The organism is Microbacterium sp. Root280D1 (assembly GCF_001428975.1).
Taxonomy (GTDB): domain Bacteria; phylum Actinomycetota; class Actinomycetes; order Actinomycetales; family Microbacteriaceae; genus Microbacterium.
The window spans coordinates 113,391-169,763 of record NZ_LMJK01000002.1 but is presented as its reverse complement, the minus strand read 5'-3'; the positions used below and the strand labels follow the sequence as shown (position 1 = coordinate 169,763).

55 protein-coding genes and 1 riboswitch (1 of these 56 cut by a window edge) are annotated in these 56,373 nt (G+C 67.8%); of the genes, 20 read left to right on the top strand and 35 right to left on the bottom strand.

Annotated features, from left to right (window positions below):
* A protein-coding gene (locus ASE34_RS06935) for a hypothetical protein (protein WP_053095579.1) crosses the window boundary here: on the bottom strand, positions 1-694 show its 5' portion. Its footprint begins 524 nt before the window's first position; only the first 694 of its 1,218 coding nucleotides appear in the window; the start codon lies at positions 692-694; its stop codon lies off the left edge, out of view.
* A complete protein-coding gene (dapE, locus tag ASE34_RS06930; protein ID WP_056278082.1) occupies positions 676-1,749 on the bottom strand; it encodes a succinyl-diaminopimelate desuccinylase in 1,074 nt (357 codons plus the stop codon). The genes ASE34_RS06935 and dapE overlap by 19 nt, the downstream gene beginning before the upstream one ends.
* 65 nt (positions 1,750-1,814) lie before the next feature.
* On the opposite strand from dapE, the gene dapD reads away from it, so the two are divergent.
* On the top strand, positions 1,815-2,768 hold the full coding sequence (dapD, locus tag ASE34_RS06925; protein ID WP_056278079.1) for a 2,3,4,5-tetrahydropyridine-2,6-dicarboxylate N-succinyltransferase: 954 nt from the start codon (positions 1,815-1,817) through the stop codon (positions 2,766-2,768).
* A 227-nt stretch (positions 2,769-2,995) separates the two neighbouring features.
* Entirely contained in the window at positions 2,996-4,396 is a 1,401-nt protein-coding gene (locus tag ASE34_RS06920; protein ID WP_053095576.1) for a DEAD/DEAH box helicase, read from the top strand.
* Positions 4,397-4,471: 75 nt separating this feature from the next.
* On the opposite strand, the gene ASE34_RS06915 is transcribed toward ASE34_RS06920, so the two are convergent.
* The 7 genes from ASE34_RS06915 to ASE34_RS06885 all read right to left on the bottom strand — a co-directional run bounded on the left by ASE34_RS06915 (position 4,472) and on the right by ASE34_RS06885 (position 9,358).
* Positions 4,472-4,942 carry an SRPBCC family protein gene (locus tag ASE34_RS06915; RefSeq protein ID WP_056278076.1) on the bottom strand — a complete coding sequence of 157 codons (471 nt, stop codon included), beginning with the start codon at positions 4,940-4,942 and terminating at the stop codon, positions 4,472-4,474.
* Positions 4,943-4,953: 11 nt separating this feature from the next.
* Positions 4,954-6,273, bottom strand: a complete 1,320-nt coding sequence (locus ASE34_RS06910; protein WP_157538143.1) for a citrate synthase — start codon at positions 6,271-6,273, stop codon at positions 4,954-4,956.
* A 144-nt stretch (positions 6,274-6,417) separates the two neighbouring features.
* The gene (dapC, locus tag ASE34_RS06905; RefSeq protein ID WP_056278073.1) at positions 6,418-7,530 is read right to left on the bottom strand and encodes a succinyldiaminopimelate transaminase; all 1,113 of its coding nucleotides are present in this window, start codon (positions 7,528-7,530) and stop codon (positions 6,418-6,420) included.
* Positions 7,531-7,533: 3 nt separating this feature from the next.
* Positions 7,534-7,815 carry a ferredoxin gene (fdxA, locus tag ASE34_RS06900; protein WP_056278070.1) on the bottom strand — a complete coding sequence of 94 codons (282 nt, stop codon included), beginning with the start codon at positions 7,813-7,815 and terminating at the stop codon, positions 7,534-7,536.
* 9 nt (positions 7,816-7,824) lie between these two features.
* Positions 7,825-8,301, bottom strand: a complete 477-nt coding sequence (locus ASE34_RS06895) for a histidinol dehydrogenase (protein ID WP_230100669.1) — start codon at positions 8,299-8,301, stop codon at positions 7,825-7,827.
* 35 nt (positions 8,302-8,336) lie between these two features.
* The gene (locus ASE34_RS06890) at positions 8,337-8,651 is read right to left on the bottom strand and encodes an AzlD domain-containing protein (RefSeq protein WP_053095573.1); all 315 of its coding nucleotides are present in this window, start codon (positions 8,649-8,651) and stop codon (positions 8,337-8,339) included.
* On the bottom strand, positions 8,648-9,358 hold the full coding sequence (locus ASE34_RS06885) for an AzlC family ABC transporter permease (RefSeq protein WP_056279009.1): 711 nt from the start codon (positions 9,356-9,358) through the stop codon (positions 8,648-8,650). Before ASE34_RS06885 ends, ASE34_RS06890 begins: the two co-directional genes overlap by 4 nt.
* Positions 9,359-9,451: 93 nt before the next feature.
* Between ASE34_RS06885 and ASE34_RS06880 the strand changes: the two genes are divergently transcribed.
* Positions 9,452-10,000: a helix-turn-helix domain-containing protein gene (locus ASE34_RS06880; protein WP_056278067.1), complete on the top strand. Its 549-nt coding sequence runs from the start codon at positions 9,452-9,454 to the stop codon at positions 9,998-10,000.
* A 3-nt stretch (positions 10,001-10,003) separates the two neighbouring features.
* Here ASE34_RS06880 and ASE34_RS06875 read toward each other — a convergent pair whose 3' ends face one another.
* The 4 genes from ASE34_RS06875 to typA form a co-directional block, all read right to left on the bottom strand.
* The gene (locus tag ASE34_RS06875; protein WP_056278064.1) at positions 10,004-11,635 is read right to left on the bottom strand and encodes an MFS transporter; all 1,632 of its coding nucleotides are present in this window, start codon (positions 11,633-11,635) and stop codon (positions 10,004-10,006) included.
* Between the two features lie 28 nt (positions 11,636-11,663).
* Positions 11,664-12,677: a glutaminase A gene (gene glsA, locus ASE34_RS06870; protein WP_056278061.1), complete on the bottom strand. Its 1,014-nt coding sequence runs from the start codon at positions 12,675-12,677 to the stop codon at positions 11,664-11,666.
* A gap of 173 nt (positions 12,678-12,850) precedes the next feature.
* Entirely contained in the window at positions 12,851-13,735 is an 885-nt protein-coding gene (locus tag ASE34_RS06865; protein ID WP_056278059.1) for a hypothetical protein, read from the bottom strand.
* Positions 13,736-13,900: 165 nt separating this feature from the next.
* Positions 13,901-15,814, bottom strand: coding sequence for a translational GTPase TypA (gene typA / locus ASE34_RS06860; protein ID WP_053095568.1), 1,914 nt, complete (start codon positions 15,812-15,814; stop codon positions 13,901-13,903).
* Between the two features lie 138 nt (positions 15,815-15,952).
* Between typA and ASE34_RS06855 the strand changes: the two genes are divergently transcribed.
* Both ASE34_RS06855 and ASE34_RS06850 read left to right on the top strand, forming a co-directional pair.
* Entirely contained in the window at positions 15,953-17,023 is a 1,071-nt protein-coding gene (locus ASE34_RS06855) for a hypothetical protein (RefSeq protein ID WP_157538134.1), read from the top strand.
* A gap of 34 nt (positions 17,024-17,057) precedes the next feature.
* A complete protein-coding gene (locus ASE34_RS06850; protein ID WP_056278052.1) occupies positions 17,058-17,840 on the top strand; it encodes a CPBP family intramembrane glutamic endopeptidase in 783 nt (260 codons plus the stop codon).
* A gap of 14 nt (positions 17,841-17,854) precedes the next feature.
* On the opposite strand, the gene ASE34_RS06845 is transcribed toward ASE34_RS06850, so the two are convergent.
* From ASE34_RS06845 to ASE34_RS06785, 13 genes are all read right to left on the bottom strand, one after another.
* Positions 17,855-18,415 (bottom strand): hypothetical protein, encoded by a 561-nt coding sequence (locus tag ASE34_RS06845; RefSeq protein WP_056278049.1) that lies wholly within the window; start codon positions 18,413-18,415, stop codon positions 17,855-17,857.
* A 2-nt stretch (positions 18,416-18,417) separates the two neighbouring features.
* Positions 18,418-20,091: a dipeptide ABC transporter ATP-binding protein gene (locus ASE34_RS06840; RefSeq protein WP_053095566.1), complete on the bottom strand. Its 1,674-nt coding sequence runs from the start codon at positions 20,089-20,091 to the stop codon at positions 18,418-18,420.
* A complete protein-coding gene (locus ASE34_RS06835; protein ID WP_053095565.1) occupies positions 20,088-21,032 on the bottom strand; it encodes an ABC transporter permease in 945 nt (314 codons plus the stop codon). Before ASE34_RS06835 ends, ASE34_RS06840 begins: the two co-directional genes overlap by 4 nt.
* Complete coding sequence (locus ASE34_RS06830) at positions 21,025-21,951, bottom strand: ABC transporter permease (RefSeq protein WP_053095564.1); 927 nt, start codon at positions 21,949-21,951, stop codon at positions 21,025-21,027. The genes ASE34_RS06835 and ASE34_RS06830 overlap by 8 nt, the downstream gene beginning before the upstream one ends.
* A 101-nt stretch (positions 21,952-22,052) precedes the next feature.
* A complete protein-coding gene (locus tag ASE34_RS06825) occupies positions 22,053-23,690 on the bottom strand; it encodes a peptide ABC transporter substrate-binding protein (RefSeq protein ID WP_150115049.1) in 1,638 nt (545 codons plus the stop codon).
* A 225-nt stretch (positions 23,691-23,915) separates the two neighbouring features.
* Positions 23,916-26,747, bottom strand: a complete 2,832-nt coding sequence (gene gcvP, locus ASE34_RS06820) for an aminomethyl-transferring glycine dehydrogenase (protein WP_056279008.1) — start codon at positions 26,745-26,747, stop codon at positions 23,916-23,918.
* Positions 26,748-26,808: 61 nt separating this feature from the next.
* Positions 26,809-27,186, bottom strand: coding sequence for a glycine cleavage system protein GcvH (gene gcvH, locus ASE34_RS06815; RefSeq protein WP_056278046.1), 378 nt, complete (start codon positions 27,184-27,186; stop codon positions 26,809-26,811).
* Positions 27,183-28,367 carry a glycine cleavage system aminomethyltransferase GcvT gene (locus ASE34_RS06810; protein WP_056278043.1) on the bottom strand — a complete coding sequence of 395 codons (1,185 nt, stop codon included), beginning with the start codon at positions 28,365-28,367 and terminating at the stop codon, positions 27,183-27,185. Before ASE34_RS06810 ends, gcvH begins: the two co-directional genes overlap by 4 nt.
* A gap of 155 nt (positions 28,368-28,522) precedes the next feature.
* Positions 28,523-28,617: riboswitch (glycine riboswitch) on the bottom strand.
* 127 nt (positions 28,618-28,744) lie between these two features.
* Entirely contained in the window at positions 28,745-29,581 is an 837-nt protein-coding gene (locus tag ASE34_RS06805) for an ABC transporter ATP-binding protein (RefSeq protein WP_056278039.1), read from the bottom strand.
* Positions 29,578-30,441 carry an ABC transporter ATP-binding protein gene (locus ASE34_RS06800; RefSeq protein ID WP_053095559.1) on the bottom strand — a complete coding sequence of 288 codons (864 nt, stop codon included), beginning with the start codon at positions 30,439-30,441 and terminating at the stop codon, positions 29,578-29,580. Before ASE34_RS06800 ends, ASE34_RS06805 begins: the two co-directional genes overlap by 4 nt.
* Entirely contained in the window at positions 30,438-31,418 is a 981-nt protein-coding gene (locus ASE34_RS06795; RefSeq protein WP_053095558.1) for an ABC transporter permease, read from the bottom strand. The genes ASE34_RS06800 and ASE34_RS06795 overlap by 4 nt, the downstream gene beginning before the upstream one ends.
* Positions 31,411-32,406: an ABC transporter permease gene (locus ASE34_RS06790; protein ID WP_053095557.1), complete on the bottom strand. Its 996-nt coding sequence runs from the start codon at positions 32,404-32,406 to the stop codon at positions 31,411-31,413. The genes ASE34_RS06795 and ASE34_RS06790 overlap by 8 nt, the downstream gene beginning before the upstream one ends.
* A 39-nt stretch (positions 32,407-32,445) precedes the next feature.
* Complete coding sequence (locus ASE34_RS06785; protein WP_056278036.1) at positions 32,446-34,137, bottom strand: ABC transporter substrate-binding protein; 1,692 nt, start codon at positions 34,135-34,137, stop codon at positions 32,446-32,448.
* Positions 34,138-34,380: 243 nt separating this feature from the next.
* Here ASE34_RS06785 and ASE34_RS06780 point away from each other — a divergent pair, with 243 nt between their 5' ends.
* The 7 genes from ASE34_RS06780 to ASE34_RS06750 are packed head-to-tail and all read left to right on the top strand — an operon-like array spanning position 34,381 to position 41,716.
* Positions 34,381-35,097, top strand: coding sequence for an NUDIX hydrolase (locus ASE34_RS06780; RefSeq protein WP_056278033.1), 717 nt, complete (start codon positions 34,381-34,383; stop codon positions 35,095-35,097).
* Entirely contained in the window at positions 35,094-36,431 is a 1,338-nt protein-coding gene (gene nadA / locus ASE34_RS06775; protein WP_053095554.1) for a quinolinate synthase NadA, read from the top strand. Before ASE34_RS06780 ends, nadA begins: the two co-directional genes overlap by 4 nt.
* Positions 36,428-37,942: an L-aspartate oxidase gene (gene nadB / locus ASE34_RS06770; protein ID WP_056278031.1), complete on the top strand. Its 1,515-nt coding sequence runs from the start codon at positions 36,428-36,430 to the stop codon at positions 37,940-37,942. The genes nadA and nadB overlap by 4 nt, the downstream gene beginning before the upstream one ends.
* Positions 37,942-38,793 carry a carboxylating nicotinate-nucleotide diphosphorylase gene (gene nadC / locus ASE34_RS06765; RefSeq protein WP_056278027.1) on the top strand — a complete coding sequence of 284 codons (852 nt, stop codon included), beginning with the start codon at positions 37,942-37,944 and terminating at the stop codon, positions 38,791-38,793. Before nadB ends, nadC begins: the two co-directional genes overlap by 1 nt.
* Positions 38,794-38,798: 5 nt before the next feature.
* Positions 38,799-39,938 carry a cysteine desulfurase family protein gene (locus ASE34_RS06760; protein ID WP_056278024.1) on the top strand — a complete coding sequence of 380 codons (1,140 nt, stop codon included), beginning with the start codon at positions 38,799-38,801 and terminating at the stop codon, positions 39,936-39,938.
* A gap of 36 nt (positions 39,939-39,974) precedes the next feature.
* Positions 39,975-40,922 carry a glycosyltransferase family 2 protein gene (locus ASE34_RS06755; protein ID WP_056278022.1) on the top strand — a complete coding sequence of 316 codons (948 nt, stop codon included), beginning with the start codon at positions 39,975-39,977 and terminating at the stop codon, positions 40,920-40,922.
* A gap of 20 nt (positions 40,923-40,942) precedes the next feature.
* Positions 40,943-41,716, top strand: coding sequence for an SDR family NAD(P)-dependent oxidoreductase (locus ASE34_RS06750; RefSeq protein WP_053095549.1), 774 nt, complete (start codon positions 40,943-40,945; stop codon positions 41,714-41,716).
* A gap of 7 nt (positions 41,717-41,723) precedes the next feature.
* On the opposite strand, the gene ASE34_RS06745 is transcribed toward ASE34_RS06750, so the two are convergent.
* A complete protein-coding gene (locus ASE34_RS06745) occupies positions 41,724-43,769 on the bottom strand; it encodes an ABC transporter ATP-binding protein (protein ID WP_053099050.1) in 2,046 nt (681 codons plus the stop codon).
* A gap of 170 nt (positions 43,770-43,939) precedes the next feature.
* On the opposite strand from ASE34_RS06745, the gene ASE34_RS06740 reads away from it, so the two are divergent.
* Complete coding sequence (locus ASE34_RS06740) at positions 43,940-45,418, top strand: MDR family MFS transporter (RefSeq protein WP_053095548.1); 1,479 nt, start codon at positions 43,940-43,942, stop codon at positions 45,416-45,418.
* Between the two features lie 26 nt (positions 45,419-45,444).
* Here ASE34_RS06740 and ASE34_RS17990 read toward each other — a convergent pair whose 3' ends face one another.
* Positions 45,445-45,588, bottom strand: coding sequence for a hypothetical protein (locus ASE34_RS17990; protein ID WP_200955163.1), 144 nt, complete (start codon positions 45,586-45,588; stop codon positions 45,445-45,447).
* A 95-nt stretch (positions 45,589-45,683) separates the two neighbouring features.
* Between ASE34_RS17990 and ASE34_RS06735 the strand changes: the two genes are divergently transcribed.
* Positions 45,684-46,265 (top strand): 1-acyl-sn-glycerol-3-phosphate acyltransferase, encoded by a 582-nt coding sequence (locus tag ASE34_RS06735; protein ID WP_056278019.1) that lies wholly within the window; start codon positions 45,684-45,686, stop codon positions 46,263-46,265.
* A 10-nt stretch (positions 46,266-46,275) separates the two neighbouring features.
* Here ASE34_RS06735 and ASE34_RS06730 read toward each other — a convergent pair whose 3' ends face one another.
* Positions 46,276-46,497 (bottom strand): hypothetical protein, encoded by a 222-nt coding sequence (locus ASE34_RS06730; protein ID WP_053095546.1) that lies wholly within the window; start codon positions 46,495-46,497, stop codon positions 46,276-46,278.
* 69 nt (positions 46,498-46,566) lie between these two features.
* Between ASE34_RS06730 and ASE34_RS06725 the strand changes: the two genes are divergently transcribed.
* Positions 46,567-47,100, top strand: a complete 534-nt coding sequence (locus tag ASE34_RS06725; protein WP_056278016.1) for a DUF6328 family protein — start codon at positions 46,567-46,569, stop codon at positions 47,098-47,100.
* A gap of 9 nt (positions 47,101-47,109) precedes the next feature.
* On the opposite strand, the gene ASE34_RS06720 is transcribed toward ASE34_RS06725, so the two are convergent.
* Positions 47,110-47,664, bottom strand: a complete 555-nt coding sequence (locus ASE34_RS06720) for a Dps family protein (protein WP_056278013.1) — start codon at positions 47,662-47,664, stop codon at positions 47,110-47,112.
* Positions 47,665-47,760: 96 nt separating this feature from the next.
* Between ASE34_RS06720 and ASE34_RS06715 the strand changes: the two genes are divergently transcribed.
* The 3 genes from ASE34_RS06715 (at position 47,761) to ASE34_RS06705 (ending at position 49,151) form a co-directional block, all read left to right on the top strand.
* Positions 47,761-48,270 (top strand): GNAT family N-acetyltransferase, encoded by a 510-nt coding sequence (locus ASE34_RS06715; RefSeq protein WP_414855534.1) that lies wholly within the window; start codon positions 47,761-47,763, stop codon positions 48,268-48,270.
* 104 nt (positions 48,271-48,374) lie between these two features.
* The gene (locus tag ASE34_RS06710; protein WP_053095543.1) at positions 48,375-48,674 is read left to right on the top strand and encodes a Fe-S cluster assembly protein HesB; all 300 of its coding nucleotides are present in this window, start codon (positions 48,375-48,377) and stop codon (positions 48,672-48,674) included.
* Positions 48,675-48,806: 132 nt separating this feature from the next.
* Positions 48,807-49,151: a LysR family transcriptional regulator gene (locus ASE34_RS06705; protein ID WP_053099048.1), complete on the top strand. Its 345-nt coding sequence runs from the start codon at positions 48,807-48,809 to the stop codon at positions 49,149-49,151.
* A gap of 3 nt (positions 49,152-49,154) precedes the next feature.
* Here ASE34_RS06705 and ASE34_RS06700 read toward each other — a convergent pair whose 3' ends face one another.
* From ASE34_RS06700 to ASE34_RS06685, 4 genes are read right to left on the bottom strand one after another with little or no spacing between them, the layout of a single operon-like run.
* Positions 49,155-50,819: an ABC-F family ATP-binding cassette domain-containing protein gene (locus ASE34_RS06700; RefSeq protein ID WP_056278010.1), complete on the bottom strand. Its 1,665-nt coding sequence runs from the start codon at positions 50,817-50,819 to the stop codon at positions 49,155-49,157.
* Between the two features lie 55 nt (positions 50,820-50,874).
* Positions 50,875-51,123: a hypothetical protein gene (locus ASE34_RS06695; protein WP_056278008.1), complete on the bottom strand. Its 249-nt coding sequence runs from the start codon at positions 51,121-51,123 to the stop codon at positions 50,875-50,877.
* 26 nt (positions 51,124-51,149) lie between these two features.
* Positions 51,150-51,686, bottom strand: coding sequence for an isochorismatase family protein (locus ASE34_RS06690; RefSeq protein ID WP_056278005.1), 537 nt, complete (start codon positions 51,684-51,686; stop codon positions 51,150-51,152).
* A 5-nt stretch (positions 51,687-51,691) separates the two neighbouring features.
* Positions 51,692-52,255: an alpha/beta fold hydrolase gene (locus ASE34_RS06685; protein ID WP_053095540.1), complete on the bottom strand. Its 564-nt coding sequence runs from the start codon at positions 52,253-52,255 to the stop codon at positions 51,692-51,694.
* Between the two features lie 232 nt (positions 52,256-52,487).
* On the opposite strand from ASE34_RS06685, the gene ASE34_RS06680 reads away from it, so the two are divergent.
* Positions 52,488-53,594 (top strand): N(5)-(carboxyethyl)ornithine synthase, encoded by a 1,107-nt coding sequence (locus ASE34_RS06680; RefSeq protein ID WP_056279006.1) that lies wholly within the window; start codon positions 52,488-52,490, stop codon positions 53,592-53,594.
* A gap of 6 nt (positions 53,595-53,600) precedes the next feature.
* Here the strand turns inward: ASE34_RS06680 and ASE34_RS06675 are convergent, their stop codons facing one another.
* A complete protein-coding gene (locus ASE34_RS06675) occupies positions 53,601-55,373 on the bottom strand; it encodes a GNAT family N-acetyltransferase (protein ID WP_056278002.1) in 1,773 nt (590 codons plus the stop codon).
* An 84-nt stretch (positions 55,374-55,457) separates the two neighbouring features.
* Between ASE34_RS06675 and ASE34_RS06670 the strand changes: the two genes are divergently transcribed.
* Positions 55,458-56,237: an alpha/beta fold hydrolase gene (locus tag ASE34_RS06670; RefSeq protein WP_056277999.1), complete on the top strand. Its 780-nt coding sequence runs from the start codon at positions 55,458-55,460 to the stop codon at positions 56,235-56,237.
* The last annotated feature ends 136 nt before the right edge of the window (positions 56,238-56,373 follow it).

The following is a 56,373-nucleotide window of genomic DNA, read 5'->3' as shown; positions in this document are numbered from 1 at the left end:
GCACGATCTCCCGCGGGGCGAGCGGATCATCCCTGCGATGCCACCAGCGGAGGATGCCGTGCAGACCCAGGTACAGCGCGAACGCGAGAATCCCCGGTCTGGTGAACGCCATCACGGGGATGAGGAGATACAGCCATGCGTAGTTCCGTCGCACCGTGGCATCGAGAGCCAGGAAGAGCAGCAGCAGGAACAGGGTCTCGGCGTACCCCACCTGGAACATCGCCGCGATCGGTCCGGAGGCGAAGAACACCACCGCCCACATCGCCGCACGCGCGCCGATCCGATCGCGCAGCAATCGGTGCAGCGCGAGACAGGCGAGGTAGCCGGCCACGAATGACAGCAGGAAGGCGCCCATCCCCCAGGACCCGAACACGAAGCCGATCGCCTTGGCGGCGAAGGCGAACACCGGCATGAACGCCCAGGCGTTCTCAGCGACGTCACCCGATTCGGTGAGCGGCAGATCCGAGGGGTATCCCTCTTCGGCGACGAGCCAGTACCACTGCGCGTCCCACCCGACGATGAAATCGGCGAGGCCCGGTTCTGCGCCGAACCTCGACAGCGATGTCGACTGCGTCGCCGCCGCGATCATCATCGCGGTCGTCACCGCGCGAGCGGCGAGGTAGATCAGGGCCACGCGCAGCGCCAGTGGCGCTGCGGCCCACCGGCGGGTCGCGGTCAGCGCGAGCTGAGCCATGCGCGCAGTCCTCGCTCGACGGCGTCGATCTGCGCGAGCGGCACGCGCTCCTCGTCATGGTGCGCGAGGTGCGGGTCTCCCGGTCCGTAGTTCACGGCGGGGATGCCGAGGGCGGAGAACCGAGCGACATCGGTCCAGCCGTACTTCGGGCGAGGCTCGGCGCCGACGGCGGCCACGAAGTCTTGGGCGATCGGCGCGTCGAGGCCCGGCCGCGCGCCTTCTGCGGCGTCCGTGATCTCCACGTCGAAGCCGGCGAGGAGGTTGCGGATGTGCGCTTCTGCATCTGCTGCCGACTTGCTCGGAGCGAACCGGTAGTTCACCTCGACCTCGCAGGCATCGGGGATCACGTTGCCTGCGACCCCGCCTGTGATGCGCACGGCGCTCATGCTCTCCCGATACAGGAGTCCGTCGACCGCGATCTCTCGTGCACGGTACTCGGCCAGGCGCGCGAGGATCGGGGCTGCCCGATGGATGGCGTTCTCACCGATCCACGCACGTGCCGCGTGCGCACGCACGCCGGTGGTGCGCACGATCGCGCGCATCGTGCCGTTGCAGCCACCCTCGACCTCGCCGTTGGACGGCTCGCCGAGGATCGCGAAGTCGGCCTGGAAGAGATCCGGCCGCACCGCGGCGAGGAGCGCCAGCCCGTTCTTCGAGGCCTCCACCTCTTCGTTGTCGTACCACATCCAGGTGATGTCGACCGAGGGCTCGGTGAGCTCGGCGGCGAGCTTCAGCTGCACAGCGGTGCCGCTCTTCATGTCGACGGTTCCCCGGCCCCAGATGTACTCGACGCCGTCGATCTCGACGTCCTTCGTCGGCACGTTGCCGTTGATCGGCACGGTGTCGATGTGTCCGGCGATCGCGACCCGCTGCGCTCGCCCGAGATCGGTGCGCGCGACGATCGTGTTGCCGTGGCGGATCACCTCGAGATGGGGGTACGCGGAGATCGCCTGCTCGATGGCATCCGCAAGCGCCTTCTCGTCACCCGACACGCTCGGGATGTCGCAGATCGCACGGGTCAGGTCGACGGAGGACGCGGTCAGATCGAGCATCATGCCCCCAGCCTACTTACCCCGACATCTGGACCATCCCTCGTCGCCTGTCGCGATACCGTGGAGGTATGACTGAGGCGCGCACCGTGTGGGGTACTGGACTGTCGACGATCGCCGGTGACGGCACCGTACTGGATGCCTGGTTCCCCGAGGTGACGGCCGTCGAGCCCGGTGCCGACGACGCGGGCACCGCGCTCGCGGCGCTCGAGGAGTTCACCGGTCCGGACGAACGTCGCAACGTCTCGGTGCAGACGGTACAGCTGCAGATCGATCTCGATGCGGCGCCGGCCTCGACCGCTGACGCCTATCTGCGGCTGCACACACTGTCGCACCTCCTGGTGCGACCGAACGAACTCAACCTCGACGGCATCTTCGCGCATCTGCCGAACGTGGCGTGGACGAATGCCGGCCCCATGCACCCCGTGGATGCCGCGCGGCTTCGACCCGTGCTCCAGCGCTCAGGGATCCAGGTTCAGGGGCTCGACAAGTTCCCCCGGCTCACCGACTATGTGCAGCCTGCCGGTGTGCGCATCGCAGATGCGTCGCGCGTCCGCCTGGGCGCGCACCTCTCCCCCGGCACGACCGTCATGCACGAGGGCTTCGTGAACTTCAACGCAGGCACCCTCGGTGCGTCGATGGTCGAAGGACGTATCTCCCAGGGCGTCGTGGTGGGCGACGGCAGCGACATCGGCGGCGGCTCGTCGATCATGGGCACGCTCTCGGGCGGCGGCGCACACCGCGTCTCCATCGGGGCACGCACGCTGCTGGGAGCCAACGCGGGCATCGGCATCTCGCTCGGCGATGACTGCGTCGTCGAGGCCGGACTGTACGTGACGGCCGGCACGAAGGTCGTGCTGGTCGACGGCCCGGCGACGCCTGACGGCGGCAGGAAGACCGCCAAGGGTTCCGAGCTGTCCGGACGCGACGGACTGCTGTTCCGCCGCAACTCGCTGAGCGGCGCGGTCGAAGCCGTGCAGCGCGCCGGCGTCGGTGTGACCCTCAACGACGCACTCCACGCCTGATCGCGCGACTCGCTGAGAGCGGGCCGTCTCAGCCTTCTCCGGGACCGCCGTGATAGGGTCGCGGTGACGCCACTCGCACTGCGAGACGTCTGCGTCGTCGACACGCTCCCGCGCCACTTGCCTGGTTCTGGCCATTTCGAACGGCGAAACGATGCGCGATCCCGCGCCGTCGCCCACCTTCCGCACCCGGCCCCTCGGCTCGTGCGTGCATTTCTCGGAGATACTTCATGACTTCCTTCCTCGATCTCGGCGTGCCCGCCGACCTTGCCGCCGTCCTCGCGAAGGACGGCAAGACCGAGGCGTTCGCGATTCAGCGCGACACGCTTCCCGACTCGCTCGGCGGACGCGACCTCCTCGGCCGCGGCCGCACCGGCAGCGGCAAGACGATCGCCTTCGCGCTCCCCCTCGTCGCCCGCCTCGCCGCCTCGTCGCGCAAGAGCCGCCCCGGGCACCCCCGAGGACTCGTCCTCGCTCCGACCCGTGAGCTCGCGACCCAGATCGCCGCGACCATCGCGCCCCTCGCCGAGGCGAAGGGCCTGCGCGTCACCACCGTGTTCGGCGGCGTCAGCCAGCGTCCCCAGGAACAGGCCATGCGCAACGGCGTCGACATCGTCGTCGCGTGCCCCGGCCGTCTCGAAGACCTGATGAAGCAGCGGGTCGTGCAGCTCGACTCCGTCGAGGTGACTGTGCTCGACGAGGCCGATCACATGGCCGACCTCGGCTTCCTGCCGGGTGTCACCCGCATCCTCACCGCCACGCCCGCCGGCGGACAGCGCCTGCTGTTCAGCGCCACGCTGGACCGCGGCATCGACACCCTCGCCCGCCGGTTCCTCTCGAACGCCGTGAGCCACGAGGTGGACGAGGAGAGCGTGCCCGTCGGCGAGATGACGCACCGCGTGCTCGTCGTCGATTCCACCGACAACAAGACCACTCTCGTGCGCGAGCTCGCCTCGGGCACCGGTCGCCGCATCCTCTTCACCCGCACGAAGCACCAGGCGAAGAAGCTCGCGAAGCAGCTGACCGCGGCGGGCATCCCCGCTGTCGATCTGCACGGAAACCTCTCGCAGAACGCGCGTGAGCGCAACCTCGGCGCCTTCTCGTCAGATCCCGCCGACGGAGGCGTGCGCGTCCTCGTCGCGACCGACGTCGCCGCCCGTGGCGTGCACGTCGACAACGTCGACCTCGTCGTCCACGTCGACCCGCCCATGGAGCACAAGGCATACCTGCACCGCTCCGGCCGCACCGCCCGTGCGGGAGCCGCGGGAACCGTCGTCACGGTGGTCCTCCCCGAGCAGCGTCGTGATGTGAAGGACCTCCTGCGCAAGGCGTCGATCACCGCCGCGCTCGAGCCCGTCACGTCGAACGCCGTCACCGAGCTCGTCCCCGAGCGTGCGCCGCACGTTCGTCCGGCTCCGGTTCAGCCCCAGCAGCAGCAGCGTCAGTCGTCGAAGCAGCGCCCCGCCGGTGGCGAGCGCAATTCAGCGGCCAACCCGCCGTCGCGCCGCAGCCGTCGTCCGCGCTCGGGCCAGGGCGGCCAGGGCGCCACGGCCGGCAGCCGTCAGGGTGGCCAGGGCGGATCCCGCTCCGGCGGCCAGGGCGGCCGTGGTCGCGGTTCGCAGGGCCGCTGACCCGAGAGACATACAGGCGGGTGCGCCGACGCTCAGCGTCGGGGCACCCGCCTTCTTCGTCCCGCCTGCGCGAGGTCAGCCGCGAACGGCGGCCAGCACCTGCGGATCTGAGCACCCTCGGGCGAAACCGGCGATGCGCCGACGGATCTCGAGCCCGAGCACCCGCGCGCCGATCCACTCGGCGATCGGCGCGAGCCAGGTCGGCTGACACGAGAAGTTGTACTTCCAGACGGCGAGCGTGCCCTCAGGCACCTCGGTGAACCGCCAGCCTCCGCCGAGCTTCGTGAAGAACCACGGCCCGGTCTCCATGACCATCCCGACGTTCCTCGGCGGGGCGTAGGACACATACCGGCTCACCATCGACAAGCCGAAGCGCTGCCTGGTGAACGTCCGCACATCCTTGGCCGCGACATCGGCGCCATCGAGGAAGTGCTGCTCACTGATGAACGGATCCCACCGGCGTCGGATCGCACCCGTCGTCTGTGAGACGGCGAAGGCCGTCGCCGGATCCACCGGCACGACGGCCTCCGCGCTCACGACAGGCATCGCGAGTCGATTCAGCGGGTCTGGAAGGTGCGCTCGGGAGATCCTGTGTAGAGCTGCTGCGGGCGACCGATCTTGGTCTGCGGGTCGAGCTGCAGCTCGCGCCACTGTGCGAGCCAACCGGGCAGACGGCCGATCGCGAACAGCACGGTGAACATGCGCGTCGGGAAGCCCATCGCCTTGTAGATCACGCCGGTGTAGAAGTCGACGTTCGGGTAGAGACGACGCTCCTTGAAGTAATCGTCGGCGAGAGCCAGCTCCTCGAGCTCCTGAGCGAGGTCGAGCAGCGGATCCGTGACGCCGAGCTCGGCGAGCACCTCGCCCGCCGCCTCCTTGACGAGCTTGGCGCGCGGGTCGTAGTTCTTGTAGACCCGGTGCCCGAAGCCCATCAGCTTCACGCCCTCTTCCTTGTTCTTCACCCGCTCGACGAAGCGCGAGACGCTCTGACCGGAATCGCGGATCTGCCCGAGCATGGTGAGCACGGCTTCGTTCGCACCGCCGTGCAGCGGGCCGGAGAGAGCCTGGATGCCGGCGGAGATCGAGGCGAACTGGTTCGCGCCCGTCGAGCCGACGAGACGCACAGTCGAGGTCGACGCGTTCTGCTCGTGGTCCTCGTGCAGGATCAGCAGCAGCTCGAGGGCCTTCGACATCACGGGGTTGACCTGATACTCCTCGGAATGCACGCCGAAGTTGAGCTTCAGGAAGTTCTCGACGAAGCCGAGGGAGTTGTCGGGGTACAGGAACGCTTGGCCGATGCTCTTCTTGTGTGCATACGCCGCGATGACCGGCAGCTTGGCCAGCATCCGGATCATGTTCAGCTCGACGTGCTCGGGGTTGTGCGGGTCGGTCTGACCCTCGTAGTAGGTCGAGAGGGCTGCGACGGCAGACGACAGCACCGACATGGGGTGCGCGGTGTGCGGAAGCGCCGAGAAGAAGCGCTTGAGGTCTTCATGCAGCAGTGTGTGCCGACGGATCTTCTCGTCGAACTCGGCGAGCTCGGCGGCGGAGGGAAGCTCGCCGTAGATGAGGAGCCAGGCGACCTCGAGGTAGCTCGTCGAACCGGCAAGCTGCTCGATCGGATACCCGCGGTAGCGCAGGATGCCCTTGTCTCCGTCGATGAACGTGATCGCGGACTTCGTCGACGCCGTGTTGACGAACCCGTAGTCGAGTCCCGTGTAACCCGTCTGCCGCGTCAGCGTCGAGAAGTCGATGCTGTCGTTGCCGGCCGTGCCGCGCACGAGTGGGAATTCAGCGGTCGTATCGCCGATCGTCAGCTTCGCCGTCGCCTGCTGCTCTGCCGCTGCGCTCACGCGGGCCTCCTCATGGATCGTCATCAAGTCGGATGTGGCGATGTCACGGCGCTGTGCACCAGGTCAGTTCGAGATCGTCGATACACGACCGAATCGCCTTTACAGCCTAGTAGGCACACAGGCCTACTGTGACAACCGACAAAAGAACCACTGATCTGAGGCCAGAACCTACACGGCCTGTTCGTGCAGACGCCGCGCGCCCTCAGCGATCCTGTCGGAGGGAGCCGTCAGAGCCAGTCGCACGTGCTGGGTCGAGAACTCACCGTAGAACGGACCGGGACCCGCCAGGATGCCGAGATCGGCGAGCCGCTCGATGCTCGCCCAGGCGTCCTGCCCCTCCGTCGCCCACAGGTAGAGCCCGGCCTCCGAGCCGTCGATCCGGAACCCCGCCGCCTCGAGCGCAGGCCGCAGCATGTCGCGTCGCGCTCGGTAGAGCGCCTTCTGAGCGGCGACGTGCTCGTCATCGCCCAGCGCCACTGCCATGGCGTGCTGCACCGGCTCTGGCGGCATCAGCCCCAGGTGCTTGCGCGCGGTGAGCAGTTCGCCGACGATGCGCGCGCACCCTGCGACGAATGCCGCACGGTAGCCGGCGAGATTCGACTGCTTGCTGAGCGAGTAGACGCTGAGCAGATTGGCCCTGCTGCCACCGGTCACGCGAGGGTCGAGGATCGACGGAATCGGCTCAGTCGCCCAGCGGCCGTCCCAGCCGAGCTCGGCGTAGCACTCGTCGCTCGCGAGCACGGCTCCCAGCTCTCGAGCCCGCTCGACCGCAGCAGCCAGTTCCTCCACGGTCCAGGTACGGCCGTCCGGATTCCCGGGCGTGTTGATCCAGATGAGCTTGGTGCCGTCAGGCCACTCCGTCGGATCGTCGGACGGCAGCGGGGTCGCTCCCACGACGCGAGCACCCACCTCATAGGTCGGGTAGGCGATTCGGGGATGCACCATGATGTCACCCTCCCCCAGGCCCAGAAGGGTCGGCAGCAGAGCCACCAGCTCCTTCGAGCCGATGGTGGGCAGGACGTTGTCGACGGTCAGGTCGCTCACTCCCCTGCGCCGCGCGTACCACTCGACGATCGCCTCACGAAGGGCGGGAGTGCCGACGGTCTGAGGGTAGGCGTGCGCATCGGTCGCCTCCGACAGCGCCCGGCGGATCAGCTCGGGCGTCGGGTCGACGGGCGAACCGACCGACAGGTCGACGATTCCGTCCGGATGGCGCGCGGCGCGTTCGCGGTAGGGAACGACCGCGTCCCACGGGTAGTCGGCGAGATCGCGAACACTCACGGACTACTCGCCCTGCGGCGGGAGAGCGGCGATGATCGGGTGATCGTGTGCGATGACGCCAACCTTGGCCGCACCGCCCGGGGAGCCCACCTCGTCGAAGAACTCGTCGTCTTCGTAGTAGATCGCCTCGACCGGGCAGACGGGTTCGCACGCGCCGCAGTCGACGCATTCGTCGGGGTGGATGTACAGCGAGCGTTCGCCCTCGTAGATACAGTCAACGGGGCACTCGTCGATGCAGGCGCGATCCTTGACATCGACGCACGGGAGGGCGATCACATACGTCACCCCTCCAGTCTACGACTCGCCGCCGGTCCGATCGCCCAGGACGGGGGCACGAGGGGCGGTCGCCTCGTCTGCGCCGGGCGCCGTGCCGGATGCCGCGGCCGTCGACGCCTGCGCCTCGGTGCGAGTCGGAAGCCGCGAGAACGAGGGCCATGCGACAGCGAGGAGCACGAGCCCCGCGACGAGATAGGTCCAGATGCGACCGCTGAGCGTGTCTTCGACGACCACCGATCCCCCGGGCCCGACGCCGGAGATGAGCACCAGCATGCCGAGCATGCCGAGCCCCGCGGCGAGAGTCGCGCCTCGGTCGTGGGTGAGCGCGCGGATCGCGACGAGGATCGCGCCGCACGCGATCGCTCCGACGATGAGTCCGACGGGCACGGGACCCCACATGAGGCTGTGACCGATCGTCCCTGCGACGCCGAACACGCCGCCGACGAGAGCCGCGGCGATCCAGGAGAGCACCCGGGAGATCCATCCGATACGCACGAGTCGATCCTACGCGCGCCGCCGCGAAGGGGCGCTCAGACAGCGAGCCCGAACAGGCGCAGGAGAGCCGCGACGAGGGCGGCCGCGACCACCACGACGAGGAACGACTGACGCAGCCAGAGAAGCCCGGCCGCGACGAGCAGAGCGGGAACCCGTGCATCGACGACGACGGCCTGCCCGGCTCCGAGGGTCTGCACGGCCACGAGCGCGGCGAGCAGGGCCACGGTGAGCAGATCGGAGATGCGCGCCGGTCGCGGTGCCTCGAGCACCGAGGGCGGCACGAGGTACCCGGCGGCCTTCAGAGCGAGGCAGATCACCGCAGCGAGAAGGATCGCACTCCAGATGCTCACGCGGCGGCCTCCCCACCGTCGAGTGCGGAGGCATCGACTCGACCGAGCCAGTTGAACCAGCCCACGATGATCGCGACGACGGCTGCCACGAGCACGGGCAGCCCGGGCATGATGAACGGCGTGAGGGCGGCCGCCACCACCGCCGCAGCCACCCCGACCGCTATGGCCTGACGTTCCTTCAGGCGCGGCCAGAGCAGAGCCAGGAACGCCGCGGCCGCCGCAGCATCCAGCCCCCAGGTCTTGGGGTCACCGAGCACGTCGCCGACGAGTGCCCCGATCAGGGTCGTGATGTTCCAGCCGATGAAGATGCCGATCCCGGTGACCCAGAAGCCGACCTGCCTCAGCCGCGGATCAGTCTGCGAGATGGCCACGGCGGTCGACTCGTCGATCGTGAAGTGCGCCGCCGCTATCCGCCGTCCGGTGGTCGTGCCGACGACGGGTGACATCCGCATGCCGTATGCGACATTGCGCACTCCCAGCAGCGCGGCCGACGCGATCGCCGACGGCAGTGCGGACACTCCTCCGGCGGCGAAGACTCCGACGAAGGCGAACTGCGACCCGCCCGTGAACATCAGCAGGCTCAGCACGCACGCCTGCCAGACGTCGAGTCCGGATGCCACGGCCAGCGCGCCGAACGAGATGCCATAGGCGCTGGTGGCGAGCACGACTCCCAGCGCTTCACGCCAGACCTCGCGGTCGGCGCTCATCGCACGATCGTTCGCTGCGGTGAACACATGACCATCATTCTGAACGCGGTGTCCGGGATAGTCAAGCGAACGATCGTTTGACATGATGAACACATGGAGGAACTCCGAACGCGCATCGCCCGCACTCTGCGCAGAGAGAGGGAGAGAGCCGGACTGTCCGTGTCGGAGTTGGCGCGTCGAGCGGGAATCTCGAAGGCGACCGTCTCCCAACTGGAGTCCGGTGCCGGCAACCCCAGCGTCGAGACGCTCTGGGCGCTCGGCGTCGCGCTCGGGGTGCCGTTCGCCGTCCTCGTCGATCAGCAGAGCAACGCGCCGACGCTCATCCGCGCCGATGACCTCACGGGCGTCCCGTCGTCGGTCGCCGCGTACAGCGCGACCCTGCTCTCAGCGAGCCCGCCGGGTGCGAGGCGGGATGTGTACCTGATCCACGCGGATCCCGGGGATCCACGCCGCTCCGATCCGCATCACGCGGGAACGACCGAACACGTGATCCTCATCTCCGGCCAGGCTCGGATCGGTCCGTCGGACGCCCCCGTGCTGCTGAACCCGGGCGACTATCTCTCGTACGCCGGAGACGCGCCCCACGTGTTCGAGGCGACCGTCGCCTCGACCAGTGCGGTGCTCATCTCGGAGCTGCGCTGAGCATCACTTCGGCGCGGAGCCCGAGACCGGTGACGGGTCCGGGATCTCGTCCGGCTTGTACTTCGGCAGCCGGGATGCAGGCAGGATCGCCACGGCACTGAGTCCCGCGAGCAGCAGCAGGCCGAGTCGCAGCGTCCCCAGACGCGACTCCTCGTTGACGGCCACCGCCGCGTCGACCTGCTCGGGCGTCGCATCCGTCTGCTCGAGTGCTGCGCGCAGGTCGTCGTTGCTGACGAAGTTCAGGTTGTCCATGTCGACCTGCGCGACGAGCGACGGCGGCAGCTCGGGGTGCTCGACGACCGCGCGGCCGATGCTCACCCCGAGGAGCGAGACGAGGAGTGCGCCGGCCAGAGCGGTCCCGACCGCCGAGGCGAGATTCTGCGTGGTGCCGCGCAACGAGCCGACATCACCCGCGAGCTCAGCCGGCGCCGCGGTGACGAGCACGTTGAAGACGAGGGTCACGAGCGCACCCTGACCGATGCCGAACACGACCAGCCCGAGGATCGTCGGAAGCGTCTCCCAGTTGTTGTTCACCACGAAGGACAGCCAGACGAGCGCGACCGTGGTGAGGATGAAGCCGAAGACGCCGATGACCCGCGGCGGGTAGCGCTTGTAGAACCGGACGACAAGTGTGGCGGTGATGAACACGGTCAGGTTGAAAGGCATCATCGCGAGCGACGTGTCGAAGGGCGTCCTTCCCTGCACGATCTGGATGTACAGGGGGATGGTGAAGTTCACGCACGCCTCGAGCGCCACGACGATGAACATCGCGTACACGGCAGCGCGCTCCTTCGACGAGTCGAGGATGCTGAGGTCGATCAGCGGCACCTTGCCCTCGGCCATCCGACGGCGAGTCCAGACGAAGAAGCATTGACCGAGCACGACCCCGACGACGACGAAGGCGGGCGCAGGCGAGAGCCCGAGGATGTTGAAGGGTGCGGCCTCGGTCGCAGCGACGGCACCCCACCCGTTGAGGTTGTTGAAACCCAGGGTCAGAAGCACGATGGCCGCGCCGATGAGGAGCGACGCCACGAGGTCGATGCGGATCGACGCGTCTCCCCCATCACCTCGCAGCGTGAAGCTGAACGCGAAGACGACCACGGCGATGCCGAACACGATGAAGAACATCGGCCGCCATCCGACCAGGGTGCCGAGCGTGCCGCCGATGAGGAACGCGGTGACTCCCGAAATGGCTCGGGCGGACCCGATCGCACCGATCGCCGTCGCCTGCTGCGCGCCCCGATAGTTCTCGGCGATCAGCGCCACGATCGAGGGGACGATGATCGCTGCGGCGGCGCCGGCGACCGCCTGCCCCGCGATGGCCCAGCCCACGCTCGGGGACACGATCATCAGCACCGACGACGCGGCGAACAAGCCGATCACGATCCGGAAGATGAGGACCCAGCCGACCCGCTGACCGAGCTTCGCGCCGGTCATCACGAGGGCGGCCACGGCGAGGCCGTACATCACGATGGTGGTGCTGGCGACCGTCGGCGGCACGCCGAACTCACTGACCATGCCACCGAGGGATATCGGTAGGGCTGCCACGTTGAACGACATGAGCACCTGGGCGAGGAAGAGACTGACGAGCGGCATCCAGGAGGTCTTCGTGGATGCCGGAGCAGTGAGTGTCATGGCAGGGTCCTCTGAGCGGGGAAGGAGGTCAGTCCGTCGACCGAGCGGTCGGCGCGGGCGCGGAGGCGAACAGGTTCAGTCCGAGAGCGCGGGAGAGGTGACCGATGGCGAGCTGCGATCGCACGGAGTTTCCCGCCGCGTCGAGGCGCGGTGAGAATCCGGCGACGGCACCCTTGCCCGGCGCGACGGCGACGATCCCTCCTGCCACACCCGACTTGGCGGGCAGCCCGATCTCGAACAGCCACTCACCCGAGGCCTCGTAGAGGCCCGTGGATGCCACCACTGCGAGAGTGTCGCGGCAGACGTCCGCAGAGACCACCCGCTCGCCCGTGATCGGATTCACGCCGCCGTCGGCGAGCGTCGCCCCCATCACCGCGAGGTCGTGGGCCGTGACGCTGAGAGCGCACTGACGCGTGTAGACGTCGACGACCTCGTCGGGGTCGCCGACCAGCCGTCCATAGCTGCGGAGCAGCCAGCCCATCGCCCGGTTGCGCTCGTTGGTCGCGGCTTCCGAGGCGTACACCACGCCGTCGAGGCTCAGCGCGCGGCCGGCGAAAGCAGAGAGCCCCTCGCGCACGCGCTCCCACTGCTCGACAGCCGTCTGCCCCGGCATCAGTGCCGTCGTCGCGATCGCACCGGCGTTGACCATCGGATTCATGGGGTGTCCGCCGTTGAGCTCGAGCGCCATCAGGGAGTTGAAGGCGAGGCCCGTGTTGTTGACGCCGACGATGTCGCGCACCCGCTCATGGCCGTGCTCCTGGATCGCCAGGGCGTAGACGAACATCTTCGAGATCGACTGGATCGAGAACGGATGCTGCGCATCCCCGGCGTCATGCAGGCCGCCGTCGACCTCGATGACCGCGAGACCGAACAGCTCGGGGTCGGCGTCGGCGAGCACCGGGATGTAGTCGGCGACCGCGCCGCCGTGGTCCTGCGCATACAGACGATGAGCCTCACGCACGAGCTGGTCGACCCTCTCCCACCCGGGCAGCCCACCCGTCGAGACCTGCTGCGGGATGCCAGCCAGCGCCGCGACGTCCATGCGTTCTCCTTCGAGTCCACGACCCCCCAGCCGTCATCGCTCACCGTAGTGCCAATGCGTCGCGCTGCCTAGGGCATGCAGTGCCCTGTTGCGACACATGTCCGGACACACCGAGACCCACCACCGCACGCAGGCGGGGTGGGTCTCGGAGGGAGGGTGTGCGGAGCTGCGGCTCAGTACCAGTTCACCGACTGGGAGTGGCCCCACGCACTGCAGGGGGTGCCGTAGACCGACGAGATGTACCCGAGGCCCCAGCGGATCTGAGTGGCCGCGTTGGTCTGCCAGTCGGACCCGGCTGACGCCATCTTGCTTCCGGGCAGAGCCTGCGGGATCCCCGTCGCGCCACCCGAGGCGTTGTACGCCTTGTAGTTCCAGCCGGACTCCTTGGTCCACAGCGAGTTCAGGCAGGAGAACTGGTCCTCGCCCCAGCCGTACTCGCTCGACGCGATGTCGCGAGCCGCGGCCTTCGCGCCGTCGACGGTGTTCGTCTGAGCGAGCGCCGCGGCTTCAGCCGCCGCCTGGGCCGCAGCCGCGTCCGCAGCGGCCTTCGCCTCCTGGGTTGCGACATAGGACGCCTGCAGCGCAGCGGTCTCCGCGACGATCTCGTCCGTTCCGGTGACTGCGTACGCGGTCAGGCTCGAGAGCTCTCTGTTCGAGAAGTCATCACGGTCCGCCAGCTGATCGACCCACGTGGTCACGTCAGCCGTGTCGACGCTCGAGGGTGCGGCGCCCAGATCGAGGCCCGATGCCGCGACCTCTGCGTTCAGCGCCTCAGCTGCCGCGACGGCATCCTGAGCGGCGACCATCGTGAGCGCCGAGTCATCCGCGCTCTTGGCCGGGGCGTCCGGCTCGCCGGTGACGAACGAGGTGACGCCTGCGACGGCGTCCGGCAGCTCGGCGCCGGCCGCGGGGGCGGACACGATGCCGACCGTCAGAGCGAGGCCGAGCACGCCTCCGGTGATCGTTCCGAGAATCAGTTTCGGGCGACGCGCCGTGATGGCGTTACGAGCTGTCGCCGCCGCGTGGGCGCGCCGAAGCGCACGGGTGGTGTGAAGCATTGGGTTCGACTTTCGGGTCGTCGTACGCCCGTCACAGGACACTCATCGGGAGATCGCCCCAGGCGCAAGGTAACGATTCTGCAACGGCACTCCTGGACGTTTCGTGAGAAAGGGGCCCTGTACCGCCGTTTCCGGCGGTACAGGGCCCCTTCTCTCAGACGATTCTCAGACGTTCGCGTCCTGGCGCTTCAGGCGAGCGGTCTCACGCGCACGAGTGTTCGCGTCGAGATTCACCTTGCGGATGCGGACGACCTCGGGCGTGACCTCGACGCATTCGTCGTCACGGGCGAACTCGAGGCTCTCCTCGAGCGTCAGCTGGCGCGGGGGCGTCATCGACTCGAAGGTGTCGGAGCTCGCCGCACGCATGTTGGTGAGCTTCTTCTCCTTCGTGATGTTGACGTCCATGTCGTCGGCGCGGGAGTTCTCGCCGATGACCATGCCCTCGTAGACCTCCTGCGTGGGCTGCACGAAGAACGACATGCGCTCCTGCAGGGCGATCATCGCGAACGGAGTCACGACGCCCTGACGGTCGGCCACGATCGAGCCGTTCTGACGGGTCGTGATGGAACCGGCCCACGGCTCGTAGCCGTGCGAGATCGCGTTCGCGATGCCGGTGCCTCGGGTCGTCGTGAGGAACTCGCTGCGGAACCCGATGAGACCGCGCGACGGGACGATGAACTCCATGCGCACCCAGCCGGTGCCGTGGTTCGTCATGTTCTCCATGCGGCCCTTGCGGTTCGCCAGAAGCTGCGTGATCGCGCCGAGGTGCTCCTCCGGCGTGTCGATCGTGAGGTGCTCGAACGGCTCGTACGTCTTGCCGTCGATCTTCTTCGTGACCACCTGCGGCTTGCCGACGGTGAGCTCGAAGCCCTCACGGCGCATGTTCTCGACGAGGATGGCCAGCGCCAGCTCTCCGCGGCCCTGCACCTCCCAGGCGTCCGGGCGTCCGATGTCGACGACCTTGAGCGAGACGTTGCCGATCAGCTCCTTGTCGAGACGGTCCTTGACCATGCGAGCGGTGAGCTTGTGACCCTTGACCTTGCCCATGAGCGGCGAGGTGTTGGTGCCGATCGTCATCGAGATGGCCGGGTCGTCGACGGTGATCGCGGGAAGCGGCCGGACATCCTCGGGGTCGGCGATCGTCTCGCCGATCGTGATGTTCTCGAAGCCGGCGATGGCGACGATGTCGCCCGGGCCCGCCGAATCGGCCGGGTAGCGCTCGAGCGCCCGCGTCTTGAGCAGCTCGGTGATGCGTGCGTTCTGGTGCGTGCCGTCAGCGCGGACCCAGGCGACCGTCTGGCCCTTCTTCAGCGTGCCGTTGAAGACGCGCAGCAGAGCGAGACGACCGAGGAAGGGGCTGGAGTCGAGGTTGGTGACCCAGGCCTGCAGCGGGTGCTCGTCGTCGTAGGCGGGAGCGGGGACGTGCTCGAGGATCGCCTCGAACAGCGGCTCGAGGTCGTCGTTGTCGGGCAGCGATCCGTCGGCGGGGCGGTTCTGCGAGGCCGCGCCGGCACGGCCGGACGCGTAGACGACGGGAACGTCGAGCAGGGCGTCGACATCGAGGTCGGGCACGTCGTCGACGAGGTCGGACGCGAGGCCGAGCAGCAGGTCGTGGGCCTCTTCCTCGACCTCGGCGATACGAGCGTCGGGACGGTCGGTCTTGTTGACCAGGAGGATGACGGGCAGCTTGGCCTCGAGAGCCTTGCGCAGCACGAAACGGGTCTGCGGGAGCGGGCCCTCGCTGGCGTCGACGAGCAGCACGACGCCGTCGACCATCGACAGGCCGCGCTCGACCTCACCACCGAAGTCGGCGTGGCCGGGGGTGTCGATCACGTTGATCGTGATCTCCTTGCCCTGAGCATGCTTGCCCTTGTAGGTGATCGCCGTGTTCTTGGCGAGGATCGTGATGCCCTTCTCGCGCTCGAGGTCGTTCGAGTCCATCGCGCGCTCATCGACGTGGGCGTGTTCGCCGAACGAGCCGGTCTGACGCAGCATGGCGTCGACGAGAGTGGTCTTGCCGTGGTCGACGTGCGCGACGATTGCGACGTTGCGGAGGTCAGAGCGAAGGGCGTGCGCCATGCAGATGTCCTAAAGAGTGTGGGGTTTTGCCGAGAAGCCGACGTTCCAGACTATCGTATTCGGGCGAGTCGTTCCTGAACGGCGAAGTACGACCTCGACCGTCGCGCCGATGCGAGGGCTGTGCGATACCGTGGCCGCATGAGCGGCCACATGCACGACACCGACCTGGCCGCCGTGCAGAATCCTGCGACGCCACCCGCTCTGCTCGCAGAGATAGCCGCACGCCGGGGAGATCTGCATTCGCTCCTACTGCATCACCCCGCCTGCTACCCGCAGCTGCGCGAGTGGATACTCGCAGTCAATCCCGCGATCCGAGCGGCGATGGCTGCTCCAGCTCCAGCCCCTGTTCCGCGGCGAGGAAGGGGCGGGCTGTGCGCGCTCCTCGGTTGCGGTGGAATCGCTCTGCTGGGCTTCGCCCTCGTCGTGGTGCTCGTCGTCGCAGGGCTGTTTGCGTCCTCTTCGTCGCCGGAGCAGCCGGCAGCACAGGGAACCGGCTCCCGCTCCGAGTCGCTGGCGGCGTTCGATGCGGAGCGGAGCAGGTTCTATGAGCTCTATGCACAGATCGAGGCGAACCCGGTGGCTCCCCTGGTCGCGGACCTCATGACGTTCCGACGCCTGGAGGCGTCGATCTCGCAGCCCCCTGTCACCGACGCGTCGGTCGCTGACCATGCGAGCGAAGCCAAGGCCATCCGGCAGAGCCTCGAGCAGCGGATCGCCGACGCCGCCGCGCGACGAGCGAACGTCTCCGGTTCGGTCAGCGAGGCGATCGTCGACGAAGCCGGCCAGGGATTCATCGACATCGCATGGAACGCGGACACCGAGTGCGGGACCCCCGGAGAACCGGATGACGGAAGTGTGACGATCGGCTGCATCTCCGAGGAAACGCTGACGGTTCACCTTCTGCCTGAAGACCAGCTCGGCGGCGACACCGCCATCCGTCTGGTCGTTCTGCACGAGCTCTCGCACCTCTACATGCGAGCCGACAGCGATGCGAACGGGGCCGAGCTGGGGTCATCTGGCGTCCTCGTCGAGCAGGGGCACTTTCAGGGGAACAGCGAGGTGTTCGCCGACTGCTACGCACTGACCTATCTGGATCTGTGGACCCTGACCTTCGACGGTCGCGACTACGGCTACGACTACATCTGCACAGCCGAAGAGCGACAGCTCATGCGCACGTGGGCTGTCGAAGTGCACGCGCCCATGCCATAGCAGTGCCAGCCGCGCGAGTACGATCGGTGATGCCATGAGCCTCCCCTCGAACGCCCCATCCCCGAGAGCACGCCTGTGGTGGGAGATCGCGATCGTCCTCGCGCTCGGCCTCGGGCAGTCCGCGGTGTACGCGATCGTGCAGCTGGCCTACCGACTCACCGACGAGACGCCTCTCGCCGATCAGACGGCCGCGCTCAATCCGTCCCGCAGCGATCGGGAGATCTTCGACCTGATCTATCAGGTCCTCTCGATCGGATTCTCGATCGTCCCGGTGCTGCTCGTCTGCTTCCTGCTCTGGCAGTCGTCGAGGCCGCACCTCGGCAGGCTCGGCCTCGACGGGACCCGCGTGGGTGCCGACATCGGGCGGGGCGCACTGCTCGTCGCGGCGATCGGCATCCCGGGGATCGGGCTCTACCTGGCCGGAAGAGCCATGGGGATCTTCGTCGCGGTCGACCCCTCGGGCCAGGGCGCCCACTGGTGGACCGTGCCGATCCTCCTTCTCGCGGCAGCCCGTGCATCGCTCCAGGAGGAGTTCGTGGTGCTGGGATATCTGTTCGCCCGTCTGAAGCAGCTCGGGTGGGGCCCGTGGACCATCATCCTGACGACGTCACTGCTGCGCGCGAGCTACCACCTCTACCAGGGGCCCGGCGCCTTCATCGGCAACTTCGCGATGGGCCTGCTGTTCGGCTGGCTGTTCCAGCGCAGTGGCCGGCTGATGCCGTTCCTGGTGGCGCACTTCCTGATCGACGCGACCGTGTTCGTCGGCTACCCGTGGGCTGCGGCGACCTGGCCGGCGCTGTTCGGGCTGCCCGGCTGAGAGCCGAGGCGGGGTCAGCCGTTCGCGATCAGGATCGACGCCACGGCCCAGAGTACGATGACACCGAGGGCGATGAGCGCCCGATAGTCCCACGTGCGGCGGATCGGCGCGTCCGCACCGGAGAGAGCCGCCTGCCAGCGGTCACGGACGTCGGTGAGGTCGCGGAGCGCGACGGGGGCCTTGGCCTCGTCGTCGCCGGTCGCGCGTCGCACGGGCCGCGCTCGAGCCGGCCCTCCGTAGCTCGACAGGTCGGTGCCGTCGTCGAGCGAGAAGACAAGCTGCCAGCGCAGGTCGACGTCGCGCACGCGGCTCCAGCCGAACGAGGCGCGACGCAGCATGTTCTGCACCATCGCTCCCTGGTCGTCGATGCGGACGACCGAGACGAACGCGATCTCGTAGACCACCCAGAGTCCGAGCAGCACCCAGGGTGCGAGCAGGAGCATCTGGCCCCAGCCGGCGCGTACGACGGCGTCGCCGAGCAGGAAGATCGCGAGCAGCGAGCACAGCACGAGGGAGACAGGCCCGGAGGCCGCACGGAAAGTCCGTGCGGCCTCCGGTCGAGGGTCGATGCTCACTCTCAGTGACCGCCGAGGGTGATGGTCGCCCCGGGGATCGCCTTGAGCAGACGATCGGTGTACTCCTGCTGGGGATTCGCGAAGATCTCGTCGACAGTGCCCTGCTCGACGATCTTGCCCTTCTCCATGACGCACACCAGATCGCTCGACACTCGGACGACCGCGAGGTCGTGAGTGATGAACAGGTAGGTGAGCCCCAGCTCCGACTGGAGCTCGGCCAGCAGCTGCAGCACCTGATCCTGCACCAGCACGTCGAGCGCCGACACCGCCTCGTCGAGGACGATGATGTCGGGCTTGAGCGCGAGAGCGCGTGCGATCGCGACACGCTGACGCTGACCGCCCGAGAGCTCGTTCGGATACCGGGTCGCGAGGACGCGCGGAAGCGAGACCTGGTCGAGCAACTCCTCGACCCGCTCGCGCTGCGAGGCGCGATCGCCGACGCCGTGGATCTGCATCGGCTCGGCGATCGTGTTGCCGATGTTGCGCAGTGGATCGAGCGAGCCGTACGGGTCCTGGAAGACCGGCTGCATGCGCCGACGCAGACCGAACGCCTGCGCATTCGACAGCCTCGACACATCCTGCCCGTCGATCTCGATGGTTCCGCTGGTCGGCTCTTCGAGCTTCAGCACCATCTTGGCGACCGTGGACTTGCCAGAGCCCGACTCGCCCACGAGCGCGAGCGTCTTGCCGCGAGGGATCTCGAAGGACACGTCGTCGACAGCGCGGAACGCTTCACTGCGGAAGTTCCCCTGGCGGATCCGGTAGTCCTTCGTGAGTCCGGCGACGCGCACCGTCGGCGGGATGTCGGCGAGGTCGTCGAGCGTCTCGATCCCCCGGTCCTCCACCACCGCCTGGATGCGCTGCGATGCGACGCTGGGCGCCGCGGCGACCAGTCGCTTCGTGTACGGGTGCTGCGGGTTCTCGAGGATCTCGCGGCTGGGACCGGACTCGACGATGTTGCCGCCGTTCATCACGATGATCTTGTCCGCACGCTCGGCTGCGAGACCGAGATCGTGCGTGATCAGGAGCACAGAGGTGCCCTTGTCACGGGTGAGCGACGCCATGTGGTCGAGGATCACGCGCTGCACAGTGACGTCGAGAGCCGAGGTCGGCTCGTCGGCGATGAGCAGCTTGGGGTCGGCCGCGAGGCCCATCCCGATCAGCGCGCGCTGGCGCATGCCTCCCGAGAACTGGTGCGGGAACTGGTGCAGACGCTTCTCGGCGTCGGCGAGTCCGGCCTGCTGCAGCACCTCGACGGTGCGCGCCTTGGCCGCATCGCGCCCCTGGGCGATGCCGTTCGCACGGATCGCCTCCTTCACCTGGAAGCCGATACTCCAGACGGGGTTGAGGTTCGACATCGGGTCCTGCGGCACGAAGCCGATGTCCCGGCCTCGGACGGCCTCGATCTCGCGACGGTTGAGCGTCGTGAGCTCGCGTCCCTCGAGGGTGATCGATCCCGCGGTGACCTGGCCGGTGCCGGGCAGCAGGTTCACGATGGCCGTGGCCGTCGTGGACTTGCCCGAGCCCGACTCGCCCACGATCGCGACGGTCTCTCCGGGCATGACGTCGAAGCTCACTCCGTGGAGCACTTCGCGCAGACCCTCCTGCGTGCGGAACGCGACGCTCAGGTCGCGGATGCTCAGCAGCGGGACCTGTTCGGTGATTCGCTCGCTCATCGGCGTGCCCTCGCCTTCGGGTCGAGGGCGTCTCGGATGAGCTCGCCCAGGGTGACGAACGCCAGCACCGCGAGGGTGAGAGCGATCGACGGATAGATGAGCGCCATCGGCGCGACACGCAGCGATGCCTGAGCCTTCGCGATGTCATTTCCCCACGACATCACGTCGCTGCCGAGACCCACCCCGAGGAACGAGAGCGTCGCTTCCGCGACGATCGCGGCGGCGAGGCCGAGCGTCGAGACGACGAGCAGCGGAGCGATGGCGTTCGGGACCACGTGGTTCAGGAGGATCTTGAACTTCGACTGACCGAGCGCCTGCGACGCCATCACGAAGTCCGCCTGACGCACACGGAGCACCTCGGCCCGCACGACGCGAGCCGTGGACGCCCAGGCGAACGCTCCGATGGCGAACGCGAGCGTCCACACCGAACGGGAATCCCGGAACACGGTCATCACGACGACGGCCGCGAGGATGTACGGGATGGCGAAGAAGATGTCGCCGATGCGCGAGAGCACCGAGTCGAGCCATCCGCCGTAGAAGCCCGCGAGAGCTCCCATGATCAGGCCGAGAACGGACGAGATCAGCGTCGCGATGAGGCCGACGGCCAGCGACGTCTGAGCACCCCAGACGATGCGCGCATAGATGTCGCAGCCCTGGAACGTGAACCCGAGCGGGTGTCCGTCCGTCGGACCGCCGTTGCTGTTCGATAGCTGGCAGTCGTTGTTCGGCGGCGTCGCGGTGAACAGAGTCGGCCACAGCGCCATCACGAGGAAGAACAGCGCGAGGACGACCGAGAACCAGAACAGCGGACGACGACGCAGGTCGAACCAGGCGTCACGCCAGAGGTTGCTGGGCTTGTCCGAGATCCGAACGGCGTCGACCGCGATCGACTCCGTCTCGATCGGAGCGACGTAGTGCTTCTGAGATGTGGGATCAGGCATAGCGAATCCTCGGGTCGAGCAGACCGTAGAGCAGGTCGATGAGAAGGTTCACCAACACGTACAGGATGACGAACACGGTCACGAACGAGACGACCGTGGGTCCCTCGCCGCGCTGGATCGCCTGGAAGAGCGTGTTTCCCACACCGGGGACGTTGAAGATGCCCTCGGTGACGGTGGCGCCCACGAGCAGCACGCCGAAGTTCGTGGCGGAGTTCGTGATCACCGGGATCAGGGAGTTGCGCAGCACGTGCACGGGCAGCACGCGATTGCGCGAGAGCCCCTTGCTGTACGCCGTGCGCACCCAGTCCTGGTTCAGGGTCTCGATGACCGAGCTGCGCATGAGACGCATGCTCACCGCATAGAGGCTGAAACCGAGCACGATCGCCGGCAGCCACAACCCGCCCCAGTCGTTGTCCGCACCCACCGTGGGCTTGAACCAGCCGAGCTGGATCGCGAGGAAGTACTGCGCGAGGAACGCCACCACGAAGATCGGGATCGCGATCGCGACCAGCGCCACGACGAGCGAGACGTTGTCGAACAGCTTGCCCTTGCGCAGCGCCGAGATGGTGCCGATGACGATGGCGAGCACGAACTCGATGGCGATGGCCATGACTGCGAGTCGGCCGGTGACAGGAAGCGTGGCGGCGAGCACAGCCGAGACCGGGCGGCCCGAGTAGGTCGTGCCCAGGTCGCCCTGGAAGACGCCGGTGATGTAGTACCAGTACTGCACGATGAACGGCTGGTCCAGGTGGTACTGCGCGCGCAGCTGCTCGACGACCGCCGGGTTGGGCGTCTTGTCGCCGAACAGGGCGAGGATCGGGTCGCCGGGCATGGCGAACACGAGGAAGTAAATGAGCAGGGTGGCTCCGAAGAAGACCGGGATCACCTGCAGGAGACGTCTCAGAATGTAACCGAGCATCCGCTTGTCCCTTCTTGAGGGGAAAGAAAGCTACGTGAACACAAGCCTGTGAGGCGGTGACGAAGAATCGTCACCGCCTCACAGGTGAAGTGCCGTCAGACTTACTCGCCGGCCTTCGTGATCTCGTAGTACAGCGGAACCGAGTTCCAGCCGAACGTGACGTTGTCGACGTTCTCGCTGAAGCCACCGGTCACGTTCGAGTACCACAGCGGGATCGCGGGAAGGTCCTGGAACAGGACCTCCTGCGCCTTGGTGAAGTCCTCGATCTGAGCCTCGGCGTCGGGGTTGCTGATGCCGGCGGAGATGAGCTCGTCGAACTCGGGGTTCGTGTAGTCACCGTCGTTGGAGCCTGCGCCGGTGGCGTAGAGCGGTCCGAGGAAGTTGTACAGACCCGGGTAGTCGGCCTGCCAGCCCGAGCGCGCAGCCGTGGTGATGGTGCGGTCGTTGATCTTCGTGCGAAGGTCCTGGAAGGTCGGGTACGGGTCACCCGATGCCTCGATGCCGAGCGTGTTCTTGATGCTGTTGCTCACCGCGTCGACCCAGGCGTCGTGGCCGCCGTCGGAGTTGTACGCGATCTTGAACTCGCCGTCCCACGGTGCGATGGCGTCGGCCTCAGCCCACAGCTCCTTCGCCTTCTCGGGGTCGAAGTCGAGGACCTCGCTGCCGGGAACCGAGTCGGACCAGCCGTCGATGACCGGAGAGGTGAAGTCGGATGCCGGGGTGCGGGTGCCCGAGAAGATCGTCTCGGTGATCTCCTCGCGGTTGATCGCCATCGACAGCGCCTGACGACGCAGCTGGCCCTCTTCGCCGCTGAAGTGCGGGAGGAACTGGCCGATGGTGAAGGACTGGAACACAGCGGAGGGCTGGTTCACAGCACGGTCGCCGAGCTCGTCGGTGAAGACCGGGAGCGAGTTCGTCGGGATCGCGTCGATGACGTCGACCTCGTTCGACAGCAGGTCGGCGTATGCGGCCTCCTGCGTGGCGTAGAACTTGATGGTCAGACCGCCGTTGGCGGCCTGACGGCCACCGTCGTAGTCGTCGTTGCGGACGAGGTCGATCTGGACGTCGTGCTGCCACGCGTCTTCGCCGTCGATCATGTACGGACCGTTGCCGATCGGGTTCTGACCGAACGCTTCCATGTCCTCGAACGCGACGTCGGGGAGCGGGTAGAAGGCCGAGTAGCCGAGACGCAGAGCGAAGTCGGATGCCGGCTTGTTCAGCGCGATCGTGAAGGTGTAGTCATCGACCTGCTTGAGACCCGTGAGCTCGGAGTCGGTGTCGTAGCTGAAGCCCTCGATGTCCTCGAAGAAGTAGCTGGAGAGGTGAGCGTTCGACGCCTTGGCGCCCTCGTTCCACGCCTTGATGAAGTTGTCGGCGGTGACTTCTTCACCGTCGGTGAAGGTCAGGCCTTCCTTGATCTTGACGGTGAGGTTCTGCGGGTCCTCCGTGGTGATCTCCTCAGCCACGTCGTTGACGGGCTTGCCGTCGGCGTCGTAGTAGATCAGACCGGCGAAGATCTCGTCGAGGATCTTTCCGCCGCCCACCTCGTTGGTGTTGGTGGGGATCAGCGGGTTCTCGGGCTCCGAGCCGTTCGTGGTGATGATGGCGTCGGCGTCGGTGTTCGCACCGGAGCCGCCGTCGCCTTCATTGCCGCTTCCACCGCTCGCGCAGCCCGCGAGCGCCAGGGCGCCGATCGCGAACAGCGCAGTGCCCGCAAGGGCGATCTTGTTGCGCTTCACTTTGTGTCCTCCTGTGGACGGGTATTCATCAGACTGCGCGCTCATCGTCGAACGCGTAGGGATAGTTGACTGTAACCCGCGGTTTCGCGGACGCTGCTCTCGGCTAATGAACCGTTACTGAGTGGTGACCAACTGAAACATCCCCGAAACACGCGGAAATGCACGGAAACGAGTGACGGCGTCGTGTCCGCATGGACACGACGCCGTCACCCCTCAGGATTCGGTTCAGGCGAACGCCTCGATCGGCGGGCAGGCGCACACGAGGTTGCGGTCACCGTACGCCTGGTCGATGCGGCGCACGGGCGGCCAGTACTTGCCTGCCACCAGAGCGTGCACCGGATAGGCGGCGTCTTCACGGCTGTAGGCGTGCTCCCACTCCCCCGCGATCAGCGAGACTGCCGTGTGCGGAGCGTTGACGAGAGGGTTGTCGTCCGCGGGCCAGCGCCCGGCGGCGACGGCATCCGCTTCGGCCTTGATCATGATCATGGCCTCGATGAACCGCTCGATCTCGCCGAGGTCCTCGGACTCGGTGGGTTCCACCATCAGAGTCCCCGCGACCGGGAACGACATGGTCGGTGCGTGGAAGCCGAAGTCGATCAGTCGCTTGGCGACGTCGTCGACGGTGATCCCGGTCTCCTCGCGAAGCGGACGCAGGTCGAGGATGCACTCGTGCGCCACCCGGCCGTCCTCCCCCGCGTACAGCACGGGGAAGTGCTCGCCCAGGCGCGCGGCGATGTAGTTCGCGGACAGCACCGCGGCCGCGGTCGCGTGACGGAGGCCGTCGGCGCCCATCATCCGCACATAGGACCACGAGATCGGCAGAATGCCCGCAGATCCGTACGGTGCCGCCGACACCGCGCCGCCTTCGAAGACGAATCCGCCCGCATGCTCCGCCCGCTGCGCGAGCGGGTGCGACGGCAGGTGGGCCGCGAGGTGCGCCTTGGCTGCGACGGGGCCCACACCGGGGCCGCCGCCGCCGTGCGGGATCGCGAACGTCTTGTGCAGGTTGAGGTGCGAGACGTCGCCGCCGAGATCGCCGAACCGGGCGTAGCCGAGCAGCGCGTTGAGGTTCGCACCGTCCACGTACACCTGGCCGCCGGCGTCGTGCACCGCGGTCGTGATCTCGACCACGTCCTGCTCGTACACACCATGCGTCGACGGGTAGGTGATCATCAGCGCCGAGAGCTCGTCGGCGTGCGCCGCGATCTTCGCCCGCAGGTCGTCGAGGTCGACGTTCCCGAGCTCATCGCACGCCACGACGACGACCTTCATTCCGGCGAGCACTGCGGAGGCCGCGTTGGTGCCGTGCGCGGACGACGGGATCAGGCACACCGTGCGCTGCGTGTCGCCGTTCGCGAGGTGGTATCCGCGGATGGCGAGGAGGCCGGCCAGCTCGCCCTGCGACCCGGCGTTCGGCTGCAGCGAGACGGCGTCGTACCCCGTGACCTCGGCGAGCCACGCTTCGAGCTGCGTGATCATGTCGAGATACCCCGCGACATCGGATGCCGGCGCGAACGGGTGGATGCCCGCGAACTCCGGCCACGTGATCGATGCCATCTCGGTCGCCGCGTTGAGCTTCATCGTGCAGGACCCGAGCGGGATCATGCCGCGGTCGAGCGCATAGTCACGATCGGCGAGGCTCTTGAGATAGCGCATCATCGCCGTCTCGCTGCGGTGCGCGTGGAAGACGGGGTGTGTGAGGTACTCGTCCTGACGGAGCAGATCGCCGGGGAGGCCGCCCTGCGAACCGGAGCCGAAGAATCCGAATGCGCGCTCCCGGGCACCGCCGAAGACCTGAGCGACCTGATGGAGCTCGGCGACCGTCGTGGTCTCGTCGATCGAGATGCCGATCGTGTCGGCATCCGCGGCGTGCAGCAGGATGCCGAAACCGTGATGGGCCTGCTCCACGAACTCGGCAGCGCGCCCCGGCACCCGCACCTGGAGGGTGTCGAAGAACGAGTCGTGCACGACGTCCGCACCCGCATCGGCGAGCCAGTCGCGCAGCATCGCGGTCTTGGCCGCGACCTCCCGGGCGATCGCCTTCAGTCCATCGGGACCGTGGTAGACGGCGTACATCGACGCCATCACGGCGAGCAGCACCTGAGCGGTGCAGATGTTGCTCGTCGCCTTCTCGCGGCGGATGTGCTGCTCGCGGGTCTGCAGCGACAGCCGATACGCCGGCTTGCCGTCGGCATCGACAGAGACGCCGACGAGACGGCCGGGCAGCTGACGTTCGAGCCCTGCGCGCACAGCCATGTAGCCCGCGTGCGGGCCTCCGAAGCCGATCGGCACGCCGAAGCGCTGCGTCGTCCCGACCGCGACATCGGCCCCGAGCGAGCCGGGCGACGCGATGAGGGTGAGCGCGAGGAGGTCGGCCGCGACGACGGCGAGCCCGCCCGCGAGGTGCGCCGCATCGATCACGGCCGCCGGGTTCCAGACTCGCCCGGAGGCCCCCGGGTACTGCACGAAGACGCCGAACAGCTCGGCGGGCAGCTCTTCACCCGCCGCGAAGTCGACGGACACCAGTTCGATGCCCACGGCCTCGGCACGGGTCTCGAGCAGTGCCTTCGTCTGCGGGAACGCGTCGGCGTCGACGGCGAAGACGTTCGACGCCTTCTTCGACGCGCGGCGCGCCAGCAGCATCCCCTCGACCACAGCGGTCGATTCGTCGAGCATCGACGCGTTCGCTGTGGTCAGGCCGGTCAGTTCGGCGACCATCGTCTGGAAGTTGATGAGTGCTTCGAGGCGACCCTGCGAGATCTCGGGCTGGTACGGCGTGTACGCGGTGTACCACGACGGATTCTCGAGCACGTTGCGCTGGATCACCTGAGGGGTGATCGTGCCGTAGTACCCGAGACCGATCATCGGCCGGTTCACCGTGTTGCGGGACGCGAGCGCGCGCAGCTCGGCGAGCGCCTCGGTCTCGCTCGCTGCGCGCGGGATCACGGACTCCGTGGAGGCGGGGGTGAAGATCGAAGCGGGCACGGCCTGACGCATCAGCGCCTCGACCGGGCTCCAGTCCTCGAGCTTCGACTCGACGCCCAGGGTGTCGAGCATCTGGCGCTGGGCGGCGGCGGTGGTTCCGATATGACGATCGGCGAAAGAGACCACTGGACGATCAGCCCTCCGTGAGAGCGACGTACGCGTCGCGGTCCATCAGGCCCTCGAGCGCACCGGCGGCGACGGAGACCTTGATGAGCCAGCCTCCGTCGAACGGCTCGGCGTTCACGAGCGACGGGTCGTCGACGACGGCGTCGTTGATCTCGACGACCGTGCCGGTGACCGGGGCGTAGAGCTCGCCGACCGACTTGGTCGACTCGATCTCACCGACGACCGACCCTGCGGTGATCTCGGTGCCGACGGCGGGGAGTTCGACGAAAACGACGTCTCCCAGCTTGTCGGCCGCGTAGTCGGTGATCCCGATGGTGACGGTGTCACCGCCAGCGGCGATCCACTCGTGCTCGTCGGTATAGCTGAGTGCGTTGAGATCGGTCATTTGGTCCTCCGGTAGAAAGGCAGGGCGGTCACGGTCGCGGGGATCCTGGTCCCCCGCACATCAAGGAATACTGCGGTTCCCGCGGCAGCGGAAGAAGGTGCCACGTAGGCCATCGCGATCGGGTGGCCGAGCGTCGGGCTCAGTGCACCGCTGGTGACCTCGCCCAGCACGATGCCGTCCGCGTCGACCACCGAGTAGCCCGCGCGTCCGGCACGCTTGCCCTCGGCGACCAGGCCGACGAGCACCGGAGCGTCGGATGCGGCATCCACCGCTCCCTTGCCGATGAAGTCATCTTTGTCGGACACCACCACTCGCCCGAGACCGGCCTGAGACGGCTTCGTCTCGCGCGAGAGCTCGTGACCGTAGAGAGGCATCCCCGCTTCGAGCCGGAGGGTGTCGCGCGCGGCGAGGCCCGCGGGGACGAGCCCGTGCGGCTCACCCGCCTCGACGAGGGCGTCCCACAGGGCGGGTGCGTCGGCGGCTCTCACCAGAAGCTCGAATCCGTCCTCACCCGTGTAGCCCGTGCGGGCGAGCAGCAGCGGTGCACCCTGGAACAGCGCATCGGCCCAGGCGTAGTACTTCTGCTCCGCCCATGGGGTGCCGAGATCGGTGATGCCCGGCGTCGACGAGACGATCGCCTCGGAGGCGGGGCCCTGGACCGCGAGCAGGGCATAGTCGTCGGAGACGTCTTCGACGTCCACGCCCCTGTCGCCGATGAAACCCGCGAAGCTGCGATCCTCTCCCTCGGCCCTGGCGGGCATCTCGCGTTCGATCCGCGATGGGAACGAACGGACGCGCGATGCGAACGCCGCGTCGACGAATCCGCGGTTCCCCGCGTTCGCGATCACCAGGAAGCGGTCGTCTGCGAGCCGGTAGACGATCACGTCGTCGATGATCCCGCCGTCGTCGGCGAGCATCAGGGAGTACTTCGCCTTGCCGACCGCCATCGCCGACAGCCGGCCCGCGAGCGAGTAGTCGAGGAACTCCCCGGCGAAGTCGCCGGTGACGAGGAACTCCGCCATATGGGAGATGTCGAAGATGCCGGCCGCCTGCCGCACGGCGTGGTGCTCGGCGAGGTCGGACGTGTATCGCACCGGCATCTGCCAACCGCCGAAGTCGGTGAACGATGCACCGAGCGCCTCGTGGCGCTCACGCAGCGGGGTGTAGCGGGGGTCGGACATGGAGTTCTCCCGGGCTGGATCGGGCGGAACAGCGACGCTGCTCCTGGGAACTCCCCCTCTGTCATGAGCCTGAGAGCTTCGCCCAGAGACTGGGCTTTCACCGTCGGCGGATCCGAGCTGACGCGGCGTCGCTCGAGATCGCTTTTCAGAGTGGCCGGAACCGCGCGGTACGCGTACCTGAGAGATTGGCGGGGAGGCTTGCTCCTTCGGTGCCCGGCTGCATTCGCCGGGGCTCTCCCGCGTGGGTCATTCGGCCTGTCTTCACTTGTGGCCTCAGTCTAGCGGGTCGACGTCGTCGGCACAGGCCGCAGAAAGCCGCGCTCCCCCGACGCCCCGAAGGTGGGGCGCCAGGCGAGCGCGGCGTCATGCACTGGAGGTCAGTGACCCGCCAGCTCGGCTCTGACCTCGTCTCTCAGACGCCCGAGGTTCTCGGGCTCGGGCGCGGCGCCCAGCAATGTCCTGGTGTACTCGTGCTGCGGATTGAGGATGACCTCGTCGGCGGGGCCGCGCTCGACGACATCACCCTTGTAGAGCACCATGATCTCGTCGCTGAAGTGACGTGCCGTCGCGAGATCGTGCGTGATGTAGAGCACGCCGAGGTTCTCCTCCCGCTGCAGGTCTGCGAGCAGGTTGAGCACTCCCAGTCGGATCGAGACATCGAGCATCGAGACCGGCTCATCCGCGACGATGAACCGCGCTCCCGGGGCGAGCGCACGAGCGATCGCCACGCGCTGCCGCTGGCCACCGGACAGCTCATGCGGGCGACGTTCGGCGAAGCTCTCGCCGGGCGACAGCCGCACGCGCTCGAGCAGCTCGATCGCCCGCGCCCGCACCTGGGAGCCAGACAGCTTGGGGTGGTGGAGCCGGATCGGCCGCTCCAGATGATGGATGATCGTGTGGAACGGGTTGAGTGACGCGAAGGGGTCCTGGAAGACCATCTGCACCTGGGAGCGGTAGTCCTCCACGGCGCGGCCGCGCATGCCCGAGTCCTTGCCGTCGAGCAGGATCTGCCCGCCCGTCGGCGTCTCGAGCTTCATCAGCATCCGGGCGATCGTCGACTTGCCCGACCCGGATTCGCCGACGAGAGCGACCGTCTTCCCCGCTTCGATGGTGAACGAGACGTCCTTCACTGCGTGCAGGACCGACGTCTTGAGGCCGGATCGCAGCGTGAAGTCCTTCACCAGGTTGCGGGCTTCGAGGGTGGGAGCACTCATCGGACCTCCTCCTGACTGGGCTGGTTGCCGGTGCGGACGAAATCTCCGCGCTCGCCGGTCAGACTCGGGAAGCTCGACAACAGCTTCTTGGTGTATTCGTGCTGGGGCGTGCGGTAGATCTCCTCCGCGGTGCCCTCCTCGACGATCTGCCCCTGCAGCATCACGGCGATGCGGTCGCTGATCTCGATCAGCATGGGCAGGTCGTGCGTGATGAAGATCACCGCGAAGCCCAGCCGCTCACGCAACCGCATGATCTCGCGGATGATCCCGCGCTGCACGACCACGTCGAGCGCCGTGGTCGGCTCGTCCATGATCATCACCTGAGGGTCCAGCGCGAGCGCCATCGCGATCATCATGCGCTGACGCATGCCACCGGACAGCTCATGGGGGAAGCTCGTCAGTCTCGACGGGTCGACCCCGACCAGGGTCAGCAGCTCTTCGGCCCGCGCCTGCTTGTCCTTCTTGGACATGCCGGGGCGATGGGTCTCAAAGATGTCGAAGATCTGCGCCTTGACGCTGATGACCGGATTGAGCGAGTTCATCGCTCCCTGGAACACCATCGAGATCTTGTCCCAGCGGAAGGCCCGCAGCCCATCGCCGTCGAGAGCGACGATGTCGATGTCGTGGCCGTCGCGGTCATGGAACACGATCTCGCCGCTGGTCATGAGCGCAGGAGCCTTGAGCAGCCGATTCATGCCGTAGGCGAGCGTCGTCTTGCCGCAGCCGGACTCACCGGCGAGGCCGAGGATCTCGCCTCGGTTGAGTGTGAGAGAGACGTTGCGGACCGCCTTCACGGGCGGATCCACCTCGTACTCGATCGACACGTCCCGTGCGGTCAGCACGGCATCCGGAGCGCTCATGCGGCGACCCCCTTCGTCTTGGCCGCCTTGCGCACGCGCCGAGCGGCGTCGGGTGCATTGCGGAGCTTGGGGTTGATGACCTCGTCGATCGCGAAGTTGATGAGCGAGAGTCCGGCGCCGAGCATGGCGATCATGATTCCCGGTGGGACGAACCACCACCAGGCGCCTCGTCCGAGCGCCTGACCTGACTGCGCGTCGTTGAGGATCGTCCCCCAGGTGATGGAGGAGTTGGGGCCGAGACCGAGGTATGAGAGTCCGGCCTCGCCGAGGATCGCGAAGATGATCGCGAACAGGAACTGCGCGGTGAGCAACGGCAGCAGGTTCGGCATGATCTCGACCAGGATGACGCGGAAGGATCGCTCTCCCGCGACCTTGGACGCGTAGACGTAGTCACGGGTGCGCAGAGATCGGGTCTGCAGCCTGAGCACGTAGGCGGCACCGGCCCAGGACGTGATGCCGAGCACGAACGCGACGAGCTGCCAGCTGCGCTGCGGGACGAAGGAGGAGATCACCATCACCAGCGGCAGGCCGGGGATCACGATCATCACGTTGGTCAGCAGCGCCAGGGTGTCCTCGCGCCATCCGCCGAGGTACCCCGCGAGGACTCCGAAGACAAGCGACAGGATGATGGCGATTCCGCCCGCTACCACGCCCACGAGGAGCGAGCCCTGGGCGCCGATGGCGAGCTGGGCGAACATGTCGTTGCCCAGCTTGGTGGTGCCCAACCAGTGCTCCGGCGAGGGCGGGAGCAGTGCGGGGTTGTCGGTGCTTCGAGGGTCCTGCGAGAAGATCGGCGCGATGATCGCGAACAGCACGATCGCGATCACGATGCTCGCGCCGATGATGAACTTCGTCGATGAGGTGGGAAGGACGCGGCGGCGTCTGCGGCCCCGCTGGGTGGCGAGAGAGATCGTGCTCGCAGGCTGGGTCATGGGCTGATCCTTCGTGATCAGCACTGTGTTCTCGGTGTCAGACATTCTGGCGAGCCCTCGGGTCGATGAAGCCATAGACGAGGTCCATGATGAAGTTGGCGGCGAGCACCGTGATCGTGATGACGAGGAAGAGTCCCTGCATCAGCGCGTAGTCGTTGTTCGTGACCGCCTGGAACATCAGCTTCCCGATGCCCGGGTAGGTGAAGACCTGCTCCATGACGATGGAGCCGGCGACAACGAAGCCCAGGGTGATCGAGAAGCCGGCGATCGAGGGGATCGCGGCATTGCGGGCGGCGTACGTCGTCATAATGCGACGCGGACGGAGCCCCTTGGCCTCGGCCGTGAGCACGTAGTCCTCGGCCATGGTCTGCACCATCATGTTGCGCATCCCGAACATCCAGCCGCCCACCGACGAGATCACGATCGTCAGTGCGGGCAGGATGGCGTGCGAGAGCGCATCCATGAAGAACGCCCAGGTCGGCTCGGGACCGTCCGGGAAGTCGAACACGTCGTAGCCGCCGAAGATCGGGAACCAGCCGAGCCCAACCGCGAACACCGAGACGAGCAGCAGCGCCATCCAGAAGTACGGGATGGACTGCAGCACGGTGGTCGCCGGGATGAGGTGGTCGACCCACGTTCCGCGCTTCCATCCCGCCCAGGCGCCGAGGACGACGCCGAGGATGAAGGAGATCACGGTCACCGTGCCGACGAGGATGAGCGTCCAGGGCAGCGCCTGCCCGATCAGCTCGCTCACCGGCGCGGGGAACTTGGTGACGGAGATGCCCAGGTCGCCCTGGAACATGCGCCCCCAGTACGCGATGTACTGATCCCAGAGGGACGAGTCATCACCGCCGAGAAGCAGCTTGATGTTGCGGATCGTGGTCTCGGAGACCTCGCCGCCCGCTCGCTGCATCTTGGCGATCATGATGTCCGCCGGGTTCCCCGGCATGAGCCGGGGAAGCAGGAAGTTGAGTGAGATCGCGGCCCATAGCGTGAACGCGTAGAACCCGATTCTTCGTGCATAGAACTTCATGTCACTGACCGTGCTTCCTGCTCCCCCGACTCCATGTGCTTAGTTCGCCGGCTCGAGCTGCGTCAGGACGTAGCCCGCCGCGATCGCACCCCAGGACGGCGGGAAGGCATAGAGGTCCTCCTCCGTCGGCCATCCCGTGAAGTCCTTCGTGTTGTAGAAGGTCTGCGTCGCGTTGATCACGAGCGGGATGTAGGGCAGATCACGGACGATCTCGGTCTGGATCGTGCCGTACAGCTCTTTCTTCTCTGCCTCGTCGTTCGTGCTGATCGCGGCCTGGACGGCCGTGTCGACGACGGGGTTGCTGTATCGGCTGAAGTTCCAACGCCCCGCGGGCACCTCCGAGCCCACCGCTGCGGTCGAACCGACGGTCGTGCCGCCGAACCAGTCGCGGTAGATCTGGAACGGGTCGGCCACCGAGGTTCCGACCACACCGCCGACGATCAGCTGGAACTCACCGCCCTGACGGGCGTCCGAGAATTCCTGCCACTGCACCGTGGATGCCGTGATCTTGATGCCGGCAGCCTCTGCCTGCTCGGCGATCAGCTTCGCCGCATCGTTGTAGTCGGTCCAGCCGTCGACCGAGATCAGGCTGAGCTCGAGCGGCACGCCGTCCTTCGCGTAGAAGTCGCCGTCCTTCGTATAGCCGGCGGCCTCGAGGATCTCGCCAGCCTCGTCGGCGTTCGCCTCCTGGGGGCTGATCTCGTTGGCGGAGTCCGCGACCCACTTCTCGTCACGGGGCAGCAGCGCGAAGGTCGGCGAGATGTCGCCGGTCAGACCGACGAACGCCTTGTCCTTGATGGCCGCGCGGTCGATCGCGACGTTGAGCGCCTGTCGAACCGCGACGTCGGTCTGGGGACCCGTGCATCCGAGCTCGGCGTTCGAGCACGTGTACAGGACGGTCGGGTCCTGCGGCGTGTTGATCCAATCGATCGCTCCGTTGCCCGTGACGTCGTCCGGGTTCGGGATGAACATGCCCGTCCAGTCGAGCTTGCCGGCGGCGAGCAGGTCCTGTGCGGTCTGGTTGTTGTCGACCGCGATGTACTGGACCTTCTTGACTCCGAGCTCGTCGGCGTCGCGGAAGTTCTCGTTCGCGACGAGCGTGTACGACTCGCTCGTCGTCTTGTCGACCACGTAGGCGCCGGAGCCGACAGGCTCTTCGTTGGCGAAGTTCGCGAAGTCGGTGACCTCCGCCCACACGTGCTCGGGGAGGATGTAGGTCGAACCGAGGCGCTGGAACTCGGTCGTGTACTGCGCGGTCGTGTACGTGAGGACGACCGTGGTGTCGTCGGTAGCCTCCGCCGAGACGAGACCGTTGCCCTCAGGGTTGTTGGCCTCGTAGGTGAAGGAGAACGCGACGTCGGCGGCGGTCAGCGGCTCTCCGTCGCTCCACTTGAGATCGGGCTTGATGGCGATCGTGATCACCGTGCCGTCCTCGTTGTATTCGTACGAGTCTCCGATCAGACCGACGGGCTCGGAATCCGCCGTCTTGTTGAAGAAGAACAGCGGCTCGTAGATCGGCCCGAGTGCACCGTGGAGCACGGTCGGGGCGAACGGGTTGTAGTTCGCGGTGATGGGGGTCTGACTGCCGGCCCAGACACGAAGAGCACGGTCGCCATCGCCACCGCTCCCCTCGTTGCCTCCGCCTGCGCCACAGGCCGTCAGGCCCAGGGCGAGGACGGATGCCCCCGCCACAGCGGTGAGCGCGATCTTGCGCCTTCCGTTACGGATCATTCTGTATTTCCTCTCGGTGCTGCACTGCAGGAGGGATTTCTCCGGGTGGAGTCGAACTCCGGACGGAGTTCGCAACAGATCCCGAAAGGGATTTGTTAGGACAGTAACCTAACAAATCCCTTTCCTAGCGACAAGAGTCCAGAACGCTGGTATATAACGTTTCGGCCTCAGGGGCGGTGGCGTCATGAAGATGCACTAACAGTCGAGATGACACTAAGATCGGAGCAGGAGGTTAAGGTACATATGACCCAAAGCAGAGGCATCGACGTCGCCGTGTCGACCGTGATCCTCACCCTTCGACGCGCCGAGGACGGCTCGGCGGTGCTCGCGCTGCCACTCGTGCTGCGCACGCGCGAGCCGTTCGCCGGCCAGTGGGCCCTCCCCGGCGGCTGGCTCACCGAGACCGAATCGGCTGTCGACGCCGCAGCCAGGACTCTGGCCGAGACGACGGGACTGACGCCGAGCTATCTCGAGCAGCTCTACGCCTTCGGGGCCGTCGACCGCTCCCCCACCCGCGTCGTGTCGATCGTGTACTGGGCACTGCTCCGCCAGGATGACGTCGACGCGCAGAGCGCGGCGCATCGGGCATCCGGCAAGCCTCCGGAGAACGTGCGCTGGGTCGACCTCGATGAGCTCCCGGCGCTGGCCTTCGATCACACGAAGATCGTCGAGTACGCCCTGTGGCGACTGCGGAACAAGGTCGGCTACAGCCGCGTCGCCCACGGCTTCCTTCCTGCCGAGTTCACCCTGGCGGATCTCCGCGAGGCGTACGAGGCCATTCTCGGCAAGCACCTGGATCCGGCCAACTTCCGCCGCCAGGTCGAATCCGCCGGCAACCTCCTTCCCACCGACCGGTTCCGCACCGGCAACCACCGACCCGCCCGCCTGTACCGCTACAACACCGACGTCGAGCTGGCCGATCACGGCCCCCTCGGCCCCGAGGAGACGAGCACCCGATGAGCATCACCTTCGTTCCCACACCGGTCGTCCAGCCGATCGACGCCTCTGTCGATCACGCGATCCAGTCGATCGTGTCCGGCGCCTCGACCGACGCGACGTGCGCGACCGACCTCGCCGCCGGCCCCTGGGACTTCGACTCCCGCCCCGGATACGGTCCCGGGTCGTCGATGGGCGACGTCATCCCCACCGGCGCTCCGCGGCAGGGAGAGCTCCCCGCCGAGTACCGAGAAGCCGGCGAGGCCGACCTCGACGAGCGCATCCGCATCGCGAAGGCCACCCTCGGTGACCGCGCCGTCGTGCTCGGGCACTTCTACCAGCGCGAAGAGGTCGTGCGGCACGCCGACTACGTGGGCGACTCGTTCCAGCTCGCGACCGCGGCGAAGGAGCGTCCGAACGCCGAGGCGATCGTGTTCTGCGGAGTGCACTTCATGGCCGAGACGGCTGATCTGCTCTCGGGACCCGACCAGGCCGTGATCCTGCCCAATCTGGCGGCCGGATGCTCGATGGCCGATATGGCGGACATCGATCAGGTCGAGGACTGCTGGGAGCAGCTCGCAGACGTGCTGGGCGACCTCGACACACCCGATGCGGGTGGACGGGTGCCGGTGATCCCCGTCACGTATATGAACTCGTCGGCCGCGATCAAGGGCTTCGTGGGGCGCCACGGAGGAATCGTGTGCACCTCCTCGAATGCGCAGACCGTACTCGAGTGGGCATTCGAGCGCGGTCAGCGCGTGCTCTTCTTCCCCGACCAGCACCTCGGCCGCAACACCGCGAAGGCGATGGGCGTACCGCTCGAGCGGATGCCGATGTGGAACCCGCGCCAGGCGCTCGGCGGATCCTCCGCGGCACAGCTCGTCGACTCGCAGGTGATCCTCTGGCACGGGTTCTGCTCGGTGCACCGCCGTTTCACCGTGGATCAGATCGACCAGGCGCGGGCCGAGCACCCCGGGGTCCGGGTGATCGTGCACCCTGAGTGCCCGATGGCCGTCGTGGACGCGGCGGACGAGGCGGGATCGACCGACTACATCCGTCGGGCGATCGCCGCGGCGACCACGCCGACCACCTTCGCGATCGGCACCGAGATCAACCTCGTCCGTCGCCTCGCGGCGCAGTTCCCCCAGCACGAGATCTTCTGCCTGGACCCGGTGGTGTGCCCCTGCTCGACGATGTACCGCATCCACCCCGGGTATCTCGCCTGGGTGCTCGAAGAGCTCGTCGCGGGCCGCACGCCGAATCGGATCACGGTGACGGCGGACGTGGCCGACCCCGCCCGCATCGCCCTCGAACGGATGCTGGCGGCGAAGCCGCCCGTGGCGGCGAGCGCCCGATGAACGTCGTCGTCGTCGGCTCGGGCATCGCCGGACTCACGACGGCCCTGCACGCGCACGAGACCGGTCACTCGGTCACGGTCGTGACGAAGGGTGCGCTGGGCGACGGCTGCACGGGGTACGCGCAGGGCGGCGTCGCCGGAATCTACGGCGTCGGCGACTCGGCGGCACAGCACGCCGCAGACACCATCGATGCCGGAGCAGGACTCTCGGATCCCGCCGCGGTCGATGTTCTCGTGCACCAGGGCGCGACCAGGATCGCGGAGCTGATCGCCCGAGGCGTCGCGTTCGACCGCTCACCCGACGGGCGGGTGCTGCTCGGGCGGGAGGCGGCGCACCGTCACGCACGCATCGTGCACGCCGGAGGGGATGCCACGGGAGCAGAGATCACCCGGGCGATGGTGGCCTCGGTCCGCGACGCGGATGTCACCGTCGTGGAGGGCGCCTTTCTGGCCGACGTGATCGCCGAGGACGGCGTCGTGCGCGGCGTGCGGGTCCAGGTCGGCGGGGCGGTCTCGGAGCTCTCCGCCGACGCGGTCGTGCTCGCCACGGGCGGCGCAGGGCACCTGTATGCGCACACCACGAATCCCCTCGGCACCACGGGCGACGGCATCGCCGCCGCCGTGCGGATCGGGGCCGCGGTGGCCGACCTCGAGTTCGTGCAGTTCCATCCGACGATCCTGGCCGAGGGTCCCGCCTTCCTCGTCTCGGAAGCGGTCCGCGGCGAAGGGGCGACGCTGGTGGACGCCGACGGCCGGCGATTCGTCTTCGACAGCCACCCGGACGGCGAGCTCGCCCCGCGCGACGTCGTCGCGCGGGCGATCGCCCGCCAGTCCGCCCGACAGGGCTCCCCGGTGCGTCTCGACGCGACCATGATCGGCGGACTCAGACTCGCGCAGCGATTCCCGACGATTGATCGCGTGACGCGGGAACGCGGTCTCGACTGGGCCTCCACTCCGATCCCGGTGACACCCGCCGCCCACTATCTGATGGGAGGCGTCGTCACCGACCTCGACGGGCGCACCTCCGTCCCCGGGCTCTTCGCCGTGGGCGAGGTCGCGCGCACCGGCGTGCACGGCGCGAATCGTCTCGCCTCGAACTCGCTGCTCGAAGGCGCGGTCTTCGGAGCCCGCGCGGCAGCCGCGCTCGGCACGCCCTGGCAGCATCCTCCCGTCAGCTCGCAGCGCGGCTCGGCGCCTCGCGCACCTCTGTCCGAGGAGTCGGAATCCACCGGCGAGATCGCTGTCGGCGCCGACTTCAGTCGCGCAGCGCTGCAGCGCCTGATGTGGGACCACGTCGGCCTGCTGCGCTCGGAAGAGGGTCTGCGACACGCCGCAACCATCGTCGGCCGCTGGCTCGCCGCGATTCCCGAGCCGGCCACCGTCCGCGAGCGCGAGGATGCGAACCTCCTCCTGCTCGCCCGCGCGACCGCGTCTGCCGCGCTCGCTCGCACCGATTCCGTCGGTGCGCACTTCCGCGAACCCCTCGCCTCACCTCTCCTGGAGACAGTCTGATGCTCACCGCCGCCCACATCACCCGCGTCGTCAGCGCAGCCCTCGAGGAAGACGCCCCCTGGGGCGACCTGACGAGCGCGACCCTGCTTCCCGCGGATGCCACCGCCACTGCCGACCTCGTCGCCCGCGAAGCGGGCACCTTCAGCGGCGGCGAGGTGTTCGCGGCCGCGTTCCACCTCACCGATCCGGCGATCGCGGTCGACGTGCATGTGGGCGACGGAGACGCCTTCGAGGCGGGCGACGTGCTCGCCTCGGTATCCGGCTCGGCCCGCGGCATCCTCACCGCCGAGCGCATCGCTCTGAACTTCACCCAGCGGATGAGCGGTGTCGCGACAGCCACCGCCGCCTACGTGCGCGCGGTCGAGGGGACATCGGCGCGGATCGCCGACACGCGGAAGACGACCCCGGGCATGCGAGCGTTCGAACGGCATGCGGTGCTCTCGGGCGGTGGTCACAACCACCGGTTCTCGCTGTCCGATGCGGTGATGGCCAAGGACAACCATCTCGCGGTGCTGAAGCGCTCGGGCGTCGACCTCGCCTCGGCTCTGCGGGATGCGCTCTCCCGGCTGCCTCACACGACGCACGTGGTCGTCGAGGTCGACCGGCTCGATCAGATCCCCGCCGTGCTCGACGGGGGTGCGCACACGGTGCTGCTCGACAACTTCTCTCTCGACGACCTGCGCGCCGGGGTCTCGATGATCGGCGATCGCGCGCAGGTCGAAGCCTCGGGCGGGGTCGCTCTCGACACGGTCGGGGCGATCGCGGCGACCGGGGTCGACGTCATCTCGGTCGGCGCCCTGACGCACTCCGCCCGGGCGCTCGATCTCGGTCTCGACGTGCGGATCGACTGACGGGGATGCTCTATCTCGATCACGCCGCAACGGCTCCGGTGCGACCGGAGGTCGTCGAGGCCATGCGCCCGTTCCTGACCGGGGTCTTCGGCAATCCGTCGAGCCACCACACGTACGGTGAGGCCGCGGCGAGCGCACTCGATGACGCACGGTCGCGGGTGGCCCGAGTGCTGGGCATGCGCGCGGGCGATGTGATCTTCACATCCGGTGGAACGGAATCGAACAATCTCGCGGTGAAGGGCATCGTGCTGGCACCCCTCGCACGCGGTCGCCGGCATCTGGTCGTCTCGCCGATCGAGCACGAGTCGATCCTCGAATCCGCCGACCACCTGCGGCGCTTCCACGACGTCGAGGTGACGCCGATCCCCGTCGACGGCCTCGGCAGGATCTCCGTCGCCGCTCTGACGCAGGCCCTGCGCGATGACACCGCACTGGTCGCCTTCGGACACGCCAACAACGAGATCGGCACGGTCCAGGACGTCGCCTCCCTCGCAGCAGCCGCGAGGGAGGCAGGCGTCCCGGTGCATGTCGACGCCGTGCAGTCTGCGGGGTGGCTGCCGCTCAGCGGCCTCGGAGCGGATGCCGTCGCGATCGCCGGGCACAAGCTCGGAGCTCCGAAGGGGGTCGGAGCGCTCGCCGTGCGAGGGCGCGTCGCGCTCGAGCCGCTCATGCACGGGGGCGGCCAGGAACGAGGACGCCGTTCGGGCACCGAGAACGTCGCCGGCGCGGTGGCCCTCGCGACAGCGCTGGAGCTCGCCGACGCGGAGCGCGAGGAGGCGAGCGCCCGGGTCGCTGAGTCGACGGGGCGCTTCATCGCCGCGGTGCACGCACTCGTGCCGCAGGCGGCCCTCACCGGCGACCCCGTGACACGGCTGCCCGGCACAGCGAGCTTCACGTTCGCCGGAGTCAGCGGGGAGGCTGTCCTGCTCGAGCTCGAGCGTCGGGGAGTGGTGTCGTCGAGCGGTTCTGCCTGCGCCGCCGGAAGCGACGAGCCCTCGCATGTGCTTCTCGCATGCGGGATCTCCCCCGCGGTCGCGCAGACCTCTGTGCGGTTCACCTTCGGACGCGAGGCGCTCCCGCACGACCTGGCCGAACGGCTCGCCGGGCTGGTCGCCGAATCGGTGCGCGCGGTCACCCACCCCTGAACGACGAGCCCGACCGGCCGGCCATAGACTCGGCTCGTGACCGCCTCCGCCCCGATCGTGACCCTGATCGTCCCCGGCCGCGACATCGGCGCCTTCGCTCCTGCCGCACTCGAGTCGCTGCGCTCGCAGACCGAGACGCGGTGGAACGCGATCCTCATCGACGACGGATCCAGAGACGACACGGCGGAGATCTTCGCCGCGGCCGCCGCATCGGATCCACGGTTCCGGGCGGTGCAGCACGAGGCGTCCCGCGGCCTGGGTGCCGCGCGGAACGTCGGCATCGACCTCGTCAACACTCCCCTGATCGGCTTCCTCGACGCAGACGACGAACTCACGCCCTCGGCCCTCGAACGACTCGTCGGGACGCTCGTCGAGACCGGCAGCGATTTCGTCGCCGGCGCCTATGTGCGGTCGCGCTTCGACGGCGAGCGCTACGTCGCGGGGCGCGTGCAGCCGTGGGTGTCGGCAGCGACGTCGCCCGAACGACTCGCCACCACGATCGCGGAGCACCCTCGAGCGAGCGCGAACATCGTGGCTTGGTCGAAGGTCAGCCGCACCGAGTTCTGGAACGACTTGAGGTTCCCCGAGGGCGTCGCCTACGAGGATCAGGTGGTCGCCCAGCTGATGTACACACGGGCGCGCAGCTTCGATGTCATCCCCGACACCGTGGTGCGCTGGCGCCTGCGCGCGGACGGCACCTCGATCACGCAGGGGCGTGCGAAGCTCCCCGTGCTGCGCGACTATCTCACGGCTCTGCGCGGAGGAATCCGCGTGCTGCACGAGGCGGGGGCACAGGCCGCCGTCACTGCCCGTCTCGAGCTGATCCTGGCCATGGACATTCCGCCGCTGCTCGAGATCGCGCGCACGCACACCGAACCGGACTACTCAGACGAGGTCGACGCGTTCGTCGCCGAGATCGAAGCACTCCCCGAGCACGCCGCCGCCCGCCCCGATCCCGCCCTCACCGCCGCGCTGGCGTGGTGAGACGCGCACTCTGGAGACCGATGAACCAGTACCTCGCCGACCTCTTCTCGCTCGAGGGGCGCACCGCCGTCGTCACCGGTGGCAGCTCGGGCATCGGACGCGGCATCGCGACGGCACTCGCGAGCGCAGGCGCCTCGACCGTGATCGTGGCGCGCGGTGAAGCGCGGATTGCCGAGACCGTGGCGGAGCTCACCCGCGCCGGATGCCGGGCGGCAGGAGTCGTCGGAGACCTCGGCACGCGGGAGGGAATCCGAGCCCTCGCTGAAGCGGCCGTCGAGCCGTTCGGCGAGCCGGACATCCTGGTGAACTCCGCAGGGATCAACATCCGCCCGCCGTTCTCCGAGATCACCGAGGGCGACTGGGACGCGACGATGACCGTGAATGCGCTCGCCCCTTTCCTGCTCGGCCAGCGCTATGCCACCGGCATGGCCGAGCGGGGCTACGGGCGCCTGATCCACATCAGCTCCCAGCAGGCGCATCGCGCGTTCGTCGGCAGCGGCGTCTACGGCGCCTCGAAGGGAGCCGTGGAGTCGCTGATGCGCTCGGAGGCCGAGGCATGGGGAAGCACCGGAGTCACGAGCAACAGTCTCGTCCCGGGGTTCGTGCTCACCCCGCTCAACGCCCGGCTGCAGGAGGACCCCGAGCAGATCGCCGCCCTCGCCGCACGGACCATGATCGGACGCAACGGACTGCCGTCGGATTTCGCGGCCGCGGCCGTGTTCCTCGCCGGCGCCGGCTCGAGCTACGTCACCGGGCAGTCGCTGTTCATCGACGGCGGCCTGTCGGTGCACTGAGCACGTCTCACCCCTCGGCCGGGTAGACCCGCTCGTCGGCACGGGACACGTCGAGCAGCGGAACCGGAGCGGTGAGCGCGTCGACCGCATCCGCCCCGGCGGAATCCTCCGGAGCCCGGTCGGCCCGACGGTGGGCGAGGGCCGCGCGCACGCCTCCCGAGACGGCCGTCTCGACGGCCCTCTCCGTATCGAGCACACGCGAAGCGGCCACCTGCTGCGCGGCGAGCTCGGCATAGAGACCGCCCCGCGCGAGGAGCTCGGCGTGAGTGCCCGACTCCACGATCAGGCCGGCTTCGACGACATGGATGACGTCGGCCCCCATGATCGTCGAGAGTCGATGCGCGATCGTCAGCGTCGTGCGCCCCTTGGCCGCTTCGTCCAACGCCTCCTGCACGACGCGCTCCGACACCGTGTCGAGAGCGGACGTCGCTTCGTCGAGCAGCAGCACGGGCGGATCCTTCAACAGCACTCGGGCGATCGCGATGCGCTGCTTCTCACCGCCCGAGAGACGGTATCCCCGTTCTCCGACCACGGTGTCATAGCCGTCTTCGAACCCGCTGATGATGTGATGGATGTTCGCTGCGGTGCAGGCGGCGATCATCTCCTCGTCCGTCGCGTCGGGTCTGGCGTACAGCAGGTTCTCGCGGATCGTCGCGTGGAACAGGTACGTCTCCTGCGAGACGATGCCGACCTGGTCGATGATCGACTCCTGCGTGAGGGTCTTCACGTCCGCTCCCGCGAACAGCACCGCGCCGCCATGCGCCTCGTACAGTCTCGGCGCCAGATACAGCACCGTCGTCTTGCCCGCACCCGAGGGACCGACGAATGCGACGTGCTGACCGGGCTCGGCCACGAAGGAGACGCCCTGCAGGGTGGGGCGAGCATCGGGTGCCGCGTCCGGATAGCGGAAGACGACGTCGGCGAACTCGATCCGTCCCCGTGGCCCCGGCGCTTCAGCGACCGTGATCGCATCCGGGGCGTCCTGGATCTCGGGCACCAGGTCGAGGTACTCGAAGATGCGCGCGAACAGCGCGGACGACGTCTGGAGGTCGAGCGACACCCGCATGAGGCCCATCAGCGGCTGCAGCAGACGGGCCTGGACGGTCGTGAAGGCGACGACGGTTCCCGCGGTGATCGCGCCGGTGCCGCCGGCGATCAGGTAGCCCGAGACGAGGTAGATGACCGCGGGGACGCTCGCCATCAGCACCTGGACGACCGCGAAGAAGCCCTGCCCGCTCATCGCCCGCCGTACCTGCAGCCTCACCTGGTTGCGGTTCTCGGCCTGGTACCGCTGCGATTCGGTGCGCTGTCGGTTGAACGCCTTCGACAGGAGCATCCCCGACACGCTCAGAGTCTCCTGCGTGATGGAGGTGAGCTCGGACAGCGACTCCTGGGTCTCGCCGGCGATGCGCGCACGGACCTGCCCCACGCGTCGCTGCACGATGATGAGGAACGGCATGAGCACGACAGCGATCAGCGTGAGCCGCCAATCGATCAGGATCATCGCGACGAGGGAGGCGATGACCGTCACGACATTGCCGAGGATGCTGGTCACGGTGTTGGTCAGGACGCCCGAGACGCCGCCGACGTCGTTCTGCAGACGCGACTGGATGACGCCGGTCTTCGTCCGGGTGAAGAATCCGAGCTCCATGGCCTGCAGATGCTCGAACAGCCGGACCCGCAGGTCGCCCGTGACGCTGTTGCCGACGGTCGAGGTGAGCCAGGTCTGCGCGACGCCGAGGACGGCGGAGAGGAGGAAGAGCCCGACCATCGCCGAGACCAGCCAGATCAGGAGCTGCAGCTGGGGGCCACCGCCGTCGACGGGGAAGAGCGCGTCGTCGAAGATGCGCTGCACGATCAGCGGCGGGATCACGGCGATGGCGGCGCCGATCACAACCAATACGCCGGTCCAGAAGATGCGCCAGCGGTACGGACGGAACAGCGCGATCACCCTGGATCCGAGCCCGCTGATGCGCGGTGCCTCGGCGTTGAGCCGACGCTGTGCGCTCTCGTCCACACCGCGGAATCCCCCGCGTCCACCACCCATGCTCATGTCGCCAGCGTAGTCAGCACGCATGACCCCGGACGCGCTCAGCGCGGGCGTCCGTCCGCTGAGAGCGGATTCAGAGGGATCCGGAATGAAATGTCCGAACCTGTGGTTACGCTGAGTGGTCCCCGCGCACTCGCGCGATCTCCCCCTCTCTTCAGTGCCTTGGAGGCCGTATGTCTGCCGTCGACACCGGGTCGATCACCACGCCCCCTCCCGCGCGCAGCGGCGAGATCGCCCGCAGCGACATGCGCGTGATCTGGCTCCTGCTCGTCGCCGCGTTCGTCGCGATCCTCAACGAGACCACGATGGGCATCGCGATCCCCCATCTGAACGTCGATCTGGGCATCCCGCCCGAGCTCGGCCAGTGGCTGACGAGCGCGTTCATGCTCACCATGGCGGTCGTCATCCCGACGACCGGGTTCATCCTGCAGCGCTTCACGACCCGTCAGGTCTTCATCGCCGCGATGATCTCGTTCTCGCTCGGAACCCTGGTCGCCCTCGTGGCGCCCGGATTCGAGATCCTCCTCGCCGGCCGCGTCATCCAGGCCGCCGGCACGGGCATCATGATGCCGCTCCTCATGACCACCATCATGAACGTCGTCCCCGCCCAGTCGCGCGGACGCATGATGGGGCGCGTCGGACTCGTCATCTCGCTCGCTCCCGCGATCGGACCGACGCTCGCCGGTGCGGTCCTCGAGACGCTCCACTGGCGTGCGCTGTTCGCGATCATCCTGCCCATCGCGCTCGTCTCGCTGCTCATCGGCGTCAAGTGGATGACCAACCTGGGTGAGACCCGCGTGGTCCCCCTCGATGTCGTCTCCATCCCGCTCGCCGCTCTCGGATTCGGCGGCATCGTCTTCGGTCTCAGCCAGTTCGGCGGCGAAGGCGGATCCGGCGAGACCGCCGGTGTCGTCGCTCTCGTCGTGGGTGCCGTCGCACTCGCGCTGTTCGTGTGGCGCCAGCTGGTGCTGCAGCGGGTCGACGACGCACTGCTCGACCTGCGCGTGTTCCGCTCGGCGAACTTCACGTTCTCGGTCGTCATCATGACGATCCTCGCGCTGTCGATGTTCGGGACGCTGACCCTTCTGCCGCAGTACCTGCAGAACGTCGCCGGCCTCAACGCCCTCGAGTCCGGCCTCATCCTCCTTCCCGGTTCGGTGCTGATGGGTCTGCTCGGCCCCATCATGGGTCGGGTGTACGACGCACGCGGCACTCGCCCGCTGCTGATCCCCGGAACGATCCTCGTGTCGGCCGCGCTGTTCTACTACTCGACCGTCGGCGAGCACACCGTGTGGTGGGTCCTCATCATCGTGCAGGCGGCCATGTCGGTCGGACTCGCGATGTCGTTCACGCCGTTGTTCTCCGCGTCGCTCGGGTCGCTGCAGCGTTCGCTGTACTCACACGGCTCCGCTGTGCTGAACACCCTCCAGCAGGTCGGTGGCGCGGCGGGCGTGGCGGTGCTGACGGTGACGTACTCCGCCATCCTGCACGCCGGAGAAGCCGAAGGGCTCCCCACGGCGGTCGCCGGTGCGCCGGGTGCCCGCATGGCATTCCTCATCGCCGCGATCATCTCGCTGGCTGCGGTGGCGCTGAGCCCCTTCGTCCGCAAGCCGGCAGACGACGTCTCCGGCGGAGCGCACGGCGGGCACTGATCGTCCCGCTGCGGCGGCGTCTCCTGCTACTGCGTCTGCGGCGCAGGGAAGTGGCAGACGCCGCCGCTGCAGTACCCGGCGGCGTCGTCATCAAGCAGGTTCGGAGTTCCGGTCAGCGGCTGAAGCACGGTCGGTGCGTCCTGCTCGGCGGAGTCCTGTGTCTTGGCCATCATTCGATCGTACGCCTGTGGCGACGGCATGGCGCGGAAATGCGGCGGCGGCCGGGGGCGGCTGATCATCAGACGTTCTGCCCTACGGTGGACGAGTGCTCAAACGACTCCTCGCCCGCTTCTTCTGGGCAGTCAGCCGCTGGACCCTCACCGCCGAGGCCACTCCTCAGAGACCCACCATCCTCATCGGTGCGCCGCACACGTCCAACTGGGACTTCGTGCTCATGCTGGCGATCGCGTGGAGACTGGGCATCGAGGTGCACTGGCTCGGCAAGAACAGCCTGTTCCGCGGGTGGCGGGGTCCGATCATGCGTCGTCTCGGCGGCATCGCCGTCGACCGCGCCGACCCGGCGCGGGTCGTCAACGACGTCGTGGAGCAGGTCCATTCCGGCGGCGTCTTCGGCCTCGTGATCACGCCCGACGGCACTCGCGGGGGCAACGAGTACTGGAAGTCCGGCTTCTATCGGATCGCACGAGAGACCGGGATGCCGGTGACTCTCGGTTTCGTCGACCGCACCACGATGACCACCGGACTCGGCCCCACGATCGAGCTGACGGGGGACGTCGCCGCTGACATGGACAGGATCCGGGCGTTCTACTCAGACAAGGCCGGTCTCCGTCCCGAACGCCGCACCGTGCCGCGGCTGCGCGAGGAGCACGCGAACGGCGACAGCTGACAACGCCGTCTCAGGCCGAGTCCTCCTGCTCGATCTCCGACCGGGCCTCGGAACGGGCGTACTCCAGATCGTCGTCGGACAGCGTCTCGGCCATGCCGACCACAGCCCCGGTGATCGTCCTGATCTCATCCCGCGTTCGCTCGCCGAGGTGCGGCGCGGTATCTCCGAGCACCTCGACTCGCGCCTCGAGCGACAGCCCGGGCCACCACTCGCGGATCGGTGGAAGCGTCATCCCCTGCTCCTCGAGTGCATCTGCGCAAGAGTCTGGACAGACTCCGAGCGGTGCCGCAAAACTGACTGCATGGAACCCGACCACCGATCTGCACCGTCGAGCGAGCTCGACGACCGACGAGACGGACGCGACGAGACTCGGAACGAGCGCGCCGACCGCAACTGGGAGGAGCTCCTGCAGGAGCTGCGAGTGATGCAGACCGGTACGCAGATCCTCACCGGATTCCTGCTGGCCGTCGCCTTCACTCCCCGCTTCGAGGACATGGACGAGGTCCAGAGGGATCTGTACGTGGTGCTGGTGGCACTCGCCGCGCTGGCGACGATCCTGGCGCTCGCGCCGGTGGGCATGCACCGGGCGCTGTTCGGTCGCCGCCGCAAACCCGAACTCGTCCGGGTGGCCGCTCGGATCGTGAAGATCGACCTCGTGGCGATCTCCGCACTGACGATCGGTGTGACCACCCTCATCATCGACTTCACCGTCGATCGCGCCGCCGGGCTCATCGCGCTCGTCTCCTCACTGGTCGCCGTCCTCCTCCTCTGGCTCGTCCTCCCGCGCCTGGTCCGGCGAGAGGCCGAACGTACGCGGGAGGACGAACGAGAGTGAGACGTCAGCTCAGCTGGTCGCGGGAGTGCGGTTCTCGGCACTCACCATCCACGCGAACTGCTCCAGGCTCTCGAGCACCGCGTGCAGGATGTCGGCCGACGTGGGGTCTTCCTCGTCGACGGCATCGTGCACGTCGCGGATCGTCCCGATCGTCGCCTCGAGGCGCGCGGTGATGAGGTCGATCGTGTCGGTCGTCGAGACCTCGCCCATCGGGAACGCGGGAAGAGAGGTCGATTCCGCGATCGTGTCCGTGCGTCCGTCGGGCACCGCGTGCAGTGCCCGCATCCGCTCGGCGACCGTGTCGCTGAACGTGCGCGCGGCGTCGATGATCTCGTCGAGCTGACGGTGGGTGTCCCGGAAGTTGCGTCCGACGACGTTCCAGTGTGCCTGCTTGCCCTGTAGTGAGAGCTCGATCAGGTCGACCAGCACGAGCTGCAGGTTCCCGGCGAGGGTGGGCGACGCCGTGAATCCCTTCTCGGCGTTCTGCCTTCTCGTCGTCTTCGCTCCGCGCTTGGATGCGGTGCCGGTCTTGGACGCGCTCTTGGACGTGCTCTTCTCAGCCATGAGTCCTCCTGGGGTTGGAAACTGCGAGATTAGCTCCGCTCGCGGCCCGTATCGAGGGGGTTGACAGTCCCCCCGGTCTCATCAGATCGTGGCGCAGTGACGAAATCAGAGAGAGCACAGACCGAGATCGACGACCACGCATCGGATGTGGTGATCGGCCCGACCTCGGAGTCGGATGCGGGTGAGGTGCTCACCCTGCAGCGCGCGGCGTTCGTGTCGGAGGCGCAGATCTACGGCAGCGCCGATATGCCCCCGCTGACCCAGACGCTCCCCGAAGTGGAGGCCGAGCTGCGTTCCAGCAGCGGCCTCGCGGCGCGGAAGGACGGACGGCTGGTCGGGGTCATCCGGTTCGTCGAGGACGACGGCGTGCTACTGATCGGCAGGATCGCGATCGCGCCCGACATGCAGGGAGAGGGCATCGGGCGCACGCTGCTCGACGCGGCCGAACGCGCGTCGAGCGCGGATGTGGCCGAGCTCTTCACCGGCAGTCTGAGCGAAGCCAACATCCGCCTGTACGAGTCATGCGGATACGAGCAGGCCGAGCGCGTGCCGCAGGGCGACGGAACCGAGCAGGTGTTCCTGAGAAAACCTCTGCATCAGGTGTGAGACCCCTCTGAACGGGCGCGTCGGGTTGAATCGTCCCGCCGAGTGCGGAATCGTGGCCCGTCACGCCGCACCCGCGTCGTGACCGCAACCGGAAGGAGAGTCTTGTGCTCACCCTCACCGATAACGCCACCGCAATCGTGAACACCCTCGTCAGCCGTCAGACCGACGCCGACGACGCCGGGCTTCGCATCCACTCCACGCCTGCCCCTGGACCGGATGGGGGTGCGCGCCTCGCCGTCCTCGTGACTCCGGACCCGGAACCCGACGACCAGGTCGTCGAGGTGTCGGGCACCCGACTCTTCCTCGATGAGACCGCCGCAGCCGCGCTCGATGACAAGGTGCTCGACGCCGGCGTCGATGACGAGGGATCCGTGTCCTTCGCCGTGCTTCCGCAGGTCTCCTGAGGAGATCCGCCACCGGATGCCGCGGCTCATCGAGCCGCGGCATCCGTGCGTCTGGGACTGCCGCGCATCCGCCTCGCGTAGGTTAGACGGAGACCCGTGATCGTCGCGGATCCAGAAGGACCGTTCCCCCGCATGAAGCTGGCATTGCTCCGTCGCTACGTCGTCCTCGCTGAGACGCTGCACTTCCCCCGAGCCGCTTCCCAGCTGGGCATTCCCCTGGCCTCCCTGTACACCTCTCTCGACAAGCTCGAGGACGAGGTCGGACACACGCTGATCAATCGCGAAGGGACGCCGCGACTCACGAACGTGGGAGAGCTGTTCCTCGCTGAAGCGCAGGCGACCGTGGCCGCCGCTCCCCCGCCCGCGCCGAAGACGGCGGGCCCGGCGGGCGGCAAGGCCAAGGCGTCCAAGGGCAAAGGTCGCGCGCCCATCGTGAAGGGTCAGCCGAAGCCCTACAAGAAGCGTCAGGGTCGCTGAGCCTCAGCGTTCGGTGACCTGGCCGCTCTCGACGGACCACCGCCGATCGGTCTGGACAGCCTCCAGCATCCGTCGGTCGTGCGTGACCAGCAGCAGAGTTCCGGTGTACGACTGGAGCGCCTGCTCGAGTTGTTCGATCGCCGGCAGGTCGAGGTGGTTGGTCGGCTCGTCGAGGACGAGCAGATTGACTCCCCGCGCCTGCAGCAGCGCCAGTGCCGCCCGCGTGCGTTCACCCGGTGACAGGGCTTCGACGGAACGCGTGACGTGGTCTGCCCTCAGACCGAACTTCGCCAGCAGCGTGCGCACCTCGGCCGACGACATCTCGGGCACGAGAGCCTCGAACGCATCGGCGAGCGCAGAATCGCCGATCAGCAGCGACCGAGCCTGGTCGATCTCGCCGATCTGCACGCTGCTCCCGAGCGCCGCGGTCCCCTCGACGGGTTGCTGTCGTCCGAGGAGCCCACGGAGCAGAGTCGACTTGCCGGCGCCGTTGGGACCGGTGATTCCGATGCGGTCGCCGACGTCCACCTGCAGAGACAGCGGCCCCAGCGTGAACGCGCCCTGCTGGAAGACCGCCCCGTTGAGTGTCGAGACCACGCTGCTCGATCGGGGCGCAGAGCCGATCGTGAACTCCAGCTGCCATTCCTTGCGCGGCTCCTCGACCTCGTCCAGTCGTGCGATCCGGCTCTCCATCTGACGCACCTTCTGCGCCTGCTTCTCACTCGACTCCGTCGACGCCTTGCGCCTGATCTTGTCGTTGTCCGGAGCCTTCTTCATCGCGTTCCGGACGCCCTGGCTCGACCATTCTCGCTGGGTGCGCGCCCGCGCGACGAGGTCCGCCTTCTTGTCGGCGAACTCGTCGTACTTCTCCCGCAGGTGCCGACGCACGACGGCGCGTTCCTCGATGTAGGCGTCGTAGCCGCCCCCGTAGAGACGATTCGATCCCTGGGCGAGATCGAGTTCGAGCACGCGGGTGACGCTGCGAGCCAGGAACTCGCGGTCGTGGCTGACGAGAACGACGCCGCCGCGGAGACCGCGTACGAACGCCTCGAGGCGCTCCAGCCCATCGAGGTCGAGGTCGTTGGTCGGCTCGTCGAGGAAGACGATGTCGAACCGCGACAGCAGCAGTGCGGCGAGTCCGACGCGAGCCGCCTGGCCGCCGGACAGGCCGGTCATGAGCGCGTCCTCCGCGACGCCGCTCGTGCTCGGGAGTCCGAGGTCGGCGAGCACCGCAGGGATGCGCTCCTCGAGATCGGCGGCACCGCTCGCGAGCCACCGATCGAGCGCCTGAGAATAGGTGTCGGCGGGGTCCGTGCCCGCCGGGGCGAGCGTGGGATCGCCGAGCGCCGCTGCAGCGGCATCCATCTCACTCGTCGCCGTCGCGCAGCCCGTGCGGCGCGCGATGTATCCCGCCACCGTCTCGCCGTCGACGCGCTCATGCTCCTGAGGCAGCCAGCCGACGAAAGCGTCGGTGGGCGCGAGCGAGATCGACCCGCCCATCGGCGCATCCACACCGGCGAGCAGGCGGAGCAGAGTCGATTTCCCTGCGCCGTTCGCACCTACCACGCCGATGACGTCACCGGGAGCGACAGTCAGGTCGAGGCCCTCGAAGAGGATGCGGTGGCCGTAGCCGCCTGCCAGGTTCTGGGCGACGAGGGTGGCGGTCATCAGACCAGTCTGTCAGGCTCACGGCTGGTCCACGCCCGCCCCGGCCCGGTGACCGTCAGGCCACGGCGCGGAAGAAGAGCGAGAACCAGAGGATGAAGAAGGCGACCTGAGCGAGCGTGCCGAGGATGCCGATCACCATCGCCCACCGAGCGAGGCCCCGGCCGGACTCGGTGTTCCCGGGAGCGTCCAGCTGTCGGCGCGCGAAGATCGACAGGATCACACCCGCAAGAGGGATCACGAACGCGGCGATGAAGCCCACCAGGGCGAGCAGGTTCGTCTTGGCCTGAGCTGCATACTGGGTCACGAGATCAATATAGGGCGCGGCTCTCGTCAGAGCGCGACCTGATCATGCGTCGCGATCGCGAACTCCTGCCCGGGATACCGCAGTCCCGAGAAGTACATGTTCGTGTGCGCGACGATCTGCTCACCTGAGATCGGCACGCCGTCCCACTCCGTGTCGACCGTCGTGTGCGCGTCACTCACGAGGGTCACGTCATAACCTTCCGCCGCCGCGCGCTGCATCGTGGTGCGTACGCAGGAGTCGGACTGCGCGCCGGTGATCACCAGTCGTGTCGCGCCGAGGGCGTCCAGGGTCTCGCGCAGGTTCGTGTCGGCGAAGGAGTCGCGGTAGCTCTTGCGAACCAACGGCTCTCCTTCGTCCCGCCGCAGCGGCGCGGCGAGCTCCCACTCGGGTGTGCCCACTCCGACGGGGTCGTGGTGGACCCAGACCACGGGAACCCCACCGTCGCGAGCGCGCTCTACGAGGCTTGCGGCACGCGCGAGCACACTGTGCTCGTCGAAGCATCCCGGCATCACGCCGGCCTGCAGGTCGATCGCGAGGACGACAGTGCGGCCAGATGATGGCATCCGAGTCAGTCCCAGTCCAGGTATTCCTCGATGATCACGCCGGTCTCGATCGGGTGGTGCATCGGGAACAGGTGGTCGCCGGCGATCGTCTTGATGCTGGAACGGTCAGGCATCGTGGCCTGCAACGCCTCGGCAGTGGCGGCCGGGGTGTCGGTGTCTTCGGTTCCCTGAACGATCAGCACGGGGATCGCCGGTGCGACGGCGATGTCGACGTCCTCGACGCCGAGCAGCAGCAGACCGTTGGCCCGGTCGCTGTGCGCTGCCACGAGGGCGCGTGCGATCGTCCCACCGAAGCCATGACCGCCGACCCAGGTGTCCTCGATTCCGACGTGATCGATCACGTCGATGACGTCGTCGACACGCTCGTCGAGCGAGGCATCGGATGCCGCGCGGTGGCCGATCCGCAGCACATGGAAACCCGCCTCTTCGGCGAGATAGTGCGCGGCGACGCCCAGCACGTCGGCGGCGAGTCCCTGCTCCTGGATCAGAACCAGCTTGACCGGACCGTCTCCCTCATCCACGAAGGGGATCGCGCGGCCCTCTGGCTCGAAGATCTGGGTATCGGTCATGGGCGCGCGGCTCCTCGTTCGGATGTCAGGGATCGCTTTCCAGCGTAGTCGAGCCCATCGGCGGAGATCGGCCCCGCCCCACCTCAGGCGCGCAGGGGCGTAGAGTCAGGCCAGGAGCTGACTCTGGTTCCCCGAAGATGGGAACCCGTTGTCAGACACGACACGCTCGTCCGTCCATACCCAGACCTCCGGCCCGGAGCTTCTGACCCTCGGCCTGCTGGCGAACTCCTCGATGGAGAACGAACGGCGCCTCCCGATCCATCCCCGCCATCTCGACCGCATCGACGCGGATGTGCGCGCTCGCATGATCGTCGAGCACGGGTACGGCGCCGACTTCCAGCTGGAGCCCGGCTATGTGGAGTCCCGCGTGGGCCGGGTCGCCGCGCGGTCTGACGTGCTCGCCTCCGCTGACGTGCTGCTGCTGCCCAAGCCGCAGCTCGCGGATGTCGCCGAGATCAGCGCTGGCGGCATCCTGTGGGGCTGGCCGCACTGCGTGCAGGACGTCGCTCTCACGCAGACCGCGATCGACAGCCGTCTCACGCTGATCGCCTTCGAGGCCATGAACCACTGGACCCCGCAGGGAGACATGAGCCTGCACGTCTTCCACAAGAACAACGAGCTGGCCGGCTACTGCTCGGTCATCCATGCGATGAGCCTCGTCGGCTCGACCGGGGACTACGGCCCGCGCCTGCGCGCAGTAGTCATCGGCTTCGGGGCGACGGCACGCGGCGCGGTGACGGCATTGAATGCTCACGGGGTGCACGACATCGAAGTCCTCACTCAGCGCGGGGCGGCCGCCGTGGGCTCCCCCATCCACAACTCGCACCTCACTCAGCTGAACACCGACGACGGCCCCACGCACCTCAGCGAGGTCGAGACGGAGGACGGCTCCGTGCTGCTCCCCGACTTCCTGGCGACGTACGACATCGTCGTGAACTGCACCCTGCAGGATGTCGCGGCGCCGTTGACGTATCTGCGCACCGAGGACCTGTCCCGTTTCGCCTCGGGCAGCCTGATGATCGATGTGTCGTGCGACGAGGGCATGGGCTTCGAGTGGGCGACCCCGACGACCTTCGACGAGCCGATGTTCACGGTGGGTCAGGGCGTGAACTACTACGCCGTCGACCACAGCCCGTCGTATCTCTGGAACTCGGCCACGTGGGACATCAGCGAAGCTCTCCTGCCTTTCCTCCGCACTGTGCTCGAAGGCCCCGACGCGTGGGCCGAGAGCTCGACGCTCACACGCGCGATCGAGATCCGCGACGGAATGATCCAGAATCCGAGCATCCTGAGCTTCCAGGGACGATCGACGGATTACCCGCACGCCCTGGCGGTGTGACGCGCGCTAGATGTTCCGTTTGAGCCCGACGTGGGCCGTCTGGTAGCCGAGCCGGGTGTAGAACGCGCGGGTGCGATCCCGAGCCTCGTCGGTGGTGATCTGTGACAGCGTCGCCCCCCGCGCACGACCGAACTCGTGCGCCCACTCCAGCATCGCCGCGCCCAGGCCCCGTGATCGCTCCGCCGTCGCGACACGCAGTCCCTCGATCTGCAGTCGGGTCGACCCGCCGCGAGAGAGCCCCGGGATGACGGTCAACTGCATGGTGGCGACGATGCGGTCGGCGCTGTCCCGGACGACCCCCAGGTAGTTGGATGCGTCGCGGATGACGGCGCGGAAGCCCGCCTCGTATCGGTCGAGTTCGACACTCTCACGGTCTGCACCGAATCGATCGTCCGACAGCAGCGCTGCGATCGCCTCGATGTCATCCCGGCTGGCCCGCTCGACACGGAAGGTTCGGCCGGCCACCTGCAGTCGTCCCCGCACCGAGGACCGCGCGTCGGCCTGCATCCTGGCTACGAGCAGGTCGAGCCATCCGCCGACATTGGTGCGAGCCTCTGCGGTGTCGGGATAGCGGCATCTCAGGTGCAGACCGGACTCGTCCAGGATGAACCACAGCATGACGCCGTCGGTGTCGGTTGCCGCGCTGACGTACTGGGCGTCGAGCCCGACGGAGTCGATCCGCACGGGCAGCCTGCGCAGATCCAGCCACGAGATCGCGAACATCCCTGGAGCCACCGGCATCCCACCCCACGGTGCGAGCACATCTGCGAGCGGCCACGTACCGAGTTGTACTGCTTCCTTGACGGCCGCTGCCGCAGCATGCGGTTCGGCGAGCTCCGATTCGAGGACGGAATTCGTGATGAACCAGCCGACCGAGTCATGCCAGTCGTCCTCGAAGCGACTGTGCACGGGGAACACGGCTCGCAGCGCAGTACCCGCGACTTCGCGCGTCACCGCGGTCATCGCGACCACCGCAGATGCGAGCGTGGAGACGCCATCGTCACGGGCCTGCGCGGCGAATGCCGCGGCGTCGTCGACATCGAACACATCGCGCACTTCCACGCGCTCGCGATGCGGCTCGGGTGCGCCGAGCGACAGGGGGAACTGCGGCATCACACCGCCGCTGTCCGCGATGATCGCTTCCCATCGCCGCCGCACGTGGTCCGGTGCAGGGTCCTTGTCCAGCAGCGCCTGCGTGTGTTCGACGAACGCCGGCGCCGACCTCGGCGTCGACATCGGCTTCGCGCCCGTCTTGCCCGCGTCCAGCGCGGACAGCAGATCGCGCACGATCACGAGCATCGACCACATGTCGACGTGCGCGTGGTCCGCCGCGATCACGACCGTGAGCCCCGCAGCGGTCTCCAGCACGCACAGCCGATGGGACGGACGTCCGTACGGGGAGCACTCCGCGTCGAGGATGTCGCGCAGCGCGTCATTGACCGCCTGACCAGGGCCCACCTGATGCTCGACCCAGCTTCCGGGGCTGATCTCGATCTCGTGAAGCGTCGGATCGCCGTCCGCACCACGTGCGAAGGCCGATCGCAGCGTGCCATGTCGAGCGACGACAGCCAGCCACGCATCCGCGATCGATTCACGATCGGTCTGTGCGGGCAACCGGAACGACAGAGCCATCCAGGAGCCGGGTCGGTCACCCGCCCCGACATGCAGTCGCTGGTCGAACGACACGGGCAGGGGTCGTCCGAGCCCGGACGCGCTGACGTCGTACCCCCAGAGCCGTCCGAAGGGGAGGCGGAGGTGCGTGACGTTGGTCAGTCGCATGGGTAGCACCATATCGTCCGGATAACCTGATCACTCAACACGACTGCCCGAGCAGACTCGCTCAGTCATCGATCGAGGAGCCTGATGCCCACCTTCGAGGTACCCGGAGCCGAGCTGGCTGTCGCCCTGAGCGATGAAGGCGGGCACCCCGTCGTCCAGCTGCATGGCCTCACGTCGAGTCGGGCCCGCGACCGGGTGCTCAATCTCGACCTCGGTCGCGGACTGAGCGGAACTCGACTCCTGCGGTACGACGCACGCGGCCATGGCCGTTCGACCGGGCGGAAGGTTGCCGACGACTATCGCTGGCCGAACCTGGCGGATGATCTTCTGCGGTTGCTCGATCATTGGTTCCCCGGCGAGCGCGTCCACGGGGTCGGCCCCTCGATGGGTGCCGCGACCCTTCTGCACGCTGCGTCGCTCGAGCCGGACCGCTTCACGGGACTCACACTCATGGTGCCGCCCACCGGGTGGAAGACCAGACCCGCTCAAGCGGATATCTACCGAGCCGCGGCTGCGCTGATCGAAGCCGATGGTGTCGAGGCGTTCCTCGCCAGCATGCGCGGATCGACGCCACCCCCGGCCACCGTCTCGGCCCCGGAGACATGGCCCGACGTCGCCGATGCCCTTCTGCCGTCATTGCTTCGCGGTGCAGCGCTCAGCGACCTGCCCGCCCCTGAGGTGGTCGCAGGGATCGATGTGCCGACGACGATATTGGCCTGGGTGGACGACCCCGGCCACCCGCTGTCGACGGCAGAATCCCTCGCCGAGCTGCTCCCGCACGCGACCCTGAGGGTCGCCCGCACTCCGGGAGACGTTCAAGTCTGGCCCGAGCTCTTGAGCCAGGATGTCGAGCGTCGCAGCTAGACCGGCTGTGCGCGCCGAGTTCGCTCGCGACTCCGCGGCATGGCGATCATCGCCAGTCGCTGTCACCCTCGTATCCGCACCGACCGCGCAGTGATATCTTCATGCGGTGAGGCCAGAATTCGGGGATACCGCAGGC

Coding starts and splice junctions, on each gene's coding strand:
- ASE34_RS06745 (WP_053099050.1), bottom strand. CDS start 43,769: ATGAGCATGGGTGGTGGACGCGGGGGATTCCGCGGTGTGGACGAGAGC.
- ASE34_RS06680 (WP_056279006.1), top strand. CDS start 52,488: ATGGAGAACGAACGGCGCCTCCCGATCCATCCCCGCCATCTCGACCGC.
- ASE34_RS06690 (WP_056278005.1), bottom strand. CDS start 51,686: ATGCCATCATCTGGCCGCACTGTCGTCCTCGCGATCGACCTGCAGGCC.
- ASE34_RS06795 (WP_053095558.1), bottom strand. CDS start 31,418: ATGTCTGACACCGAGAACACAGTGCTGATCACGAAGGATCAGCCCATG.
- dapD (WP_056278079.1), top strand. CDS start 1,815: ATGACTGAGGCGCGCACCGTGTGGGGTACTGGACTGTCGACGATCGCC.
- ASE34_RS06760 (WP_056278024.1), top strand. CDS start 38,799: ATGCTCTATCTCGATCACGCCGCAACGGCTCCGGTGCGACCGGAGGTC.
- ASE34_RS06920 (WP_053095576.1), top strand. CDS start 2,996: ATGACTTCCTTCCTCGATCTCGGCGTGCCCGCCGACCTTGCCGCCGTC.
- ASE34_RS06730 (WP_053095546.1), bottom strand. CDS start 46,497: ATGACGCTTCCACCGATCCGCGAGTGGTGGCCCGGGCTGTCGCTCGAG.
- ASE34_RS06670 (WP_056277999.1), top strand. CDS start 55,458: ATGCCCACCTTCGAGGTACCCGGAGCCGAGCTGGCTGTCGCCCTGAGC.
- ASE34_RS17990 (WP_200955163.1), bottom strand. CDS start 45,588: ATGGCCAAGACACAGGACTCCGCCGAGCAGGACGCACCGACCGTGCTT.
- ASE34_RS06840 (WP_053095566.1), bottom strand. CDS start 20,091: ATGAGCGAGCGAATCACCGAACAGGTCCCGCTGCTGAGCATCCGCGAC.
- nadB (WP_056278031.1), top strand. CDS start 36,428: ATGAACGTCGTCGTCGTCGGCTCGGGCATCGCCGGACTCACGACGGCC.
- nadC (WP_056278027.1), top strand. CDS start 37,942: ATGCTCACCGCCGCCCACATCACCCGCGTCGTCAGCGCAGCCCTCGAG.
- ASE34_RS06885 (WP_056279009.1), bottom strand. CDS start 9,358: ATGAGCGCCGACCGCGAGGTCTGGCGTGAAGCGCTGGGAGTCGTGCTC.
- typA (WP_053095568.1), bottom strand. CDS start 15,814: ATGGCGCACGCCCTTCGCTCTGACCTCCGCAACGTCGCAATCGTCGCG.
- ASE34_RS06685 (WP_053095540.1), bottom strand. CDS start 52,255: ATGACCGATACCCAGATCTTCGAGCCAGAGGGCCGCGCGATCCCCTTC.
- ASE34_RS06855 (WP_157538134.1), top strand. CDS start 15,953: ATGAGCGGCCACATGCACGACACCGACCTGGCCGCCGTGCAGAATCCT.
- ASE34_RS06835 (WP_053095565.1), bottom strand. CDS start 21,032: ATGCCTGATCCCACATCTCAGAAGCACTACGTCGCTCCGATCGAGACG.
- ASE34_RS06700 (WP_056278010.1), bottom strand. CDS start 50,819: ATGACCGCCACCCTCGTCGCCCAGAACCTGGCAGGCGGCTACGGCCAC.
- ASE34_RS06805 (WP_056278039.1), bottom strand. CDS start 29,581: ATGAGTGCTCCCACCCTCGAAGCCCGCAACCTGGTGAAGGACTTCACG.
- ASE34_RS06740 (WP_053095548.1), top strand. CDS start 43,940: ATGTCTGCCGTCGACACCGGGTCGATCACCACGCCCCCTCCCGCGCGC.
- dapE (WP_056278082.1), bottom strand. CDS start 1,749: ATGATGCTCGATCTGACCGCGTCCTCCGTCGACCTGACCCGTGCGATC.
- ASE34_RS06780 (WP_056278033.1), top strand. CDS start 34,381: ATGACCCAAAGCAGAGGCATCGACGTCGCCGTGTCGACCGTGATCCTC.
- ASE34_RS06865 (WP_056278059.1), bottom strand. CDS start 13,735: ATGCTTCACACCACCCGTGCGCTTCGGCGCGCCCACGCGGCGGCGACA.
- ASE34_RS06915 (WP_056278076.1), bottom strand. CDS start 4,942: ATGCCTGTCGTGAGCGCGGAGGCCGTCGTGCCGGTGGATCCGGCGACG.
- nadA (WP_053095554.1), top strand. CDS start 35,094: ATGAGCATCACCTTCGTTCCCACACCGGTCGTCCAGCCGATCGACGCC.
- ASE34_RS06720 (WP_056278013.1), bottom strand. CDS start 47,664: ATGGCTGAGAAGAGCACGTCCAAGAGCGCGTCCAAGACCGGCACCGCA.
- ASE34_RS06880 (WP_056278067.1), top strand. CDS start 9,452: ATGGAGGAACTCCGAACGCGCATCGCCCGCACTCTGCGCAGAGAGAGG.
- ASE34_RS06785 (WP_056278036.1), bottom strand. CDS start 34,137: ATGATCCGTAACGGAAGGCGCAAGATCGCGCTCACCGCTGTGGCGGGG.
- ASE34_RS06875 (WP_056278064.1), bottom strand. CDS start 11,635: ATGACACTCACTGCTCCGGCATCCACGAAGACCTCCTGGATGCCGCTC.
- ASE34_RS06800 (WP_053095559.1), bottom strand. CDS start 30,441: ATGAGCGCTCCGGATGCCGTGCTGACCGCACGGGACGTGTCGATCGAG.
- ASE34_RS06850 (WP_056278052.1), top strand. CDS start 17,058: ATGAGCCTCCCCTCGAACGCCCCATCCCCGAGAGCACGCCTGTGGTGG.
- ASE34_RS06750 (WP_053095549.1), top strand. CDS start 40,943: ATGAACCAGTACCTCGCCGACCTCTTCTCGCTCGAGGGGCGCACCGCC.
- ASE34_RS06790 (WP_053095557.1), bottom strand. CDS start 32,406: ATGAAGTTCTATGCACGAAGAATCGGGTTCTACGCGTTCACGCTATGG.
- gcvH (WP_056278046.1), bottom strand. CDS start 27,186: ATGACCGATCTCAACGCACTCAGCTATACCGACGAGCACGAGTGGATC.
- ASE34_RS06675 (WP_056278002.1), bottom strand. CDS start 55,373: ATGCGACTGACCAACGTCACGCACCTCCGCCTCCCCTTCGGACGGCTC.
- gcvP (WP_056279008.1), bottom strand. CDS start 26,747: ATGCTCGACACCCTGGGCGTCGAGTCGAAGCTCGAGGACTGGAGCCCG.
- glsA (WP_056278061.1), bottom strand. CDS start 12,677: ATGGACGTCGCGGCGCTGGCTGGCATCCCGCAGCAGGTCTCGACGGGT.
- ASE34_RS06725 (WP_056278016.1), top strand. CDS start 46,567: ATGGAACCCGACCACCGATCTGCACCGTCGAGCGAGCTCGACGACCGA.
- ASE34_RS06910 (WP_157538143.1), bottom strand. CDS start 6,273: ATGACGATCCATGAGGAGGCCCGCGTGAGCGCAGCGGCAGAGCAGCAG.
- ASE34_RS06705 (WP_053099048.1), top strand. CDS start 48,807: ATGAAGCTGGCATTGCTCCGTCGCTACGTCGTCCTCGCTGAGACGCTG.
- ASE34_RS06810 (WP_056278043.1), bottom strand. CDS start 28,367: ATGTCCGACCCCCGCTACACCCCGCTGCGTGAGCGCCACGAGGCGCTC.
- ASE34_RS06830 (WP_053095564.1), bottom strand. CDS start 21,951: ATGCTCGGTTACATTCTGAGACGTCTCCTGCAGGTGATCCCGGTCTTC.